General features: G+C 54.7%; 45 protein-coding genes and 1 pseudogene. 19 read left to right on the top strand and 27 right to left on the bottom strand.

Going from position 1 to position 47,685, the window contains the following annotated elements:
- Positions 1–106: 106 nt before the first annotated feature.
- From gltB to N5098_RS16685, 4 genes and pseudogenes are all read left to right on the top strand, one after another.
- Positions 107–3,220 (top strand): annotated as a pseudogene (gltB, locus tag N5098_RS16700) (glutamate synthase large subunit); the annotation flags it as partial.
- Positions 3,221–3,342: 122 nt separating this feature from the next.
- On the top strand, positions 3,343–5,025 hold the full coding sequence (locus N5098_RS16695) for an MATE family efflux transporter (RefSeq protein ID WP_382231297.1): 1,683 nt from the start codon (positions 3,343–3,345) through the stop codon (positions 5,023–5,025).
- A 58-nt stretch (positions 5,026–5,083) separates the two neighbouring features.
- On the top strand, positions 5,084–5,290 hold the full coding sequence (locus N5098_RS16690) for a hypothetical protein (protein ID WP_267638971.1): 207 nt from the start codon (positions 5,084–5,086) through the stop codon (positions 5,288–5,290).
- A 194-nt stretch (positions 5,291–5,484) separates the two neighbouring features.
- Positions 5,485–5,700, top strand: a complete 216-nt coding sequence (locus N5098_RS16685; RefSeq protein ID WP_267638970.1) for a hypothetical protein — start codon at positions 5,485–5,487, stop codon at positions 5,698–5,700.
- Between the two features lie 5 nt (positions 5,701–5,705).
- Here the strand turns inward: N5098_RS16685 and N5098_RS16680 are convergent, their stop codons facing one another.
- Positions 5,706–7,022 (bottom strand): acyl-CoA thioester hydrolase/BAAT C-terminal domain-containing protein, encoded by a 1,317-nt coding sequence (locus tag N5098_RS16680; RefSeq protein WP_267638969.1) that lies wholly within the window; start codon positions 7,020–7,022, stop codon positions 5,706–5,708.
- Between the two features lie 205 nt (positions 7,023–7,227).
- Here N5098_RS16680 and N5098_RS16675 point away from each other — a divergent pair, with 205 nt between their 5' ends.
- Positions 7,228–7,947, top strand: a complete 720-nt coding sequence (locus N5098_RS16675; RefSeq protein ID WP_267638968.1) for an ArsR/SmtB family transcription factor — start codon at positions 7,228–7,230, stop codon at positions 7,945–7,947.
- 49 nt (positions 7,948–7,996) lie between these two features.
- Positions 7,997–8,119 carry a hypothetical protein gene (locus tag N5098_RS16670; protein WP_267638967.1) on the top strand — a complete coding sequence of 41 codons (123 nt, stop codon included), beginning with the start codon at positions 7,997–7,999 and terminating at the stop codon, positions 8,117–8,119.
- Between the two features lie 6 nt (positions 8,120–8,125).
- On the opposite strand, the gene N5098_RS16665 is transcribed toward N5098_RS16670, so the two are convergent.
- The 3 genes from N5098_RS16665 to N5098_RS16655 all read right to left on the bottom strand — a co-directional run bounded on the left by N5098_RS16665 (position 8,126) and on the right by N5098_RS16655 (position 10,005).
- Positions 8,126–9,079, bottom strand: coding sequence for a DUF5787 family protein (locus N5098_RS16665; RefSeq protein ID WP_267638966.1), 954 nt, complete (start codon positions 9,077–9,079; stop codon positions 8,126–8,128).
- Positions 9,080–9,124: 45 nt separating this feature from the next.
- Positions 9,125–9,478, bottom strand: a complete 354-nt coding sequence (locus tag N5098_RS16660) for a DUF7993 family protein (RefSeq protein ID WP_267638965.1) — start codon at positions 9,476–9,478, stop codon at positions 9,125–9,127.
- Positions 9,479–9,558: 80 nt separating this feature from the next.
- Positions 9,559–10,005 (bottom strand): DUF2240 family protein, encoded by a 447-nt coding sequence (locus N5098_RS16655; RefSeq protein WP_267638964.1) that lies wholly within the window; start codon positions 10,003–10,005, stop codon positions 9,559–9,561.
- Positions 10,006–10,100: 95 nt separating this feature from the next.
- Here N5098_RS16655 and N5098_RS16650 point away from each other — a divergent pair, with 95 nt between their 5' ends.
- A complete protein-coding gene (locus N5098_RS16650) occupies positions 10,101–10,475 on the top strand; it encodes a 30S ribosomal protein S8e (RefSeq protein ID WP_267638963.1) in 375 nt (124 codons plus the stop codon).
- Between the two features lie 16 nt (positions 10,476–10,491).
- Here the strand turns inward: N5098_RS16650 and N5098_RS16645 are convergent, their stop codons facing one another.
- Entirely contained in the window at positions 10,492–11,490 is a 999-nt protein-coding gene (locus N5098_RS16645) for a phosphate uptake regulator PhoU (protein WP_267638962.1), read from the bottom strand.
- 179 nt (positions 11,491–11,669) lie between these two features.
- Complete coding sequence (locus tag N5098_RS16640) at positions 11,670–12,467, bottom strand: RIO1 family regulatory kinase/ATPase domain-containing protein (protein ID WP_267638961.1); 798 nt, start codon at positions 12,465–12,467, stop codon at positions 11,670–11,672.
- Between the two features lie 136 nt (positions 12,468–12,603).
- Between N5098_RS16640 and acs the strand changes: the two genes are divergently transcribed.
- Positions 12,604–14,718: an acetate--CoA ligase alpha subunit gene (acs, locus tag N5098_RS16635; RefSeq protein ID WP_267638960.1), complete on the top strand. Its 2,115-nt coding sequence runs from the start codon at positions 12,604–12,606 to the stop codon at positions 14,716–14,718.
- Positions 14,715–15,779 (top strand): phosphotransacetylase family protein, encoded by a 1,065-nt coding sequence (locus tag N5098_RS16630; protein WP_267638959.1) that lies wholly within the window; start codon positions 14,715–14,717, stop codon positions 15,777–15,779. Before acs ends, N5098_RS16630 begins: the two co-directional genes overlap by 4 nt.
- Before the next feature lie 223 nt (positions 15,780–16,002).
- On the opposite strand, the gene N5098_RS16625 is transcribed toward N5098_RS16630, so the two are convergent.
- From N5098_RS16625 to N5098_RS16615, 3 genes are read right to left on the bottom strand one after another with little or no spacing between them, the layout of a single operon-like run.
- Complete coding sequence (locus tag N5098_RS16625; RefSeq protein WP_303651963.1) at positions 16,003–17,274, bottom strand: adenosylhomocysteinase; 1,272 nt, start codon at positions 17,272–17,274, stop codon at positions 16,003–16,005.
- Positions 17,275–17,330: 56 nt separating this feature from the next.
- Positions 17,331–18,629 carry an amidohydrolase gene (locus N5098_RS16620; protein ID WP_267638958.1) on the bottom strand — a complete coding sequence of 433 codons (1,299 nt, stop codon included), beginning with the start codon at positions 18,627–18,629 and terminating at the stop codon, positions 17,331–17,333.
- 48 nt (positions 18,630–18,677) lie between these two features.
- A complete protein-coding gene (locus N5098_RS16615) occupies positions 18,678–19,712 on the bottom strand; it encodes a CPBP family glutamic-type intramembrane protease (protein ID WP_267638957.1) in 1,035 nt (344 codons plus the stop codon).
- Positions 19,713–19,851: 139 nt separating this feature from the next.
- On the opposite strand from N5098_RS16615, the gene hisG reads away from it, so the two are divergent.
- A complete protein-coding gene (gene hisG, locus N5098_RS16610; protein WP_267638956.1) occupies positions 19,852–20,697 on the top strand; it encodes an ATP phosphoribosyltransferase in 846 nt (281 codons plus the stop codon).
- Between the two features lie 9 nt (positions 20,698–20,706).
- Positions 20,707–21,783 (top strand): DNA-methyltransferase, encoded by a 1,077-nt coding sequence (locus N5098_RS16605; protein ID WP_267638955.1) that lies wholly within the window; start codon positions 20,707–20,709, stop codon positions 21,781–21,783.
- A gap of 84 nt (positions 21,784–21,867) precedes the next feature.
- Here the strand turns inward: N5098_RS16605 and N5098_RS16600 are convergent, their stop codons facing one another.
- Complete coding sequence (locus N5098_RS16600) at positions 21,868–22,428, bottom strand: TATA-box-binding protein (RefSeq protein WP_267638954.1); 561 nt, start codon at positions 22,426–22,428, stop codon at positions 21,868–21,870.
- 135 nt (positions 22,429–22,563) lie between these two features.
- Between N5098_RS16600 and N5098_RS16595 the strand changes: the two genes are divergently transcribed.
- Positions 22,564–23,538 (top strand): methyltransferase domain-containing protein, encoded by a 975-nt coding sequence (locus N5098_RS16595; protein ID WP_267638952.1) that lies wholly within the window; start codon positions 22,564–22,566, stop codon positions 23,536–23,538.
- 26 nt (positions 23,539–23,564) lie between these two features.
- Here N5098_RS16595 and N5098_RS16590 read toward each other — a convergent pair whose 3' ends face one another.
- From N5098_RS16590 to N5098_RS16565, 6 genes are all read right to left on the bottom strand, one after another.
- On the bottom strand, positions 23,565–25,127 hold the full coding sequence (locus tag N5098_RS16590) for a cache domain-containing sensor histidine kinase (RefSeq protein ID WP_267638951.1): 1,563 nt from the start codon (positions 25,125–25,127) through the stop codon (positions 23,565–23,567).
- Between the two features lie 95 nt (positions 25,128–25,222).
- Complete coding sequence (locus tag N5098_RS16585; RefSeq protein ID WP_267638950.1) at positions 25,223–25,780, bottom strand: GTP-dependent dephospho-CoA kinase family protein; 558 nt, start codon at positions 25,778–25,780, stop codon at positions 25,223–25,225.
- A 1-nt stretch (position 25,781) separates the two neighbouring features.
- Positions 25,782–25,979 carry a transcription elongation factor subunit Spt4 gene (gene spt4 / locus N5098_RS16580; RefSeq protein WP_267638949.1) on the bottom strand — a complete coding sequence of 66 codons (198 nt, stop codon included), beginning with the start codon at positions 25,977–25,979 and terminating at the stop codon, positions 25,782–25,784.
- Positions 25,979–26,557: a DNA-directed RNA polymerase gene (locus tag N5098_RS16575; RefSeq protein WP_267638948.1), complete on the bottom strand. Its 579-nt coding sequence runs from the start codon at positions 26,555–26,557 to the stop codon at positions 25,979–25,981. The genes spt4 and N5098_RS16575 overlap by 1 nt, the downstream gene beginning before the upstream one ends.
- Positions 26,558–26,560: 3 nt before the next feature.
- The gene (locus N5098_RS16570; protein ID WP_267638947.1) at positions 26,561–26,971 is read right to left on the bottom strand and encodes a type II toxin-antitoxin system VapC family toxin; all 411 of its coding nucleotides are present in this window, start codon (positions 26,969–26,971) and stop codon (positions 26,561–26,563) included.
- Positions 26,938–28,170: a translation initiation factor IF-2 subunit gamma gene (locus N5098_RS16565; protein WP_267638974.1), complete on the bottom strand. Its 1,233-nt coding sequence runs from the start codon at positions 28,168–28,170 to the stop codon at positions 26,938–26,940. The genes N5098_RS16570 and N5098_RS16565 overlap by 34 nt, the downstream gene beginning before the upstream one ends.
- A 127-nt stretch (positions 28,171–28,297) precedes the next feature.
- On the opposite strand from N5098_RS16565, the gene N5098_RS16560 reads away from it, so the two are divergent.
- The gene (locus N5098_RS16560; protein ID WP_267638946.1) at positions 28,298–28,765 is read left to right on the top strand and encodes a hypothetical protein; all 468 of its coding nucleotides are present in this window, start codon (positions 28,298–28,300) and stop codon (positions 28,763–28,765) included.
- A 21-nt stretch (positions 28,766–28,786) separates the two neighbouring features.
- On the opposite strand, the gene N5098_RS16555 is transcribed toward N5098_RS16560, so the two are convergent.
- Together N5098_RS16555 and N5098_RS16550 are read right to left on the bottom strand one after the other, a co-directional pair.
- Positions 28,787–29,149 (bottom strand): Ig-like domain-containing protein, encoded by a 363-nt coding sequence (locus N5098_RS16555; protein WP_267638945.1) that lies wholly within the window; start codon positions 29,147–29,149, stop codon positions 28,787–28,789.
- Positions 29,150–29,294: 145 nt separating this feature from the next.
- Positions 29,295–30,323, bottom strand: coding sequence for a phosphoribosylaminoimidazolesuccinocarboxamide synthase (locus N5098_RS16550; protein ID WP_267638944.1), 1,029 nt, complete (start codon positions 30,321–30,323; stop codon positions 29,295–29,297).
- A 115-nt stretch (positions 30,324–30,438) separates the two neighbouring features.
- Between N5098_RS16550 and bioB the strand changes: the two genes are divergently transcribed.
- A complete protein-coding gene (gene bioB / locus N5098_RS16545; protein ID WP_267638943.1) occupies positions 30,439–31,551 on the top strand; it encodes a biotin synthase BioB in 1,113 nt (370 codons plus the stop codon).
- Between the two features lie 304 nt (positions 31,552–31,855).
- Positions 31,856–32,866: a sodium:calcium antiporter gene (locus N5098_RS16540; RefSeq protein WP_267638942.1), complete on the top strand. Its 1,011-nt coding sequence runs from the start codon at positions 31,856–31,858 to the stop codon at positions 32,864–32,866.
- A 29-nt stretch (positions 32,867–32,895) separates the two neighbouring features.
- On the opposite strand, the gene N5098_RS16535 is transcribed toward N5098_RS16540, so the two are convergent.
- Complete coding sequence (locus N5098_RS16535) at positions 32,896–34,053, bottom strand: LolA family protein (protein ID WP_267638941.1); 1,158 nt, start codon at positions 34,051–34,053, stop codon at positions 32,896–32,898.
- Positions 34,054–34,214: 161 nt separating this feature from the next.
- Between N5098_RS16535 and cofH the strand changes: the two genes are divergently transcribed.
- Both cofH and N5098_RS16525 read left to right on the top strand, forming a co-directional pair.
- Positions 34,215–35,573 carry a 7,8-didemethyl-8-hydroxy-5-deazariboflavin synthase subunit CofH gene (cofH, locus tag N5098_RS16530; RefSeq protein ID WP_267638940.1) on the top strand — a complete coding sequence of 453 codons (1,359 nt, stop codon included), beginning with the start codon at positions 34,215–34,217 and terminating at the stop codon, positions 35,571–35,573.
- 68 nt (positions 35,574–35,641) lie between these two features.
- Positions 35,642–36,517, top strand: coding sequence for an ArsR/SmtB family transcription factor (locus N5098_RS16525; RefSeq protein ID WP_267638939.1), 876 nt, complete (start codon positions 35,642–35,644; stop codon positions 36,515–36,517).
- A gap of 11 nt (positions 36,518–36,528) precedes the next feature.
- On the opposite strand, the gene cofG is transcribed toward N5098_RS16525, so the two are convergent.
- From cofG to N5098_RS16500, 5 genes are all read right to left on the bottom strand, one after another.
- The gene (gene cofG / locus N5098_RS16520; RefSeq protein WP_382231299.1) at positions 36,529–37,674 is read right to left on the bottom strand and encodes a 7,8-didemethyl-8-hydroxy-5-deazariboflavin synthase subunit CofG; all 1,146 of its coding nucleotides are present in this window, start codon (positions 37,672–37,674) and stop codon (positions 36,529–36,531) included.
- Positions 37,675–37,955: 281 nt separating this feature from the next.
- Positions 37,956–38,579: a 2-phospho-L-lactate guanylyltransferase gene (gene cofC / locus N5098_RS16515; protein ID WP_267638938.1), complete on the bottom strand. Its 624-nt coding sequence runs from the start codon at positions 38,577–38,579 to the stop codon at positions 37,956–37,958.
- Between the two features lie 3 nt (positions 38,580–38,582).
- The gene (locus tag N5098_RS16510; protein WP_267638937.1) at positions 38,583–39,311 is read right to left on the bottom strand and encodes a hypothetical protein; all 729 of its coding nucleotides are present in this window, start codon (positions 39,309–39,311) and stop codon (positions 38,583–38,585) included.
- A complete protein-coding gene (locus tag N5098_RS16505; protein WP_267638972.1) occupies positions 39,289–40,461 on the bottom strand; it encodes a tubulin/FtsZ family protein in 1,173 nt (390 codons plus the stop codon). The genes N5098_RS16510 and N5098_RS16505 overlap by 23 nt, the downstream gene beginning before the upstream one ends.
- Before the next feature lie 296 nt (positions 40,462–40,757).
- Positions 40,758–41,645, bottom strand: coding sequence for a complex I NDUFA9 subunit family protein (locus N5098_RS16500; RefSeq protein WP_267638936.1), 888 nt, complete (start codon positions 41,643–41,645; stop codon positions 40,758–40,760).
- A gap of 106 nt (positions 41,646–41,751) precedes the next feature.
- On the opposite strand from N5098_RS16500, the gene N5098_RS16495 reads away from it, so the two are divergent.
- Complete coding sequence (locus tag N5098_RS16495; RefSeq protein WP_267638935.1) at positions 41,752–43,113, top strand: NAD-dependent succinate-semialdehyde dehydrogenase; 1,362 nt, start codon at positions 41,752–41,754, stop codon at positions 43,111–43,113.
- On the opposite strand, the gene N5098_RS16490 is transcribed toward N5098_RS16495, so the two are convergent.
- Complete coding sequence (locus N5098_RS16490; protein WP_267638934.1) at positions 43,114–44,373, bottom strand: MFS transporter; 1,260 nt, start codon at positions 44,371–44,373, stop codon at positions 43,114–43,116.
- A gap of 40 nt (positions 44,374–44,413) precedes the next feature.
- Positions 44,414–45,514 (bottom strand): AI-2E family transporter, encoded by a 1,101-nt coding sequence (locus tag N5098_RS16485; protein WP_267638933.1) that lies wholly within the window; start codon positions 45,512–45,514, stop codon positions 44,414–44,416.
- A gap of 264 nt (positions 45,515–45,778) precedes the next feature.
- On the opposite strand from N5098_RS16485, the gene sod reads away from it, so the two are divergent.
- Positions 45,779–46,390: a superoxide dismutase [Mn] gene (gene sod, locus N5098_RS16480; protein ID WP_267638932.1), complete on the top strand. Its 612-nt coding sequence runs from the start codon at positions 45,779–45,781 to the stop codon at positions 46,388–46,390.
- 27 nt (positions 46,391–46,417) lie between these two features.
- Here sod and N5098_RS16475 read toward each other — a convergent pair whose 3' ends face one another.
- The gene (locus N5098_RS16475; protein WP_267638931.1) at positions 46,418–47,488 is read right to left on the bottom strand and encodes a sensor histidine kinase; all 1,071 of its coding nucleotides are present in this window, start codon (positions 47,486–47,488) and stop codon (positions 46,418–46,420) included.
- Between the last annotated feature and the right edge of the window lie 197 nt (positions 47,489–47,685).

Here is a 47,685-nt window from a genome sequence, read left to right as displayed (position 1 = left end):
GGACGCAATCCTTACGAAGAATTCAAGCGAATCGCTCGAAACAACGAGATGATCTCACGAGCTCAGGCTGTACCCGCTGTTGCGTCATCGGGGTAAACACGTACCGTACGACGAAATCGATCAGTTACTCGAACCGATGGCACAAACTGGGACAGACCCGGTCGGGTCGATGGGTGATGACACCCCACTCTCAGTGCTCTCGCAGTTTAATAGGCCGCTTTTCACCTACTTCAAGCAGCTATTCGCGCAGGTGTCGAACCCACCACTTGATTATATCCGTGAGAAACTCGTGACCAGTCTGGAGACTCGGCTTGGAGAACAACGCAACCTTCTAGATGAGAGGCCAGAACACGCCCGCCAGCTCGTTCTCGACTCTCCCATTCTTTCAGTTGATGCGGCAAGAAAAATTCGGTCGCCGGACGGCCTGAACTTCTCAACGGAGGTAGTCGATATCACGTTTGACCCAGAGGAAAACTCTCTGGAAACTGCAGTCGAGGCGGTACGCAGTGAGGCGTCGCACACAGCAGCTGACAACGATATTCTCGTTCTCTCAGACAGAGCTGCTGGGAAGAGTCAGGCACCGATTCCGTCACTGCTCGCTGTCAGTGCTGTCCACCATCATCTCGTGAGAAACGGCCAGCGTAACCACGTTGGTATCGTGCTTGAGTCCGGAGACCCTCGGACAGTCCATCATTTCGCAACACTCGTCGGTTACGGTGCAGGCGCAATCTGCCCGTATCTGGCCTACGAGACGGTCGCGGATGCCGTCGCTGGACCTGACGGTACAGATACCGCCGACGCAGTTGAGGCCTACACTGATGCAATCGAATCGGGTCTGTTGAAGACCATGGCGAAGATGGGCATTTCGACTGTCGAAAGCTACCGCGGCGCGCAGATATTCGAGGCTGTTGGGCTAGATTCAGAGTTCGTCGCTGAGTACTTTGAACGAACAACGAACAGGACCGGAGGAATTGGTATCGAGGATATCGAAAACGACCTCCTCGACCGCCATACTGTCGCCTGGGAAACAGAGGACCCAGATATCGATCACATCGGTGAGTATCAAAACCGCACCGACGGGATGTATCACCAGTGGAACCCAGATACCGTCCGCACGCTTCAACAGGCCGTCCGTCGGGGTGAGTACGACACATATCAGGAGTTTGCGCAAACAGTTAACGAACAAAACGAGCAACTGGCGACAATGCGTGGGTTGTTGACTTTTGATGATAGTCAAGAGTCAGTCCCTGTTTCGGACGTTGAACCCGTTGAGTCGATAGTTGAACGGTTCGAGACCGCGGCGATGTCACTTGGTTCGCTTTCGCCAGAGATGCACGAAACCAATGCAATGGCAATGAACCGTCTTGGTGGGAAAGCAAACACCGGCGAGGGTGGGGAACCTGCCGACCGGTTTGACACAGCAAAAAACTGCCAGACAAAACAGGTGGCCTCGGGACGGTTTGGTGTGACTTCGACCTATCTCTCGGCTGCCGATGAACTTCAAATAAAGATGGCCCAAGGCTCAAAACCAGGAGAGGGGGGTCATCTACCCGGTCAGAAAGTAAACGAGATGATTGCAGATGTTCGCCACGCCACCCCCGGTGTCGGACTCATTTCGCCGCCACCCCAGCACGATATCTACTCAATTGAGGACCTCAAGCAACTCGTGTACGATCTCAAATCCGCCAACCCCGACGCCGATGTTAACGTCAAGCTAGTTGCAGAGGACGGTGTTGGAATCATTGCCGCGGGTGTGGCAAAAGCAAACGCGGATGTTGTTCATATCTCGGGACACTCTGGGGGGACTGGCGCGTCACCGAAGACGAGTATCAAAAATGCTGGAGTTCCGTGGGAGCTTGGCGTTGCAGAAGCAAACCAACTCCTCTGTAAGACTGGGTTGCGGGACAGAATCAAAGTCACTACCGACGGCGGCCTGAAAACCGGTCGCGATGTCGCAATCGCAGCGCTACTCGGTGCGGAAGGATACGCCTTTGGCACAGCGTCACTGGTAACCTCTGGCTGTGTGATGGCCCGCCAGTGCCATGAAAATACGTGTCCCGTCGGTATCGCAACGCAAAAAGAGGAACTCCGCGACCGGTTCCCTGGCGAACCAGAACACGTCATCAACTATATGACGTTCGTTGCACAGGAGCTACGCGAAATCATGGCTGAGCTTGGGTTTTGCTCACTAGATGAGATGATTGGACGCGCCAACGTGCTTGAACAGCGCTCCGATGTCTCCCACGAGAAGGCCTCAAAGCTCGACCTATCACGGCTTCTCCAACAACCTGCACGGAAATCGGGGACTGATCGCTTCAAAACCACGGAACAACACCATGAGATAGAGAATCACCTCGACTGGGAAATTTTAGCACACCTCGATTCGACGCTTGACCCAGCAGAACCCGTAACGCTCCAGATGGATATTGGAAATACGGATCGTACCGTCGGTGCAATCCTCTCGAACCGTCTTTCAAACACCCACGGCGTCGAGGGATTACCAGACGACACAATCACGGTCCAATTTCAGGGCACAGCAGGACAGAGCTTCGGTGCATTCCTCCAAAATGGAGTCACGATGGACCTTGTGGGAAGCGCTAATGACTACGTCGGAAAGGGGCTCTCTGGTGGCAAAATCGTTGTCAGGACTCCCGACGATGCTGGCTACGATGCCAGCCAGAACATCGTCACTGGCAACGTTGCACTGTACGGCGCAACTGCCGGTGAGTGCTACATCAACGGTGCTGTCGGCGAGCGGTTTGCTGTCAGAAATTCGGGTGTTAGAGGTGTCGTTGAGTCAGTTGGAGACCACTGTTGTGAGTACATGACCGGTGGGGCAATTGCTGTCCTCGGTGAGACTGGTGTGAACTTTGGTGCTGGGATGTCTGGTGGCGTCGCCTACGTCTATGACCCCGAGGGAACCTTTGCCGAGACTGCCAACACGGAGATGGTCACGCTGTCGGAGACACTCCAAACCAAAGACCGTGACCTCCTCACCCGTCTGGTTAGTAACCATGCGTCGTACACTGACTCAACTCGTGCGGAGACGCTGTTGGAGAACTGGGAGCGCGAAATCGAGCACTTTGTTCGCGTCTTCCCCGACGCATACGCGGACGCAATTGCAGACCGCGAAGGTGTTGATGTCCGGGCTGACCTGCCACCATCCGCGTCTTCTGAGGCTGAACTGTCCAGCTATCGGGCCCAGAGTGGCGCTGATTGATAAACATCACACTATCGATACTCTGACCATTACACGCAGCAGGCTGTCGGATGCCTCCATGTTAGACTGACCAGTCAGTCAACTTCAGAAGATTCACTACGGATGAGACGAACCGAATAGTAGTGAGTGACGAGTCAGACCAAGAGACCCCTCCACCCTCCTCTCTAGATAGTGCGACAGACGACCGATTAATAACAGATGGCGGGACAGAAAGCGGCAACTCGTCAGACCCAAGCGAGGAAATGAGTGGCGATGGCGACGATATCGATGGAGACGACTCGTCGGATTCGATAACCGATGGTGGACTCCTGTGGCCACTTTTCAACCTGGCATGGCCAATCGTAACAATCCAGTTATTGCAGGTCATGTACAACATCGTCGATACCCTTTATCTCGGGCGGTTATCTTCCGATGCAGTCGGTGCACTCAGCCTTGCATTTCCGCTTATCTTCTTGCTTATCGCGGTTGCAGGTGGGTTTACTACGGCAGGTGCTATCCTTGTCGCCCAGTATACTGGCGCAAAGGGCGACACATCCGCTGGAAAAGTCGTTGGTCAGACAGTAACAGTGGTCGGTATCCTCTCGGTGCTTATCGGGTCGGTTGGATATTTCTACACGCGTCCGGCGCTCGAAATTCTGCCAAGTGACCCGGAAACATCGGCGGCCGTCATCCCGCTGGCTGCTGACTATATGGAAGTCATCTTTGTTGGTATCCCGCTGATGTTCGGATTTTTCGTCTTCTCCGCGCTGATGCGAGGATACGGCGACACGCGAACACCGATGTATATCATGGTTATCTCGGTTGTCGCAAATATCGCACTTGACCCGTTTTTCATCTTCGGCTTCGAGAACAACCCTCTGTTTATCTGGGTCAACGCGACAGGCCTCGAAGCATCGCTTTTCTCTGCGACTGGCTTTACAGGCTGGGGAATCGAAGGTGCGGCGGCGGCGACACTGCTCTCACGGGGTATCGCGGCTACCATCGGAATGTACCTGCTGTTTAACACCAGTATTGGGCCGTCTGTGACGCTTAGTCACCTCGTCCCGGACCTAGGATTCATTGAAGATATCGTTCGTCTCGGACTCCCAAGCATGGTCGAGCAATCGATGAGTGCCCTCGCGCTAATCGCACTGACCGGAATTGTCGTGACGTTCGAGCCGGCAGTCGTAACGGCATACGGACTGGGTAACCGAATTATCTCACTCGTGTTTTTACCAGCGATGGGGATTGGACGGGCGATTGATACCATGGTGGGGCAGAATCTTGGAGCCGATAGGGAAGACAGAGCTGCCAAGTCGGTCTACATTGCGGCTTCGACAGCCGCTGGTGTGATGTTCGCTGTGGCTATCGTCGCAGTTGCCTTTACCGAACCCATCGTAAGCGTCTTCTTGGGCGATGTCGAGAACGCAACGGAAGCTATCTCTCAAGGAGTCGAGTATATGCGTATTCGTTCGGTAGAGTTCGCCTTTATCGGCATTACACAGGTCTTGCTCGGTGCCTTCCGTGGCGCTGGAAACACGAAGACTGCGATGGTTATCTCTATTTGTACACTCTGGATTGGCCGTGTCGGCACGGTCTCGCTTCTCGTCTTCGGACTTGGATGGGGTGCGACCGGCGTCTGGGTTGGAATGGCTGCCGGGAACACGTTTGGTGCTCTCATCGCCGTGCCGTGGTTCCTTAAGGGAACTTGGAAAGAGAAGTATATCGACGAGGAGAACGCGGACCCAGAAGAGTCGGCGACGAGCGGGAAGCCCGCCGGTCCAGAAATCTCCAGTGATAGCCCGTCAGAAGCAGCCGAAGACTGAGCACCCCCGCAAGAAGCTTAATCCGAGAAGCCAAGACCCGGCACGCCGACTAGCCGGTATGGCCGACACGTCAGAAACCCACCATGAGTCTCCCTCCGACCGAGTGCGTGACCATCTTCTGCAACTGGACCACTGGACGTTTCTCCTCGCACTCGGATTAGTCAGTGCAAACGTCATTCTCACTTCCCGTGTGGTCAGTGCATCCGCCGCGTCTCTTCTGGTTATTGCTCTCTGTTATGACCTCTATGAGTTTTATCGACAGTAAAGGCGCATCTATTGGAGTTTGACCCCGAAGATGAAGTCGACAAATCGTGACACAAACCAGTACGTAGTGATGTTGATAACCAAACAATAGCGATGGTATACAGCCACCGCTACCACGCCTACCCAACACACGATGTGCCTACGAGACCCTTTTGAGCCGGTAACTGATTTATGAGACTACGACATACTAGCCCTGTGAGCGCAATAGCCCTCAAAGAGTGCGATGACTGTGGTGATGTGGTGAAGCAGTACCCACGCTTTGCGACTGCTGTGGCAATCATCCTTGGAACGGTCACGTACGCAGCGATATCGCTGGTGATGGACGGCAGTATCGCAACTCTTGAATCTGGACTGTTCGGAGTTCTCTTTGGCGTCAGCTACACTGGAGCGAGAGTAATAACAGGGTGGTAAACCCGTCACTCACGAAGGGTCTCAAGCGTCTCGATAGCTTTTGGCCAATGGTCTCTGTCGGCGATAGCATAGCCCGATTGGGTCCCACCCATGACGAACTGCTGAGTACGCTCACGGTTGGCCGTCGGGAGATAGGGGAACGTGATTCCGTGGCCTGCCTGTTCGTAGATAATATGCTCGTAGTTACAGCCGTGGCGCTCTAAGCGGTCAGCCGCAATCCCCTGCAGTTTCGGTGAGTCCCACATGCTGTCCATCCCGCCTGAAACGAGCAACACAGGGCCATCGATTGCCTCAACAGAGATGGTCGCCCTGTCGATTTCGTCTGCAATTGCCTCATTGTAGGATGCGGTGTACGCTGGCTCCATTTCCATCGGTGGTGAACTATCCCAGACAGTCGGGTCGTCGGTGTAGGACACATATGAAAGCGAGTTACCGTCTGCCACCCACGACGGACTTTCAACGACCTGTCCCTGTGAAAATCCTTGCCAGACGACACCGCTTCCGTTGACAGAGACTACCGGACCGACTGAGTCCAGTCGCGCTCCTGAAAGAAGTGCATACTCACCGCCTTTCGAGGTACCCCACAAGCCAACCGCTGACCCCTCGACGCGTGAGTCATTAAGCAGCCAGTCACTCGCCGCCTCAACAAATTCGAGGGGCACCTCGACGAGTTCTTGGGGGAGCATCTCGTGACGACCCCGCCAGTCGAAATAATGGAGCGCGAGGGCGACAAACCCGTGAGAGGCCAACAGACGAGCGGTCGTCTGTGCGGGTTCCCCACCTGAACCGTGGAGGACCACGACTGCTGGATGTGGGCCGTCATCTCCCGGCTCGTAGACGGTCCCGACAAACGCGGTACTGTCTGCTGGCGTGGCTTCGACAGCAGGGTCACCGAACGTCCGGTCAACTGTTTTCGCCCCCAGCTCGACTCCCTCTTGTGATATCCGGATAGTAACCTCGTCGGACGATTGTTGGGCGGGCGAATAGGAACCATCTCCGTCTGTCTGAGTCGCTTGTTGCAACAGCTCTGGAAGACAAACACCGTCCTGTGTCGGTTCAGAATGCATATTCAGACAACCATCGCTCACCGTAGCAGTGGTGCTGGCTGTCCACTCTGTCCCGCCAGCCTCTGTCATCGACACCTCGATACTGACTGACCCAGCCGGAACACCGGTTATTTCTAGCCCGAATCGTTCATCGATAGCGACCGTTTCTGGTCCTGTAAACGATAAACTTTGACTCGACTGTTCAGTGTCACCCGCTGTTTGCACGTCATCGCAGTTGGTGTTGTCTTGTGGGTTCTCTGTTTCCTGTCCGGTCATACCTATTTTGTCTGCTGGCGCGGTGATAATAGTATGGAGAATTATGTTTTGGTAGCTGGACTGCGAGAAATGATTTTTGGTTTAGGAATTGATATATTAGCAGGTGTCCCAGAGATAGCGATGTAACAGGCCGATGAATCTGGGGTATCAACCGCGGACGGACAGCAAGCGATAAGAGAAAATAGCTACCACCTTACCAAACGATATGTGTGGCGAGAACAACCCTGAAGAAATTGCGGCAAGCTTCTCTGCGCTGGCGAATCCGGTCCGTGTCCGTATTCTGCTGGCTCTAGCGGAGACCCGTCAATCGAATTGGGACCATCGCGGCATGAGCTACAGCGACTTACGTTCAGCAGTCAACATCGGAGACGGGGGACGGTTTAATTACCATCTTAATGAACTCCGTGGCAGCTTTCTCCGCAGTGATGATGGCAATTACTCTTTGACAAGTGCCGGCTCCCGTGTTGTCGACGAAATCTACGCCGAAACGTTCTCCGGCAAAGAGAGACGCGTGTCGGAAACTGTCAACTGGACGTGTCCAAGCGACGGGGAACAACTCGAAGCGACGTTTGAGAACGGCGTGATTACAGTCTCGTGTCCGACTCATGGCGTGTTGTTCGACATGTGGCTTCCGCTCGGTATCGCTCATGGCCGTGACCTAGACGAACTGTTCGCCTGGGCGAACCGTCGGGCACTCTGGTATCTCGAATCAGTCTCATGGGATGTCTGTCCACACTGTGCTGGGAGCTTTAACACTCCCGTAATCGACACTGCTTGCGTTGAGGAAAACCAGCCAGAGTTGCTTGAAGATGAACAGGAGTCTGTTGTCACAGGGTGTAGAGTGCCACCAGTGCAGTGTCTCGTTTCGTATTCCAGCGTTCCAGTACGCGCTTACTCGGCCGCCGACCATCGCGTTTCTCCATGACATCGGTATTGATTATCGCTCTCTCGAACTGGAGTTTGGCTCAGCTACGATGACGTACAGTTGCGTTGAACAGGATGAGGGTGTCCTGATTCGATTGGAGGGAGACAACGAAGCATTCGAACTCGAATTAGACAACCATCTCGACACCCGGTCGTACCAGCGAATTGCTTGATAGCGATCAGTAAAACGAGTCAAGCCCAGTCTGGTGTCGCTGGCGACCGTCGGGGTCCGGTTTCCACGGTGACTGTTTAGCACGGAGTGACTCAAAATCCACATCGGGTGGGTCGCCGGCATTATGGCCACCGCAATCGGGTCCACACTCCTCAACTGGCCGGACAACTCTTTTTTTCCACGGGCAGTACGGGAGTCCAGAGCTGTCAGGTTCGACAGTACTGCAGGCTGGCAAATCGTAGGTGCGCCATCCCTTCCCATAGGCTCGTTCGGCGACACGCCGACGAGCACGAGTTATCTCATCTGCTGACGCGATCCGTATTTCAGTGCGAGAACTGTCTCTCTCAAGTATCTCTACACCCGGTTTTGCTGACGGTAACTGCTTGGCTTCCCGGAGGATTTCACGTTCTCCCGACTCAGGGTCAAATCGCCAGATTCCCACCACGTCAGGGATACGGTTGCGGTGTGCGCCGGTGACATAAGACTCGGTTGCCAAGATAATCTTATCGACTAAACCAAGAGTTACGTCGGTCAACAACTGCGTTTCTAGGTTGCCCGGTCTTGCGAGGTCTGGTTTGTTTTCGATACCAATGAGAGTGTCATACCAGTCGGGATATCGGGTTGATTGTCTGAGGTAGGTCCGGCCGTTTCGACGTTCGCGCTCGAAGAATCCGACATCAACCGCTCGCTCAATAGCTCGCTTGGCAGTATTTGGGTGACAGTCGAAAGCATTTTTCCAGTACCGTGCGGTTCCTGGTCCAACGTCGCTCTCGACAGCTAGGGCGGGGATTGCTTTGGGAGTAATTGCTGCACGCTCTGCAAACTCGCTGCCGGGTTCGACACAGATAATATCCATAACGCGCCGCCCGTGGACCTGTGTCCCGAGTTGGCGGCTCAGTACGGAGTCCTGCTCGGATTCGAGATGTGCACACAACGCCAACTCGAAGGCGAACTCCTGCACGAAACACAGTTAGCTATGGGGCACAATAGCCGTTGTGACCGAGTGTTATGTCGCCGCCAGTGACTCAGCAAGGGTGTCGATAACCTCTTTTACTGCTGTGGCGCTTTCGACTGTAAGCGTCGACTCTTTGACTGTGATTTCCGTTACAGAGTTTGGTTGTGTCCACGGGCGGTCCATTTTCGAACGGACTTCGACTGCGTTCGGGAAAAGCACGACAGTAGCGACGGTCTCGCCCTGATGCGCAATCCGATAGGCCAGTGACCCATCGGGTGTGGGTTCGGCTGAAGGATCCGCATCACAGATTTTGGCGTCTGCGAGCGTTCCGGCATCGAGTCCTGTTATTTCTGATGAAAGAAACTGACCGATACGCTTACCGTCTGTGATGCGGTCTTTAACCATTATAAGATAACTCTCTGTTGGGACGGTAACTGGTCGGTGTATACAAACGTACTGACTCGCAACTCCGAGTACCTGTCATATCATTGGCCAACCTCTTGTCGGCCGCGCTCGGCAACCTCACTTACGTCAACTTCTCTCCGTTGGGCGTACAACACAGCAGCTGCCTCAACCGAGATAGCTAGCTCGGATTGGAGCTTGTTGATATCGGCGACGGCAGTCTGTTTGTCGACACCGTTGTCGACGACGCGTCCGAGCACGCGTTCGAAAGTCGTCCGTTGGCGGAGAATACTTTCGTCGGGCTCGAAGTTTTCGCTGACTTCCACTTCGTGTAGGTCAAATGAGATTGTAACCTCACCATCCGTTCGTTCGATTAGTCCCTCAGTCGCAGCGACATCGACAAGTCGCTTGGCTTGGTCGGGAGAAAACCAGTCTCTGTCGAGCGAGAGAGCGACAATAAACTCACTCTCGGACATCGACGTGACACCCCGATGACGAAACGGGGCAGCGACCGCCCGGCGTAGACTCATTGGTCGACATCAGGGGGCGCGGGGAGGGTAAATGTTCGGACTTCTAGCAAGGGTGTTTCGAGAGGTTCAAGTATCGCCTTCACGATGCTTGCCATATGAAAGACCAGGGACGCTCTACACGGCGTCGAACAGGTGGCCGACGGCGGCCAAAACGCGACAAGCGCAAACACGAACTGGGTTCAGAGCCGACCGAGACGCAGGTTGGCGACCAGAAACTGAAGACGGTCGATACGCGGGGAACGAATACCAAGGTCCGCGCAATCACCGCCGAAACCGCCAACATCGCGACCGATGACGGTGTCGTCGCAGCAGAAATCACGAACGTCGTCGAGAATCCGGCTGACCCGAACTATGCTCGCCGGAACATCATCACTCGTGGTGCAGTGCTCGAAACGGGCGAAGGCACGGCACGCGTCACCTCCCGTCCAGGTCAGGACGGACAGGTCAACGCTGTTCTCGTGGACGAATAACTGACTCCGGAGGTTTTCACGGCTGTGGCGCGGCTTTCTGGAGAGCACTCTCCGCAATATTCGTCCCGTAGTCGGCGGTCCGTGACAGCGAATCGACCACTAGCCCGAGTACTTGGACGAGTTGTGGGTCAAACTGGTGAATCTCTGTATCGACTTCGCGGACGTGAGATTCGATAGCGTCTGCTTTTTCCCGGGCGTTGGTGGCTAGTTCTATAGCCTTATCTGCATCCTCTGTTAGCAGTGCATCCATCGCGATATCTGGGACGCCTGCTGATTCTGTATGGAGGTCGCTGAGAGGCTCTGCAGCCGACTCCGGAATCTCACCCACCTCAAGGCCGAGTTCCGCAATTTTCGTCGCGTGGTCGGCGATGCGCTCCAGTTGGCGCGCACTCGATTGTAGGTCAAAGCACGTCTCACGGGTGAAGCCGACTTCGTTTGCGGCCGTCGGATTTCGCAACACTGAGCGGAAGACACGAGAGGTCATATACCAGAGCCGGTCGACATCGTCGTCACGTTCCATAACATCATGTGCCAACTGCTGGTCGTCGGTCACCAGTGCCTCGACGGCATCTTCGAGCATCGTCAGAGAGACCAATCGCATCCGCGTCACCGCGTTCTCCATCGATAGCTCAGAGGAATCAAGCAAGTCCTGAAGCACCATCTTGTTGGGCATCTCTTCGATGACTTCAAGCCCGACAAGTCCTTGAGTGGCGTTCCGAACGGTCCGACGCTGCTCGGCGGTCATTCGTTCGGTTGTCAGTGTGATAACATCGAAACCACTCACGTACATTGTCATCACTGCTCGGCGAAGTTCACTTTCGGTTGACAAATCCGAAATATCCATCTCACCGTTCGTCCGACCGTTTTCGGTTTGTGGGGTCAACAAAAGCAGGTCGCCTTCGGCGTGAAACTCTACTTTCGAGCCCGAGCTCACGTCGTTTTCTGTCGCCCAGCTTTTTGGGAGTGATACGGTATAGGTCGATCCGCCTGTCACCTGGACCTTTCGGGTCTCCATACACCACCTTGGTAGGAGATATATAAAAATAATACGGAATATATATCAAATCCATCTCTATACACAATGCCTTTCAATTATGTTTTATCTGTATCTTTGCCAACAAAATACACCGAGATAGCACATCTCAATAACGTCTCGATTGAGTCCGCACAACAGACGACTCTGGCACTATGGTGTCAACTCACTTCTTTTTCGATTTCTCCTTTCATCTGGAGCGTGTCGAAATCGTGGTCTGGTCTGAGGTTGACGAAATCGAGGTAGGCTTCAGCTTCCAGCAAATCCTCGTCTGGATAGAATTCGCTTGCTGCTTGGACCGCAGTCCGTGCCCCGATATGAGGCTGGAGTGCTGCCAGCGCACATGCAATGTCGTACGCACGTGCGTCCTCTAGGGCACCATCTTTGACCTTCGTCGCATCAATAAAGTAAAGCTCGCCGTCGACGACGAGAACATTTTCGCCACGGAGGTCACCGTGTGCCAACCCGGCGTCGTGCATGGTCGACAGTGATGCGAAGATATCCGGTGAAATCACCTCGATAGCCTCGTCTTCAAGTCCCTCGACTGTGTTGAACGAATGTAGGAACTCCAACACGAGGACGCCGTACTCTCCGTAGCTAAACACCTCGATAGGCTCTGGCGCGTTGATACCAAGCTCTCGGATTTGCCGTGTTGCTTCGAGGTCGTGTTCGGCCATGTTAATCGGTGTCTCGAATCGCTGGAAAAATCCTTCACTTCGGCTGGTGAACGCGCCTAGGTTTCGGCCAGCAGTTAACAGCGCATGAACGAACGCGTTTTGTTCCGTGATGATTTTCACGAATAACTCTTCGTTGACAACACAGGGAATAGAGAGCCAGTTATCGGAGTCGAGTTCCCTCACTGATTCGAACTCACTTCCTTGACGGGCGGCGGCCTCTCGCGCGACCGCTTCGATATCATCCTCCGGGAGTTGTCCCCGAAGCAGTCGGCGGATTGCCATGGCCGACACTGCGTGACCCGCCACAATAAATCGTTGCATCGGTCTCACTCTGTGGGGCGTTACAAGAGACACATTCACTACCGAGGACCAGAAACATTCAGTAAGTATATTGCCTGGCCAGTTAAACAGTACGCTGATGGGTGAACTATCGACGCTGTTTGCCCCCGAGCGTGTGGCTGTCGTCGGTGCTTCCAACGAGGAAGGAACCGTCGGCTACGCAATTACCAAGAACCTTCGTGACGATTTTGACGGGACCGTTGTGCCTGTCAATCCGAACAGGGACAGCGTGCTCGGAGTGGATTGTTACGAGAGTGTTGGCGCTGCTGTTGCGATTGATGTTGCTATCGTCGTCGTCCCCCCGCCTATTGCAGTCGGTGTGGTACGGGAGGCCGCCGAGGCAGGCATCAAAGATATCGTGGTCATTACCGCTGGGTTCAGCGAAGCTGGTTCGGAGGGCTCCGAACGCGAGCGCGAACTCGTTGAGCTTGCCGAGGAGTACGATCTTAACCTGGTTGGCCCTAATTCGCTGGGTATCATGAGCACAGCAGTGGGACTAAACGCGACGTTTGGCCCCCGAAGCGGAACGCCGGGGGATATCTCGTTTATGAGTCAGTCCGGGGCATTCATTACGGCTGTCCTCGACTGGGCTGCAGACAGAGATATCGGATTCAAAGATGTCGTCTCGCTGGGAAACAAAGCGGTCCTCGGTGAGAGTGACTTTGCCAGAGAATGGGGCGAAGATGACGGAACCGATGTCATCCTCGGCTACCTCGAAGACATCGGCGACGGTCAGTCGTTCATTCAGACGGCACGAGAAGTCACACAGGAGACGCCAATTGTTGCCGTCAAGTCCGGCCGAACCGAAGCGGGTGCCTCGGCAGCCGCATCACACACTGGTGCTATCGCTGGGAGCGATGCGGCCTACGAGGCAGGACTTGATCAAGCCGGCGTCTTGCGTGTCGAAACCGTACAGCAACTATTTGATTTCGCATCCATACTCTCTGGGCAGCCATTACCTGACACAGATGGGGTCGCTATTATCTCGAACGCTGGTGGCCCCGGCGTCATGGCAACGGATGCTGTCGGAGATTCCGAGCTTCGATTGGCTGACTTCAGCGACGAGACATTGGATAGGTTACAGGATTTCCTCCCTAGTGAGGCAAATATATACAATCCTGTTGATATTATCGGCGATGCGCCGATTGGCCGGTTCGAGGAAGCCATCGATATCGTTCTTGACGACGACAACGTCGGCATGGCTATTGTTCTCTCTTGTCCGACAGCGACGCTTTCGTTTGAGGAACTTGCTGACGTGACGATAAACTTACAAGAAAAGCATGAGACACCCATTGCAGCGACGTTGATGGGCGGTTCCTCAACTGAGACTGCAGCCCAACGGCTTAGCGAGGCAGGGATTCCAAACTACTTCGACCCGGACCGAGCAGTCAGTAGTCTAGAAGCACTCTCGCGATACGCCGAAATCAGTAGCCGTGAGCACACGAAACCGACGACGTTCGATATCGACAGAGACCGGATTCAAGAGATTCTCACCTCGGCGGCAGAGTCTGGCCGGACCCAACTCGGTGTCGAATCGATGGAGTTGCTCGATGCCTGTGGCATCGAGACACCCCATGCGTCTGTTGTTGACAACCCACGAGATGCTCAGGACCTCGCTGCTGATATCGAGGGCGAAGTTGTCATGAAAATTGTCAGCCCCGATATCACCCACAAATCGGATATCGGTGGCGTCGAAGTCGGCGTGACGACAGATGAGGTCCCGGACACCTACGAAGACCTAGTTGTCAGGGCACGCAATTACCAGCCCGATGCCAACATCCTCGGTGTGCAGGTACAAGAGATGGTCGACCTCGATAGCGGAACCGAAACAATCGTTGGCGTCACGCGTGACCCACAGTTTGGGCCGCTCGTCATGTTCGGACTTGGCGGTATCTTCGTCGAGATAATGGAAGATACGTCGTTCCGCGTCGCGCCTGTCACGGAAGACGATAGTCGCGAGATGGTCGACGAGGTACAGTCTTCACCACTATTGTACGGTGCACGCGGGCGAGAGCCGGCAGACGTAGACGCAATTGTCGAGACGATTCAACGCATCTCACAGCTGGTGACAGAGTTCCCGGCTATCACGGAACTGGATATGAACCCTGTCGTGGCCACGCCCGACGGAGCTACGGCAATCGATTTCCGCCTCACGCTTGATGCCGAGGCGGTTCAGACACAGGAGGAGTCATGAGTACGCTACTGGTCACATCGACAGAAGACGGTACAGGAAAGACAGCAATCACGATTGCGCTGGCCAAACAATTGCAGGACAACGGCGAAAGCGTCGGCTATATGAAGCCCAAAGGCACACGACTGGAGAGTGCAGTTGGCAAGACACGCGACGAGGACCCAATGCTTGCGCGCGAAATGCTAGACCTCGACGCCCAGATGCATACGTTCGAACCAGTCGTCTACTCTCCAACCTTCGTCCACGAGGCAATCCGTGGACGGGAGGATGCAGACGAGCTTCAGGACCGTATCGAAGAGTCCTATGCCAACCTCTCAGCTGAGAGTGACCATATGGTCATCGAAGGCGGCGGAAAGCTCTCGACTGGGGGTATCGTGGGTCTGACAGATTCAGATGTTGCTGAGCTAGTCGACGCTAAAGTCGTTCTAGTCTACGAATACGAACAGCCTGAAGATGTCGACGAAATTCTGGCTGCTTCCGAACAGATTGGCGACCGCCTTGCGGGCGTCCTTTTCAATGGCGTCTCAGAGAGCGACCACGATGAGTTAGCCGAAGACGTTATCCCATTCCTTAACGCACGAGGAGTCGAGAACCTCGGCGTTGTTCCTCACGACGAGTCACTGGCAGGTGTGACTGCCGAAGAACTTGCAGACCAACTCGGTGCAGAACAGCTGACACCGGAGGTAAGTGGTGATGTTCGTATTGAGCGGTTTTCCGTGGGTGCAATGGGGAGCGAAGCCGCCCTCAAAAAGCTGCGCCGCCTGCGAAACTCAGCTGTTATCACTGGTGGTGACCGCTCCGAGATACAGACTGCCGCCCTGCAGGCGTCAGGCGTCTCCTGTTTAATCCTGACTGGAGGGTTCCGCCCATCGAATGCCGTTCTCGGTGAAGCAGCCGACCAGGAAGTCCCAGTCTTACTCGTCCAGACTGACACGCGGGCAACTATCGACAGAACCGAGTCACGCTTGAGCTCAGGCCGAACCCAACAGATCGAAACTGTCGAGCGCATGCAAGAGTTGCTCGCTGAGAGTGTCGAACTCACGTCGTTATTCGACCTCACATAATCAGCCCGAAACGACCAGACACACTTATTTTCCACGAGAACGTAGGTGTATATGGAGCCATCTGGCTCCGTAGTGTCACACACTGGGGGTGAATATCCATCCCCAGACTATCCCTTTGTGCATTACGAGCTATCGAGCGCCAACCAGTAGCAACGAATCAACCGAAATAGCGTTCTTCGGCCCGAAACCGTGTGTTTTCAAGGGAGACAAAAAGCCGACTCGATTATGTTCCGTGCTGCCAGCTGTCCATGTACTCTTCTTGCGTGTCGCTTAGACCGTCCATCTCGATTCCCTCGGCTTCAAGCTTGATTTCGGCAACTTCGCGGTCGAGTTCGTCAGGAACATCGTGGACTCCTGGGTCGTATGCATCGCCATTCTCGACCATCTCCCTGGCACACACCGCCTGCACACCAAAGCTCTGGTCCATAACTTCGACAGGGTGGCCAAGCGAGATTGGCGTCGCAAGGTTGACGAGTCGGCCCTCGGCCAGTACGTTGAGTCGCCGTCCGTCAGCCATTTCGTAGGCCTGGAGGCCATCACGTGCTTCGTAGGTTTGTTCTGCCTTTGATTCAAGCGCGTCGAGATCGATTTCCACGTCGAAGTGGCCAGCATTGGCCAGCAATACGCCGTCACTCATCTTTTCGAAGTGGTCGCCAACGATGACATCACGGTTGCCAGTTGTCGTGATAAACACGTCACCCTCAGCGGCGGCCTCGTCCATCGGAAGCACGTCAAATCCTTCCATATGCGCTTCAAGCGCTCGGCGAGGGTCGACTTCCGTTACGATGACGTTGGCGTTTTGTCCACTTGCCTTCCGTGCAACACCCTTACCACAGTAACCAAAGCCAGCGACGACGACGTCTTTTCCGGCCCACGAAAGGTTTGTCGTCATCGCAATCGAGGCGAGGGATGACTCGCCGGTGCCGTGGATATTGTCAAACAATCGCTTCATCGGTGTGTCGTTGACCGCAAACATCGGGTAATCGAGCGCGTCATCGTCGTCCATTGCACGCAGGCGATGGACGCCCGTTGTTGTCTCCTCACAGCCACCGATGATTGTGTCGATGAGTTCCGGGTACTCTTCGTGGATGGCAAAGACGAGGTCGCCACCGTCATCAACCGTCATTGTCGGCTCGTGTTCGATAACTGCTTCCATCGCCTCGTAGTACTCCTCATCATCGACGCCGCGTTTCGCGTAGGAGGTAACACCGTCGGTTGCATTGAGTGCGACACTCACATCGTCGTGTGTCGAGAGCGGGTTACACCCAGTGATTGCGACTTCTGCACCGCCGGCAGCAAGCGTCTCGGCAAGGATTGCGGTCTTTGCTTCGACGTGCATCGCCATGCCGATACGCTCGCCCGCAAACGGCTGTTCGTCCTCAAAAGACTCACGCAGAGACGACATAATCGGCATGTGCTGCCGTGCCCAGTCCATCTTGCGCTGTCCCTCCTCCAGCAACTTTTCGGTATCAAGCTGCTCGCTGATCGGATCCATTATACTGTACTGTACGATGGAGAACGCAAAACAGTACCGAAGCAACTCCGGGGTCGCTACTCAGCTCGCTCAACGAGTGCGTGCGCTCGCTCGGTTGCTGTATCCTTGACATCATCAAGGTCTATCGTCTGGAGGGTACGGTCTTCCATCAGCACCGCACCATCACAGACCGTGTGACAGACATCGCTCCCTCTAACGGCATAGGCGAGGTGACTTACAAGATTGTGGGGTGGCTTTAGGTGTTCACCTGAAAGATCGACAACCGCGAGGTCAGCGTTTGCCCCTGCTTCAATTCGGCCGCTGTCGATGCCGAGTGCGCTGGCACTGCCCTCGGTCGCCATTCGGACAACTGCCTCGGCCGGAACGGCGCTTGCGTCCATCGTCGCCAACTTACCGACCATCGCAGCATCGCGCATCTCGTCGAACATGTCAAGGTCGTTGTTTGAGGCCGCACCATCCGTCCCAAGCCCGACCGAGACGTCGGCGTCGAGCAATTTCTGAACCGGTGCCATCCCGCTTGCTAGCTTCATGTTCGATGCGGGACAGTGGATGACACTTGTGTCACGCTCCGCCAGCAGGTCTCGCTCGTCTTCATCGACGTGGACGCCGTGAGCAATAAACGAGTCATCAGCAAGCACGTCGAGGCTGTCAGCGTATTCAAGTGGGCGCTGGTCGTGTTCTTCGACAATCGGGTCAACCTCGTTTACGGTCTCATTCGCGTGAATATGGATTGGAATACCCTCATCACGAGCCACAGGAATGTACTCTTCGTAGAATTTTTCGTCGACTGTGGTCAGGCTATGGGGGGTAAACATTGTCTGTACGCGACCATCGGCATGGCCGTCGTACGTGCGGGCGAAATCAAGACTGTGTTTGAAATCATCGTGAGCCTGTTCATCGTCTTTGCCGACAGTGATACAGCCGTGGCCAAGAGTCGCCCGGATACCGGTGTCAGCGACCACATCTGCAACTTCGTCCATAAAGAAGTACATATCTGCAAACGCTGTTGTTCCGGATCGAATCATCTCCGCGATCCCAAGGAGTGCACCCGCACGAACGTCATCTGCTTGGAGTTCCGCTTCGACCGGCCAGATGTCTTCCTGAAGCCACGCATCAAGCTCCTTATCGTCAGCGTGCCCCCGGAACAGCGTCATCGCTACGTGCGTATGGGCGTTGATTAACCCTGGAATGACTAGCCCATCGCTTGCGTCGAGGTACTCGTCGCCATTCCCTACCTCGTCGGCGTCGCCGATAGCCAGTATCTCGCCGGCATCGGAGTCAACAAGAATATCTGCGCGCTCAACTGTCATATCTGGCCGGAGCACTTGGCCACCACCGATGGTGAGTGTCGTCATATCTATTGGTGGGTTACGCGGGGCGTATAGTTTCTGCCCTTTGTCCTACTACGGAAGCAGTGACACGACAGTAGCGAGAAACGCAGCACTCTCCTGTGTTTCCGGACCGAGAATGATGACGGTCAGAATAACCGAGTTGTGGAGTCCATGAAGAAGAGCAGAGACGACGACATTCCCGGTGTATTCATAGACTGCACCGAGAACAATTGCGGGAACAAACAGTACACCGATTGTCGTCGCCATTGCGGCCGGGTTGCCAGCGAGTGCGATAACGTGTATACTGGCGAAGATAGCCGACGCGAGGAGGATTGCAGGAACGACACTCAGACGCTCACGAAGACGGTTCTGGACAATGCCCCGGAAGAGCACTTCTTCGCAGGGGCCGACAACAAGGAACATAAAGAGCACGCCAATGCCAAGCGCCCACAGCTCGGTTGAACTCTCGGCGAACTGGGATGCTCCTTCGTTCTGGGCAGGCTCGGGCAGGAACTCCTGGACGATGTGGCCAAGGATAATGATGAGGACAAAGATAGTTATCCAACCAAGCACGACCAGTCCAATTTCCTTGAGTGACGGCCTGCGGACACCGAGGTATGACAGGATACCGTCTTTGTTGAAACCACGGCGGCCAAGATACCACACAGACAACCCAACGAACCCAATGTATTGACCGAACGTCGTCGTAATACCGAGAAGTGCGATATCTGAGACGTTCAGGGCCGAAAGTGGCAACCCGACAATAGCCGAAATTATGATCAGCAGGATGATACCTGCTGCACCAAGACCAGCCGACGCAAGGATTGTCCGGAGTGGCGACTCGCTACGTGACTCAGTTGTGCGATTGCCGCCTCCGCCGGATGTATCCAATGTCTGTCCGTCTGACCATCCGTCCTGCGTGCTGTTACCGTGGGCCAGGTTCTGGACTGAACTACCTTCAGACGCTGTCGCGGGACCTGACCGTTCGTCAGGGAACGCTCTCTGTTCTATCTCGGCACCACAGTACGTACAGTGTACAGACTCCCTGTCGATCAGCTCGCCACAGGATGTACAGTACTGTTTGCCGGAGCCAGCAGGGTCTCCCATTCGAACCAATCTATGGGTAGGAGAAAGATGAACGTTTATATTATACTCTCTTCTGGAGAGTTAGATAAACACCAACAGACAGACATGAACCGGCATCTGCCTTCGAAAAACAATTGCCCCGTGGGTGAGAAAACGGGGTATGCGCATTGCCGTACCCAACAAGGGGCGTCTTCACGAGCCAACTGTCGACCTGTTAGAGCGGGCAGGGCTCCATCTCGTTGACGGTGCTGACCGGAAGCTATATGCAAACACCGTCGACCCCGATGTGACTGTGCTGTTTGCGCGGACCAGCGATATCCCCGAATACGTGGCTGACGGAGCCGCTGACCTCGGAATCACTGGCTACGATCAGGTTCGCGAGTCGGACGTGACACTCGAAGAGATGCTCGATCTAGATTATGGGACCTGTCGTATTGTGCTCGCCGCCCCCGAAGAGAGCGCAGTTGAGACAGTTGCTGATTTCGCAGGCGGGACTGTTGCCACGGAATTCCCAGAGATTACGCGAGATTTCTTTGACGACGCCGGCGTTGATGTCGATGTTGTCGAAGTATCCGGTGCGACTGAACTCACCCCCCACGTCGACATGGCTGATGGGATTGTCGATATCACATCGACCGGAACGACACTCCGGATGAACCGACTCGAAATCATTGATGAAGTACTAGAATCCTCTGTCCGACTGTTTGCCCGTCCTGACGTGGTCGAAAACGAGAAGGTCGGGCATGTTTCGACAGCGCTTTCCTCCGTGATTGCTGCCGATAACCAGCGGTATATCATGCTTAATGCACCGGAAAACAACCTTGAGAAAGTCCGTGATGTCATCCCTGGCATGGGCGGGCCAACTGTGATGGATATTGCTGGTACCGACCAAGTTGCTGTCCATGCAGTTGTTGAGGAGGCCGAGGTTTTCGAAGCAATCACAGACCTCAAAGCCGTCGGTGCAACCGATATTCTTGTCACGGAAATCGAACGCCTTGTCGAGTGACCGAAAGGAATGGATTCTGACTCACGCTGTGACGACGGGCGCGAAACAACGCACCGTGTACACGACACAGACTCGCGTGACCTCTCTGCCGTCGAAGAGAATGCAGTCGACCTCGTTGTGACCTCTCCGCCGTACCCGATGGTCGAGATGTGGGATGACCTGTTCGCTACCCTCGACCCAGCCGTGGGTGATTTTTTGGAGGCTGATAGAGGTGAAGCGGCCTTCGAGGCGATGCATTCTGTGCTTGATGAGGTCTGGGATGAACTCGAACATGTCGTCGCACCTGGCGGAATTGTCTGTCTGAACATCGGCGACGCGACCCGGACAGTCGACGGTGAGTTTCGCGTGTTCCCGAACCATGCTCGACTCATCGAAGCGATGACACAGCGCGGGTTTGACCCCCTCCCAGACGTGCTCTGGCACAAGCCTACCAACAGTGCCGCGAAGTTCATGGGGTCAGGAATGATTCCACCGAGTGCCTACGTGACACTCGAACACGAGTATATTCTCGTCTTCCGTAACGGCAAGCGTCGTTCGTTCGAGCCGGGTGCAGACCGGCGATACGAAGCCGCGTACTTCTGGGAAGAGCGCAACAACTGGTTTACCGACGTCTGGACCGAGGTACGGGGCCGACTTCAGGAGCTTTCGGACGACGGCCTCCGTGAGCGTGCCGGCGCGTACCCATTCGAAATCCCCTACCGGCTCTGTAACATGTACTCGGTGTACGGCGACACCGTTCTCGACCCCTTCTGGGGAACCGGAACGACGACGCTGGCCGCAATGGTCGCCGGCCGGGACTCCATTGGGTACGAACTCGACGATCAGTTCATCGAACACTTCGAGGAACGACTCACCTCGCTGCCGGAGCTCTCACGCGGTGTCATCTCGGAGCGACTGGACGCCCACCGCGAGTTCGTCCGCGAACGCAGAGAGTCCGGCGAGAGTATGGATTACGAGGCCGAACACTACGACTTTCCCGTCGTAACGAGTCAGGAGCGGAACATTCGCTTCTACGAAGCCGAGTCTGTCGAGTCCGAAGACGAGATCGGTGGCCCATATCGGGTTCGCCACCGCCCAGCCGAATAGAAAAAACTCGGCCACCGTCCATTAGAGAGGTGGGCAGTGGCTGACTGTGTCTGCTGAATAGTCGGTGCTCGGTCGACGCGTGCGTTACTCCAGCAGGCCCAGTTCTTCGAGACGGGAGACGATTTTGTCGACGGCCTTCTTGGCGTCGTCGGGCTGCTTGCCACCGGTGATGACGAGCTTTCCGGAGCCAAAGAGGAGTGCAACGACGTCCGGCTCGTCAAGACGATAGACGAGTCCGGGGAACTGCTCGGGTTCGTACTCGATTTTCTCCAGACCGAGGCCGATGGCTATCGCGTTGAGGTTGAGATTTCGACCGAGGTCTGCAGACGTGACAATGTTTTGGACGATAATCTCCGGGTCGTCCTCTACCTTGATATTCAGCTCACGAAGTTTATCGAAGACGATACGCAGGCTCTGGTGTACGTCGTCGGTGCTTTTCGCACCGGTACAGACGATTTTCCCAGAGCGGAAAATCAGTGCGGCCGATTTCGGTTCCTGTGTACGGTAGACGAGTCCGGGGAACTGCTCGGGATCGTAATCCGCGCCTTCCAGATCCATCGCAACACTCTGCAAGTCGAGTTCCTGGCCGATACCGGTCGAAGCGACGACATTTTCGATATTTATCGTTTCCTTGGGGTCAACCATATCTCGACTTAAACCTCGTATTTAAACCTTATAAAGGTTCGTGAGTTTGCCAGCAAAGCGACACACCAGCCACATTTTCTCCCGATAAACAGGTATAATCGTTACGCTCAACTTGATGGGTTGGTCAGTACCACCGTGTACGTTCTGGAACTGGCGGGCGAACACGACGAGTTCGCGGCCTACGAGGCTCGCTCGCGCGCGAGTGATGTCTCACTTCTCGCCCCGGGTCTGGCGACAGCACGGGGTATTGACCGCGTCGGGACACTAGCGTTTACGCACCGGGCGAGTAAACTTCTGGGGCGGAGTGACCCAAGTCTTGCCGGAGCAGCGGCTCTGCTTCAAGCTGTGACTCTCGAACGCGACGGAACTGTCGCGGTTCGGGCTGTCGATGTTCGAAGGACAACCGACATCGATACACAGGCTGTCGAGCGGGAACTGGGTGCAATTCTGGTTGACCGTGGCTTTGATGTCGACTTGGACGACCCGGACCACGTTCTGCGCGCGTTGTTTTCGGCCGGAGAAACTGGCGACGTATGCGCACTTGGCTGGCTCGCCGCCGAGAGCACGCGGGACTTTGGCACGCGCAAGCCAAGTGACCGCCCTTTCTTTCAGCCCGGTAGTATGGACCCGATGCTCGCCCGCGCGCTCGTCAACATGGCTGGTGCTGGAGAAAAAACGCGACTGCTGGACCCGATGTGTGGAACAGGCGGTATCCTCATTGAGGCAGGCCTCGTCGGGTCAGCGGTTATCGGACACGATGTCCAGGAAAAAATGCTCCAAGGAAGCAGACAAAACCTCGATGTGGCTCTTATGGGGGACTGGTCGTTGCTCAGAGGGACCGCATCCGCGTTACCGCTCGTCGATGATGCTGTCGACGCGGTCGTTTTTGACACACCGTATGGCCGGCAATCGAAAATCGAGGGCGAACTCGACACGCTGGTTGCGGGAGTTCTCTCAGAATCTCGACGCGTTGCTCCACGGTGTGTCCTCGTCAGCGACCGCCCGTGGGAAACAACGGCCACGGAGACTGGCTGGAATATCGAAACACAGTTCCAGCGACGAGTCCACCGGTCGCTCACGCGCCACGTGTTTGTTCTTACCGCGGATTAGCCTTTTACTGCGGCAAGCGTCCTGATTCAGTCTGTTGGTTCGACGTCTTCAGGAGCAGACGCGCACGGCAGCGTTATTTCGACGAGACCCCGTGACTGTTCAGGAACCCGAAACACACCGTCGTATCGGCGCACAATCCATTCGACGAGCCACAAGCCGATACCGACCGTATGTCGGAGTTGTGTTATATTCTCATCGCCGTTGATAATCTGCATCTCTCGTTCAGGAATCCCATCACCATCGTCTTCGATGCGGATTATAACGTGCCCGTCCGCGCTACTAACTGTCACTGTTGCATTTGCCTCTGGGCCGCCATGGTCGACGACATTTTGCAGCAACTCGTCGATTGCAGAGCTGATATCCGAATCACAGGCGGCGTAGGCCGAACACGGCGTGACTACCTCGACAGAGAGTTCCGTCTCGTCTTGCTGTATTTTTTCAGCACGCTCCCTGATTAGCGGGACCATGTCCGTTCTAAGTTCTTGTGTGTCTGTTGGGTCCAGTAACTGTTCGGTGGTCCGTGCCCTGTCGGCCAACTCGAGAAGGTCGTCGGTTGCCTGCTCAATGGCCGCTGTCCGCTCTTCTGTTGAGACATCACTGTTCCGTTTCAGCAGTGAGTTGTGGCTCCGTATAACATTGAGTTTGTTGCGGAGGTTGTGTCGAAGAATGCGGTTATGGACGACCAACATCTGTTCACGTTGACTGAGTTCGTCGCGTAACCTTGTGAGACTACTCTCTATCTGGTTCCACTCTGACCCGCCGCTGAGACGGCTCTGATAATTGTACTTCCGACGTGTGAGTGCGTCCAGATAATTCAGGACTCGACCGATTTGCAGAACCTGCGACCGGTAGACCCACCACCCAAACGTGACAAGTGTCCCGAACAGGACCAGCCCTAGCACACCTTGGAAGATAGCAAGACGCCTCACCGACTGTTCGACAACTGCTCGGTCGTAGTGGGCAGTAAGAGTCCAGTTGACAGTTTTGAGCTCGACACTAGTTGAGATTGTTTCTTCTTGCTCGCCGACTGTACTGTATAGTCCCTTGCCGCCTGCCTCTACCGTGGTTGCTGTAGCGTTATCTTCGTTCACCAGAATGTCGAACAGATTGGCTTTCTCGATATGATACGCGCCGTTGAGCGTCCCTTGAATGCTCCCGTTGATTCGGATAGGGGTACTCATCACAATAATATGGTTGCCGGTATCTGCAACGAACGGCTTGCTGATGTATTTCTCGCCGGCCAATGCCTTCTTGACGTACATGCGGCTGCTGAGGTCATTCCCAACCACGTCTGGTTCGGGGCCGCTGGATGTCATCAATGACTGAATGGCTCCGCTTTTGTTAACGACTGAAATACCGTCGAACGCTGTTGTTTCGACAAACGGTTCCAGGTCTACTGTACTGGGCGTTGTAACCGTCTGTGCCAACTCACTTTGTTTGAACAACTCCAGTACCTGCTGTTGTTCCTGTAGCTCGTTATCAAGATATTTCGCCATTGTCGCCGCCCGGCTTTCAGCTGACGCCTCGGCGTTTTCGGTTACATCCGACCGGTGGGAATCAAACGTCGCAAATAAGACTCCACCGGACACCACGACGACTATAAAGAAGAGAAGAAGGTATCGATGGGCTAGTTTCATCGAAGTATCGGTTCAGTATTGCAGTGCCTGATAGCTTGTCACCTGATTTAGCTTCGGTCCATAACGTCGTAAAATAACTCCATATCTCCATCCATTGCTCTAAGAATAGCAGTCACCTCGCGTTTGCGGTTCTCGTCGACGACTCCACAAACCATTCCCTCTCCGGGTTGCCCGTAAACGACTGTCGCGTCAACTGGGGCACTAAGGATAGCAGGCAACGCAGCCAAATCTTCCTCACCGTCGACCTCGATGAGCGTTGTTACTGTTGGTGCCTCCGAAATAGCAGTCGAAAGGCTGGTCAGTAACTCCGCTGTCAGTGACGCTGGCGGGTTTGGGGCGGTTACTGTCTTGTCGAATCCATCGTGTTCGGCAATCGTCTCGGCAATCTCGTCGTCGACTGCTGCTCGTTCCGTTTGCTCATCAGTAAGTGCCACTGCTGGCGTATGACCAGCGGTGATAAGATGATACGTGACGACATCGCCAACGCTGATTAGCGGCAAGGAGGCTTCTTTGAGGAGGGTTTCCCCGTCGGTAAAGAGCGGGCCGAGCGGGTCCTTGAGTTCCGAACGAAGCGAGTCCGGAAGTTCGAGAACGACGTCACTCACGTTATCGGACCTTGAGTGCGTACGTCCCTGGCTCTGTGACCTCCATCTCCTCAGCGATGGTACTGTCTTCAGGATGACTGATGACGACGTATCCAGCCCAGTCTTCGGTCAGTGAAGTCGAGCCACAGGCCACACAGGCCTCGACTTCTTCAGTTTCTTGGACACGGTGACAGTCACGACAGACGAGCCGGTCTGCCATTAGTTATCACCTGCTTCTGCCTGCGCCTGTCGCTTCTCACGTTGCGATTTGAGCCACCCGTGTTTGCCAAGCCCGACCTGTTTGGCCGTGAGGCCGATTTTCGAGTCACGTGGGTTGCGTTCGTCGACGCTTTTCGTGACAATACGTGCACGAACTGAGTCGCCGGTCCCGAGCATCTGGTTCGACTCGCGAGATGCGAGTTGCTGATTTTCCTCGTCGTAAGCGAGGTACTCCTCGGAAATCTGTGAGACGTGCAGCAAGCCATCGACCGGACCGATACCAACGAAGGCACCAAAGCTGACGACCTCAACGATTTCGCCGTCAACGACTTCCTGCATCTGTGGGTCGAACGTGAGTGCGTCGAATTCGGCCTCGTAGTAGACGCCCGGCTCGTTGTGCAACACTGCGCCGTCTCCGATTTCGTCTACCTCGATGACCGAGACGACTGAGCCGACATCTTCGTCGACGCGCCCTTCTAGTTTGTCCTGAAGAAGCTTCTTTACGAGGTCTGGCGTAACCTCTGCTAGATGCTCCGGTGGTACCTCGACCGTATCGCGTAGTGTAACCCGTTTGTACATAGATTATGGTTGAGTGATAGCTAGTTTGTTCCGCCCCCGTAAACTAATTACTGATGCGCCTGCATCGAGCAGACGGTTTCGGAGCGGCGTGTCATTCGTCACGACGTGTGTCACGTCGTCAGCCTGTGCAAGTTCAAGCACTGCGTCATCTGCATACGACGCAGTTGCTTCCCGAATGTGACAGCGTTCCGTTGCGAGGTCGTATCCGACACTTGCAGCCGTCGCTTCCTTCCCTGCCCCGTCAGCAAGTGAATCGAGTTCAGCGGCGGCTGCTTCTGGAACCACACACGATGGCCCATCGAGTAGGCGGTCGAGTTCGTCGAACAGCCTAACATCACATTCCACGGGCATCATGAGTGCGTTTGTGTCGAGGAGGACCGTCACTGTAGCGTTCCGTAGCCGATGAGTCGCCATCGTGCGCCGACACGCCGGTTAATTGCAATCTTCACTCCCGGCTCGGCACAAACTGGCCGTTTGAGCTTTACGTCGCACTCTTCGCCGCGAGCGCTCGTTACTGACCCAACCGTTGTTGCGGTTCCAACCGTCAGCATGAGCGGCTCGCCGGTCGAAATATCGTCGATTTCGCCTTCACCCTCGTCGCTGCCGACGATACGGTCAAGCAGATTCACTTCCATGGTAAAGGAATCATGTACCGGTGGAAGCGTTCCAGGGGGGCCAGCGACCCGCCCGGCGAGTGCATCTCCTTTCGTAATTGCAGGGTCGAGTCCGGTCCCGACTCCTAACAACCCACCAGGCGTCACCTCCTCAACCGAGTCGCCGCCAGCCTGCAAAGAACGAATCTCGGCTTTGACGGGGCGCCACTCGGTCTGTCCGCCTTCTTCGACTTCACGACCTGGGCGAAGTTCGAGGGTGTCGCCGGGTTCGAGTTTCCCCTCTGAGAGGGTGCCGCCGAGAACGCCACCGGTCAGTCCGTCCCATTCGGTACCGGGTCGGTTGATGTCGAAGCTCCGGGCGACCAGTAGCTCCGGGTCCGATTCGGGGTCGCGGTCCGGTGTCGGAATCTCTTCTTCGATTGTCTGGATAAGTAGGTCCAGGTTCACTTCCTGCTGGGCGCTCACCGGGACGATAGGTGCGTCCTCGGCGACTGTCCCTTTGACGAACTCCTGAATCTGCTCGTAGTTTTCTTCGGCCCGCTCGCGGTCGACCAGGTCAATTTTGTTCTGTGCAATGACGATGTTCTCGATACCGATGATATCGAGTGCCATCAGGTGCTCTTCGGTCTGTGCCTGGGGTACATCCTCGCTCGCAGAAATCACCAGCACTGCACCGTCCATGATAGACGCACCCGAGAGCATCGTCGCCATCAGGGTCTCGTGCCCCGGCGCATCGACAAACGAGACTGTCCGCAATACGTCGCTTTCCGAGCCGTCCGGACACTCCTCATCGACGGTGTATCGTTTCGGTTCGTCCAGTCCCGGACACTCTCTAAACGTCGCGTCTGCGTAGCCGAGACGGATGGAGATACCGCGTTTCATCTCCTCCGAGTGCTGGTCCGTCCACTGTCCGCTCAATGCCTGGACCAGCGTCGTCTTTCCGTGATCGACGTGTCCAACGAGTCCAATGTTTACCTCCGGTTGCTTGTTCGCTGTCATCTCGGGAGTAATATGCGTGAATTTCACTCTGTCAAAGTGATAAACCTACTGTTTCGAGTCTCGCATCCCCCACAGACCGTACTCGTTGCCAGAAGATACATACGCCAGCTGTGTGTGGATGCTGGCGATGGGTGAGTTCGCGTCGACGGTTCAGACGACTCTCAAGCAAATGCTTGCCTGCGAGTACCCGACGCGTGACTGGCAGACAGAGTATAATAGCAATGGGACACCGGTTGACGTGGCCGGTCTCGGGGAGAACACAGTTGTTCTGGTCGAACTGGAGTGGCGACGAGCAGACCCGGCCAACAACACCGCGAAGTTGTTTCGTCACCTCGATGAAGGGTCCATCAATCACCAGCGTGTCTCCGTTTTTCAGCTGTTTACCCGCTACTATGACCTCGCCCGCGGTGGGCACTCCTCAAAACGAGAGAACGCGGAGTTTGTCGGGTACACCAGCACACGCGCTTTCGACCGTGTCAGCTATTCACCAATTGACCTCGATATCGACCCGCCAAAACGCGGCGGTGACTGGCCCACGGACTGGAAAGATATGGTCTCTTTGTCTGTCGAGCGCCTAACTCATCACAAAGAGTGAGGGCAAGCGAACAGACGACTGCTATTGGAGTCCGTCGGTGACACTTACTGTCCGATTCCCGGTTTCGACAAGTGCCGTTTCGCTGAGGCCACTTCCGATAAGACACGTCGTCTCTGCTCGTTCGCCGCTGTCGAGACTGGCCACGACACGGTAGGCACGACGCTGTAACCGACTCTCGAACGTAATAGTTTCGAGCGGTCCTACTGTCACTTCCCGAGTGTAAACACTCTCTCCTTTGACGTCCCAGTACTGTACGGTAACGGTGTAGGACTCATCGCCGTCGTAGTTCCTGATGACGAGACACTCTTCGCTGACTTGGGGGGTCGTCTGCCGCTGTGGCTTGCTGGTCTCTTGGGTCTCGCCGTGGGGCTGTACTGTCTCCATATCTATGGATTGAGGGCGCTCCAGAATATATATCCTACCTGTGTTTCTCGGGCTGAAAGACACTAAGAGTGAGTACCATCCGATTTTGTCGTCATAATCACGCGCCAGCCTCCAGACTACCCTATGATGAACGACACGTTTCCGGTTAGAGTGTGCTAAACCGCTCAAGTGCCTCTCCCAACGTCGGTGCGTCGAAGACCTCCCGTCCGATGTACGTATTCGTTCCGGCACAGTACATATCTCTGCTCGCCCGGACGACTTCGGCGTTGAGTGGAGAGGGGTCACAGTCACACAGCGATTTCCAGTCGTCGATGCTCTCAGCAGTTGCCGTTTCTTTCGCTTCGCTGACCGTCTTGACCCATTCTGGCTGAGTTCGCTTGTGATACTGGCGGATAACCTCCTTGGAGACCTGCTGACCGTCGGAACTAAAGCGGTTTTCGTCGAACGTTCCGACTACATCTGCGACCCGAATCTCGCCATTGACAGAGAGACATTCGATTTTCCCGTCTTCATGTGTCAATCCGGCACCCTCTGCCTGCTCGGTAACCAGACTGTTTACATTCCGAGCCACCAGTTCGAGGTCGTCGATGCTCGCTTTCCCTGCTATCTCATCGGCTTCCTCGCGTGTGAGATACCGGTCTTGTTCCTCGTATTTCGTCGAGAACTCCACGATAGCTTCCGGCAAGTCAACTACCCCATCAGGCCAAGAATCGAACGACAGTCCGTGGTCTACAGGGTCGGTCCGTTTGCGAAGGGAGGAGCCAACCGGAACGCGGTTCCGAAAGACAATCTCCAGCGGGACCAGATAGTTTGACCCTGCCTCAGCGTGGTAGCTGTCGTACTCGTAGCAACCCTCATCGAACGGCAGGTCCGGCACCTGCGTCAACTCGATGGCCATCTCGCGAGGTGTAACTCCTTGATCGAGCGCCGCGTCAAGCGAGACTGTCTCGCCATCAACAATAACGCCCCGATAATGGGTGGGAACGCCCGCCGCCTCCAGTTGTTCGAAATTGAACGCGCCCATTGTACAGAGTGAAGCCCCCTTGTCCGGAATCGTGTCGGGCATTTTTCCCCAGTCGAACACCGAGTAATCATCGGTGAACTCAAACACGCCGCGCCCGAGCGACGACTCCGTTGCCTGCTCCTCTACCCGGAAGTTCTTGACACTCGTCATTGCCAGCCTGTTTCAGTTCACAGGTTAAGATAGTTGTACTTTCGACACGCTTTGGCTTGTCTGCCCAGACACAGCGTACACAAGCTATTTATAATCGACAACCGACACAATGTCTATGGTTTACGAGACGGGAAACCGCACGATAGACAACGCACTCGCCCGACTGTTTGACGGCGAACTCCTCGATAGACAGGATGGTATCGCGCTCATGGCACAACCTGTCGATGAATTGGCGTTGGCAGCCGATGCTGTCCGCCGAGAGTTCGGTGATGGAACTGTCGACGCCTGTTCGATTGTCAACGCGAAGGCAGGCAACTGTGCCGAAGACTGTGGCTTCTGTGCACAGTCGGTCCACTTCGAGACGGGAATTGACAACTATGGCTTTCTCGGCCCGGAGAAAATACTCGAAGCGGCCAAACGTGCCGAGCGGGATGGTGCCCAGCGCTTCGGTATCGTCGTTGCCGAGAAAGGTGTCTCGAAAGAGCGCCGCCCCGATGAGTGGGACGAAGTTATCGAGGCAATTCGATTGGTCCGCGACGAAACCGACGTAGAAGTCGATGCTAGCCTTGGCATCCTTACCGACGAAGAGGCGAGAATCCTTGCCGAAGAAGGACTCAACCACTACAATCACAATATCGAGACGTCTCCCAACTACTTCCCCGAGATTGTCGAAACACATAGCTTTGAGGACCGTGTTCAGACGCTTGAGGTCGCAAAAAAAGCAGGGATGGACCTCTGTGCAGGCGTTATTCTGGGCATGGGTGAGTCGCCTGCCGACCGTGTCGACGCCGCGATTGCACTGCAGAATATCGGTGTCTCTTCACTGCCAGTCAACATCTTGAATCCTGTGGCTGGAACACCACTTGGTGAGAAGCTAGGCGATTCCGCTGACATTACAACTGAGGAGATAATCAAAACAATCGCCATCTACCGGCTGCTTCACCCAGAGGCCCGCGTCCGGTTGACCGGCGGCAGAGAAGCTAACCTCGACGCTGACGAACAACATCTCCCGTTTGAGGCTGGCGCTGACGGGATACTCACCGGAGATTACCTCACAACCCAGGGCCAATCACCCGGCGACGATATCGAGACCATTGAACAGGCGGGGCTGGAGCCAAATCAGGATGCAAACGAGTTCAGCCCTGAACGAGTCAAGTCCCGGGAAGGCGATACTGACCAAGTCGAGACTGCAGCGGGCTCAGCCACTAGCAAAGCAATCGAGGAGTGATTTGTGACGTATATTATTCGATTCATTCCATAATAACAGGTAGAGCGTTTTCCTCGATTCTGGATAACTGTATCTACGATATCACGGTCTCTGTCCGGACCGCCAGAACTCCACCACCAGTCGGCGACGATGAGTGGCTACTGACTGCTGAGAGAAGCGACTCTCCTAGACAGTAGCAATCGGTCATCTTTTATTCATTCCACGAAGAACTTTGCTCAATGGCAGACACTTGGAGCGCATATCTACTCCCTTCTATCGATGGCATCGTACTCAGTGATACGTTTCGAACGGCAGGTCTGTGCTAATGGCGGGAACTGTCCTGCTTGATCTCTTTTGGATTTTTATTACGACTGCCGCAATCTGGGGTGGAAGCGGCTGGCTCGAAGACGCAAGCGCTAAACTTGCTGTTCATTATAACCTCCCGCCGGTCGTACAGGGTGGGCTTATCGCAGCGGCTGGGTCAAGCTTTCCTGAACTCGCCAGTGTCGTCGTCGCTGCAGCCCAAGGGTCGTTCGGACTCGGTGCGGGTGCAATCGTCGGCTCAGCTATTTTCAACATTCTTGTTATTCCAGCGCTTGCTGTCCTTGTTTCAGGAGAGACCCTCAACGCCAACCGAACACTCGTTCATAAGGATACGTTGTTCTATCTTCTTGCCGTACTCGTTCTCTTTTTGACGTTCGCGTTTGGCCTTATTTACAACCCAACTAAGGGGTCACTCAACGGCGAGATTACACGCCCACTGGTCTTGTTCCCGCTTGCGATGTACGGACTATATCTTTTCTTACAGTGGCAAGATGCCGCCGATTTTGCTGGGCGGGATGAATCCAACTCAATTTCGCCGTTGAAACAGTGGGGACTCCTGCTTGCAGGACTGCTCATTATTCTCGCTGCAGTTGAACGGTTAGTTCATTCGGTTATCTCAATTGGCGATGTCGCTGGGACATCCGAGTTCCTCTGGGGTATCACCGTTGTTGCCGCCGCGACAAGCGTTCCTGATACCCTTGTAAGCGTTCAGGCCGCAGAAAACGACCGTGCGGTGGCAAGCATCGCAAACGTCGTCGGGTCAAATACTTTCGACCTGCTGGTGGTTATTCCTCTTGGCGTTCTTATCACCGGGACTGCAGCGGTCAACTTTACCGTGACAGCGCCGATGATGGGTTGTCTGATGGCGGCGACTGCGCTTTTGTTTGTCGCGCTTCGAACAAACCTTGCCCTAAGTCCGCGAGAAGCAAAACTACTCCTGGTTGCGTATCTCGCATTTGTCGGGTGGGCATTTGCAGAAGCGTTGTCCTTTATCAATATCCTCCCGTCTTAATCTACCTATCGTCTACGCTGGCGAAGGCTTCAGGTTGTTTCCATTGACTCGGCCAACTCAATCAGCCGTTTGCGGTCTATCTCGGTACTTGTAATGATGCTGTACTTAAAGTCGCCAACAGTCCACCAGATCCGGTGCAGGCCATTACCCATCTCAGCGTATCCCCCGGTAACTCCACCAATAGCAACATCCTCATTGCCGTCTTCTGGCTCTTCGGCTGGTGTCCGTTTTGCGACGGTTATCTCGTATTCATTTCCAGTCTCGTACTGCAGTCTGACTTCCTCTCTATTGGAGTTGTTGCGTGTGACGACAAAAGCTGAGTTCAGCCTCGTGCTGTCGATATCTGGTGTCTCAATCGAAAATGATGTCTTTTCGCGGGCCGCCTCAAGGGAGTCGTAACGATTGAAATTTGGTGTTTCACGCTTCTCAACCTCTGTTTTTTCTGATGGCTCGAACGAGAAGAGAGTATCATCCAGCCCAGCATTGAACGCAATATCAGTGTATGCCATCTTGTACGACTGGTTACCGATGCGATTCTGTCGGAGAATAATCATGTACTCCGAATCTATCCAGAGTTCGACGCGGGTTGCATTGCTAGACAAAAGACTGTCACTAACCGTTTTGTTGGTGTTTTTATTTTCTTCGCCGCCAGCGAGACCACCACCGACGCTCGGGACCGTCGGTGGGAGATACGTGTTCTCTCTCTCATTGTCTTCTTTAGACCCACCGAAAGTGACGTGGTAGACATCCCTGCCCTCGTACTCCGTTTCACTGATATCTGTAATATTTCCTAGGCGAAGGATTTCTTTTGTTGCGTTTATGCTTGCCTCTATCCTAGACGGTGATTCGACGGACTCTCTGACCTCGACCGTATCTTCACTTGGATTGTATGACCACCGCTTTTGTCCGTCATCTATTTCGATACGCCGATTGCCAGTAAGGCTACTCTCGGTCCGGCTTTGCCCGTTCAGCCGATGCCACATATCGTATGATATATTCGTTGATTCACCTTGGATTGTCGCGTTGACGACGACTGTTGCGTTCATCTCTGTGGGCGGTTCTAGGTCTTCAAACTCTGACAACAGGTCGTCTTCAGTCACGTCTTCGCTTAGTGGCGTCATACAACCGGCCGTTAGACACAACAAAGCAGCGAAGAGGGCGATAGACACGACTCGAGAACCGTTCATATAGCGCTAGCGTTTGCCGAAAAACAAAAACCTAGGCACTTTCGATTTCATTCTGACTGCATTTGGAGTGTTGCAGATGGGTGTGACTGCCAGACGGTTCGACATCGACAGTTCTGGCCGCACCCGTCAGGGTTTAGGTGACGGGTCGCAGACAGTGGATAATGGCAAATGCCTCCCGTGGGGCCTCGAATGTGCCCCGCGAGCGCTTTGACTGGGAGATAACAGCCAACTCTGACCAGAGCTTCGAGAATGCTCTCGAAAAAGCTCGTTCAGGGGTGCGTCTCACAGTTGAGGACGGTATCGAACTTCTGACGACTGGAACTGACCTGCAGGGCATTGACAGGGAGCGAAAGGAACTCGTTCTTGAGGCAGCCGACCGCCGCCGTAGGGAGGTCGTTGGTGAGGAAGTTACCTTCGTTGCCAACCTCAACAACAACGTTACAACAGCCTGTAATACCGGCTGTCTCTTCTGTAACTTTAAAGACCGCTCCGATGCGTTCCTCGCTGACAACGACGTTGACCATGCGGGCTTTACCAAGACACCTGCAGAATCACGAGAGATTGTTGCGCAGGCAATCGAGACTGGTATTTATGAGGTTACATCTGTCAGTGGGTTACATCCGGCGTTTGCGCTTGACGACGAACACCGTGAAATATTGGAGGCAAGTGACCGCAGCGACCTGAACTATAAACCACCGGAACGGTACGAGAAAAACCCGGGCACGTACTGTGAACAGATGGCGGCGATGAGCGTCGACGACGTTCACCTCCACTCGATGACGCCTGAAGAGGCTTATCACGCCCGACGCGGGACTCCCTGGAGTTACAAAGAGGTATACAGCCGGTTGGCGGATGCAGGCCTCGATACTGTTCCCGGAACCGCAGCAGAGATTCTCGTCGACGAAGTCAGAAACGTCATCTGCCCGGGCAAGATTGGGACAGACGAGTGGGTTATGGCAATCGAGGCTGCCGCCGCTGTTGGCATGCCGACGACCGCGACAATTATGTATGGACACGTCGAGAACGAAGCCCATCGTATCCATCACCTCGACGTTATTCGGGATTTACAGGACCGAATCGGCTCGATTACGGAGTTTGTTCCGCTCTCGTTTGTCCACCCCAATACGCCGCTGTACGACCGTGGCATGGTCGATGCTGGCGCGACTCGAGACGAAGACGAACTAATGATTGCGGTCTCTCGGCTCTATCTCGACAATATCGACCACATTCAGTCGTCATGGGTCAAATACGGTGACAACCATGGTCTGAAGATGCTGTCGTGTGGCGCTGATGACTTTATGGGGACGATTCTCTCCGAAGAGATTACCAAACGGGCTGGAGGTGGTTTTGGCGAGGCACGGTCGTTTGCGGAGTACGTCGAGATGGTTTCGGCAATTGGCCGGATTCCGGTCGAGCGGTCAACAGATTACCAGCAACGTCAGCGAATCGACCCCGACAACCCGCCGTTTGGCCCTGTCTTAGGTCCTAACGCAGACGGGACACCCCTCGTCGAACGGTAAGCACTCGGTGGGGCCACTGGTGGCTCCGTCAGTTCTATACGCAGGAAGCCGTTACGAAAGAGACGGCGATGACTACGCATGACGAGACCGAGGAAGCGTTTACTGCTCTCGCTGATTCGAAACGAGTCGCAATTTTGCGGATCCTCTGGGAGCGCGAGAGTGCCGCAACCTTTACTGAACTCCGTGAAGCGCTGGGGATGCGTGATTCCGGCAAGTTCAACTATCATCTCGACCAACTCACTGGCCGCTTCGTATCCAAAACAGACAATGGATACCATCTTACGATAGCTGGCCGCCTTGTCTACGGATCAATTCTGTCCGGTGCCTACACAAAAGAAGACTCACTTGAGCCAATCGCGCTCGCAGAACCGTGCCCCGCCTGTGGAGGGTCACGGACGCTTACCTACAGCGATGAAACGGTCCGGGTCGAGTGCGATTCCTGTAAGGTTTCTCCGAGCGCAGGCGTCCCTCCCGGCGTTTTTGCAAGCTACGACAGAGATGCGGTTCCTGCTGTCGCTAACAGGTATTTCCGGACAATTGTTAGACAAGCAGATAACGGCTTTTGCTGGTACTGCGAAGGAAAGACAACGCCGACTATCGTCCTAATGAGTGATATTCTCGGGAAAGATGTTGAGCATCTGGGTGGGAGTGACGAGTTGCCGGTCGTTCAGTATGGCTGTGAGCGGTGTGGCAGTTCTCTTACGGTCAACCTTGGAAACAGCTTACTCTCTCACCCGGCGGTTGTCTCCTTTTATTATGACCATGATATCAACGTTCAAGAAACGTCGCTGTGGGAGTTTGCCACCTGGAACACCGACCGCACCCGAGTCTTGGATTCTGATCCGTTCCGTGTCAGTGTGAGCTACCACGCCGGGGGAGAGCGACTTGACATCATTGTTAACGAGTCACTCGACGTAGTCGAGACTGAGTGTTTACCGGAATGACAGTTCCGTAATCACTGCGGAACGTGTACACGCTTTCCGTCGATAACGGTTCTGTATCGCTGCGCTTGTTCTGTCTTCGCTGATAACTCGGTCTGGATACGGTTAGCTATCCACTGACCGGTTTCGGGTTGCTGTGCAGGAGTCCCGTCAAACTGTTTTGGCCGGAGATCGTCGGGAAGGTATCGGTTGTATACCGGCAGGCGTTCGTGTAGCGGGACGCCAGCACTCCCTGCAATCTCTCGGAGTTCCTGCAGTGCAGGCCACTCATACTCGGGGTTGATATGGTCGTCAGTAACCGGTGAGACGCCACCGAGGTCATCGATACCACAGTCGACGACTTTCCGTGCCGGGGCAAGATTCGGTGGCACCTGAAGAGACACCTCGGGCGGTAGTGTGGCTCTCGCCATCGCAACTACCCGCCGGAGCGTGTCAATAGCTGGAGAGCCGCCTTGCCAGCGCTCGTTTTCGACAACCGGTTGGATGATGACTTCCTGAATGTGGTCATATCGTTCGTGGAGATTGCGGATGGCGAGGAGGCTAATCGCTCTGTCACGCCAGCTTTCGCCGATACCAACAAGAATCCCTGTTGTGAAGGGAACACCCAACTCCCCGGCAGTCTGGAGCGTGGCAAGCCGCTGTGCTGGTGTCTTCTGCCTTGGACCAGCATGTGCACTCACGTTTGCGGTCGTCTCGAGCATTACACCCATGCTTGCGTTCACGTCTGCCACAGCTTCCATCTGCTCTCGGCTCTGGTCGCCGGGGTTCGCATGTGGAAGTAATCCTTCGGTCAGCGCAATCTCACAGGCCTCACGCAGATAGGTGTGAATCGAGCGATAACCCCACGATTCGAGCTGTTCGTGAATCTCGGTATACCGGTCGTCCGGGTCGTCTCCGAACGTAAAGAGTGCTTCCGTACAGCCGGCATCGGCACCACGGGAGACAATTTCGCGTATCTCTTCGGGAGAGAGCAACGTCGCCTGTCCGGGCGGATCAAAGTACGTACAGTAGGTACAGGTGTATCGGCAGGCGGTCGTCAAGGGGATGAAAACGTTACGCGCAAACGAGAGGTGGTCAGCGGCCTCGACGTCAGCTGGTCGGCTGTCGAGAACTGTGTCAATTTCAGCACCCGCGATGACCAGCTGGTCGCCCCCTACTATCTGGAGTATTGCCCCCTCGCTTTTGCTCACTACGTCGTCTTCAGGTGGGGACTCTCAAAAGTGTTCAGGCTCCCGGCAGAAAACGTATGAACCAGCTATGGGTCAAGGCTGGCTTCCGTGATCTAAAAAGCGGTGGAGTTGGCACAGTGGCGGGTCCACGGCGCGAGTTACGTCTCCTACTGCACGAGTCGGCCCGTGCACTCTATGATGTATTGTACCAGATTAAAACGTCTTATTCGCCCCTGTTGAACCGAACGAACAGGAACGCCTAGGTACTGCACTCATTCTAGTTCCTCCGAGAACGACAGCGTTGGCTCGTCTCCGGTTTGGTCGACCGATGCGCCGGAGTTGGTCAGCCACTCCCGAGCACAGCCCTCTCCGTGAAGGAGCACTTCAAGAATGTTGTCTGGCTCATCGACATCCATTGCGAGACGGAACGAATCGACGACTGAAACCTCGTATCCCTTTTGTCTCGCGGCGGCACAATGATCTCGGAATGATAGCCCGTGATAATCGACTTGGAATGCTGACTCTCGGACGACGAGTGCGTTTGTTCCGCCACCAACACCGGGGGCAATGACCACGTCTCCTGGTGTTTCGAATAACCGATTGAGCGCCCCAGCCGTTACGAGACCGAGGTCTGCCATGACAACACCAGTCGGTGGGTCCCGTGCGTCGATTTCACCGTTGACAGCGACAGTTAGCGGCCGCTCGTCGATGATGACGGATGATTCACAGTCGATGGCGGCGGTTGCAAGAACAATCGGGTCGTGTCCGGCTTTGTGAAGCGAGCGTAACACGTCATCGAGCATCACTCGCGAAAACGCCTGCCGTTGGTTCGCATCAAATACCGCAGACAGGCGCGTTTTCGGCTCCTGTACGTCGTACGGAACGAGAACCTGCATTCCCTACCGAAGCTTGCTCGTGTTTTCTTGTCGCTGTTGGTAGACATAGTAACCGCCGCCGATGAGGACGATCACGACGAGCGCGATGCCACCAAACATGAGATACTGCTGAGTCTGTTCTTCTCCTGCAGCGCTATCTTCAGCGCTTTCGGCGAGGTCTTGCGCGTTGCCGAAGTTCTCGGAGTTGTACGAACTGATCGCGTTTTGCAGGTCTCCCTCAGATGCACCGGCATCTTCGGCGCTTTCTATTGCGTTTCGTGCTTCTTGGCTCGCTTCGGTGTACCGAGGTGCCTGCCACTCCTCAATCGAAGGTCCGTCTGCTTGGGAGATTTCGAGTACCTTGAAGTTCTGTTCATCTGGGTTCTCGTAACTGTACGAAGAGATACCGGGGACTTCTCCCTGAATCTCAATAGTTACTCTATTGACACCATCTTCGCTGCTGACTTGTAACTCGCTGTTGTCAGAGCGTGCAACCTCCTCACCCGAGACGTCCTCGGCAATCATCTGGACTGTAGCGCCTTTGAGTTCGGTGTTCGCATCTACGGTCCACTCGTTTGGCTGATCCTCAAACACATCCGTCATCTCAACGTTAAACGTCATCGTCTCACCGACCTCGGTCGATTCGGGACTATCAGCATCAAATGAGACTGCTGTGGCTGTCCCGACCGCGCCGAGCGCGATGACGAGCAATACAACTGCGGTGATCGCCTTAGAAGAGCGGATCCAACTCATCTTCATCATCTTCAACGAGGGACTCTAAATTCTCTTCGCTCTCTTGCTGTATTTCGTCGATATTTTCCTGTGCTTCAATTGCCACTTGTTGCAGTTCTTTGATTCGGGGAACGTTGTGGACACCTGACAGGAGCACCGCTGCAGCAACATTTGGCTCTTGGACAGGATAGTCACCGCCACGGACTTCCATACTACCGGTCTGCTCTTCGAGCCATTTGCGCCCGCGCTCTATTCCCTTCCGGTTTAGATGTTCAGACGGTCCAGAGACGACCAGTAGCGCTCGCTCCGACCCCTCGACCTCACACGGGAGAGTCAGTCGGCCAAGAGCAGCCTTACGAACAAGTGCAGTGATTCGGTTGGTCGTATTTGCCGTCTCCATGTCGTTTTGGTCGCCGCCTTTGAACCGTGAGAGAAGGCCGCTTGATTCGGCTTCTTCGACAGCCTCTGTGTCGTACCCGACTGTAGAGACACCTCCGCCGTCGAGAGTGTTGATAATCTCGGAGGAGTCTACAACGCTTTCGGCGACGTTATCGCCAGCAGTGACTTCTCCAGCCCCAAAGAGGACACCGAACCGCCGGACGATTTCGTCGTTAATTTCGTCGTAGCCACCTTCGACTGACTCGCCTGTTTTGCGCCAAGCGTCGTTATCGAAGACTAGGAGGTTGTCGACTTCACGAACGAAAGTCTGGAACGACCGTGCGGCGTTGAGTGTGTAGATTCCTCCCTCGTCACCACCAGGGAGAATTCCAAGACCATACACCGGCTCAGTATAGATGCGTTTCAGGTGTTTCGCTAGTACAGGCGACCCACCCGACCCAGTCCCGCCACCAAGGCCAGCCACAATGAGGAAAGCATCAATTTCGTGGACTGGGACACTATCAATTGCACCCTGTACTTCGTCGATATCTTCCTCCGCAATTTCGGCCCCGAGCTCGTTGTCTGCTCCGACGCCGTGGCCTTTCACACGTGCTTGCCCGATAAGCACTCGATTATCTTCTGGAATGTTCTCAAGCCCCATAAGGTCCGCTTTTGCCGTGTTGACGGCGATAGCGGATTGTACGATGCCGCTCCCTGTCCGAGCATCATACTCTAGGAACTTATCGACGATTTTCCCGCCTGCCTGTCCAAAACCGATCATCGCGAGTTTCATATTTCTCTTAAGAAGATGCTGTACCATCGCGCCAATAAGTGTTTTGCCCATCTATCAACACCGAAAACCCGTTCGGATTTGAGCCGACAGTTATTACCGCTAAACGGCCACTATTGTCAATAAAAAGAAATTATCTGCGTCGACAGCAACCAGACGATCACTCGTAACTAGATTTTACGCATCAGTTTGTCTTCTCAGTGGCCTGTCTCCGCTGGCGCGCGCTTGTCTGGAATGTCTTTCCAGTGATAACTGTGGCCGCTATCAGACAGTCGAGAGAGCAAAGTCGGTCGATACTATCAGTCACGAAGCCCAACGTACTCCGAGACTGTCCTCAGGTCCCCACTGCTAAACCCGAAGGCATCGATGTCGTTTTGTTCGGTCGTATTATCGAACTGAAGCGACTGGTACTGGTCTCGCCCCATCGGGAACCCCGGAATTGCACCAGCAAGCGTCATTCCCACACCAGCAACACTCATCGGAACAGGGACAATGGTGACGGACTGTCCGCGCGCTTTCCGCACCAGCTTTGCAACTTCGGCCAGCGTCAGGACCTCTGGGCCACCGAAGTCGTACGTTTCCCCGCTGTGGGCCTTGTCTTCGACAGTGTCAGCAAGCATCGTCACGAGGTCCTCAACGAAAATCGGCTGGAACCGTGTTTCTCCGCCGCCCGGAAGCGGAGCAACAACCGGCGGAGTCAGCTTCCGGACAAATCGCAGGAACTGCCCATCGTCACCGAAAACAACAGAGGGCCTGACAATGGTTGTGGCGATATCAGCATCGGACACGGCTTCTTCAGCCCGGCCCTTGGCACGGATATAGTGCGTTGCTCCCGTTGAATCAGCTCCCAGCGCACTCATCTGGACGAACCGATCAACGTCGTGTTTCTCAGCCGCACGAAGACAGTTCTTGGTGCCGCCGAGATGGATACGTTCGTGCATTTCGTTGCCGCCGCTAGGAATAAATAACGGTGAGAGCGCGACAAGGTTGACGACGACATCTTTGTCCGCAAACGCGTCGACAATTGACTCGTAGGCAGTAACGTCGCCAACGACGATCTCACCAGACTCAGTACCGCTGCTGTCGGGGTTGCGTGCGAGGGCAGTCACATTGTGCCCGCGTTTGGCCAGCAGTTCACAGAGATGCTGTCCAATAAATCCGGTTCCGCCGGTGACGAGTATATTCATACAATATCTTCGGCTGGACTCGGAATAAAGATGGGGACACGAACCCGAGATGAGACAGTCGCCCGACACAATTACTAAGCCGGGTGCCATCACAGATAGCATATAGATGAGAGCAGTTAATCCAGCAACCGGCGAGACAGTCGCGACCTATCAGGAACATACCGACGAGGAGGTCGAACAGCGACTTACAACTGCACAGGAAACCTTCGAGGAGTGGAGTGACCGCTCTATCCGCGAACGCGAAGAGTTGCTGGCAAACGCTGCCGACGTGCTCCGCGAGAACAAGCAAAAGTACGGCGAGATTATGACCAAAGAGATGGGCAAACCAATCTCGCAGGCAATCGCGGAGGTAGAGAAATGCGCGTGGGCCTGTGACCATTACGCCGAACACGCCGGTGCGTATCTCGAAACTGAACAGTTCCCCTCTCCGCCCGGAAGCGAAGTCCGGACGGTTCACGACCCACTCGGGACAGTTCTGGCAGTGATGCCCTGGAACTACCCCTTCTGGCAGGTTATCCGTTTTGCCGCACCGTACCTCACTGCGGGTAATGTTGGCGTACTCAAACACGCCTCGAACGTCCCCGGCTGTGCGGTCGCACTGCAGGAAGTCTTCGAGAAGGCTGGCTACCCCGAGGGTGCCTTCCAATCATTGTTGGTCAGTTCGAGCAAAGTCGATGACATTCTCGCTGACGACCGGGTCAAGGCGGCAACGCTGACGGGAAGCGGACCTGCTGGCCGTGCAGTCGCCGAAACTGCTGGTGAACAGCTCAAAAAGACTGTCCTCGAACTGGGCGGGAGTGACCCCTTTGTCGTTCTCGACGACGCGGATCTTGCTGGGGCCGTCGAGAAGGGTGTGCTAGCACGCACACTGAATGGCGGTCAGTCTTGTATCGCTGCCAAGCGGTTTATCGTCCACGAAGACGTCTACGATGAGTACGTTGACCGGATGGTGTCGGCGTTTGAGGACCTACATGTCGGCGACCCAATGGATGAGACGACCGATGTGGGCGCACAGGCAGACCCTGACCTGATGGCAGAACTCCATGAGCAAGTACAACAAAGCGTTGATGCGGGTGCGACGGTACTCACAGGTGGAGAACCACTCGACCGCGACGGTGCGTTTTATCCGCCGACAGTGCTCACCAATGTTCCTGAAGGCTGCCCTGCTGATGCCGAGGAGACGTTCGGTCCGGTCGCCTCTCTGTACAAAGTCGAAGACGAGCAAGAGGCAATTCAGAAGGCAAACGATACCAGATACGGGCTAGGTGCAAGTCTATGGACTGCTGACCGCGACCGCGGCCGCCGACTTGCACGCGATATCGATGCCGGCTGTGTCTATGTCAATGAGATGACTAAATCTGACCCCCGGGTTCCGTTCGGTGGAATCGAAGACGCTGGCTACGGGCGAGAGCTGTCGGAAGCTGGCATCAAAGAGTTTGTCAACCGCAAGACTGTCTGGATTCAATAATCACTGCCGTCGGTGTCGTTTTCTGTGGACTGATAGGTCGCTATCGGTCAAAAGCAGACCCAACGCAAGGACCGTCGCCACTGTGAGAGTTCCCAACAGTAGACCGAACGCAACAGTAAAGTTGGTTCTATCTGCAAGATAGCCAACTGCAGTTGGAGCGATTGCACCGGCTCCCATCAGTGCGGACCGAACCGCACCGAGACCGCCGCCAGCCAGTGACTCTGGGAGTAGCGCTTCGAGGTGAACACCGCGAACGGGACGGAAGCCATGACTTCCAAGGCCGACGCCCATAACTGCGACTGTCCCGAGCACTGGGACGCCGTAGACGGTGAGCGACATTGTCGACGAGAGGAGTAACAGAGCCAGTGACACTGTCGCGACCACGAGCGTCACGTTGATTACCCGAAGTCGGCCCACCCGGTCCGCTAGCTCTCCTGTGAAAATTTGCACGATGCTGACGGCAAAAATGATACTGTACAGCAAGCTTGCAACAGAACTTGTCGTCTCAACTGCCTGATTGAGATATAGTGGGAGGAACGCGACGACACCGTTGTATGTAAACGAGAATCCAAGCGTCACGATGACAAATGTGAGGAACCGAGTGTCGGTAAACGGTTCTGCGTACGCTCGAAGAGACACCTCCCTGTTTTCTCTCTTATCTGTCGAATCAGGAAGTCGCTCAGGAACGCGAACGAGGACTGCAATCCCTAAGAGTACGCCGGCGAGTGCGGCGATGAGAAAGAGACGCCGCCATTTGAGACCGACTGTAATAACTCCAGCGACAAGCAAGGGTGCGACGACGCCACCGAACGTCCCGAGGGTATCGAAGATACCCAGCGTCCTTCCGGTACGTGAGGGGTAGGCAACTGCCAGCAGTTTGATGGCGACGGTCTTGTGTGCCCCCGTTCCTGCTCCTAAGATAAGCATCGCAGCGACCAGTAGAGCGAATGGCCCATCTACCACGATGATGGCTGCACCGACTGCAGCAGTCAGTACGCCCGCTCCAATTACTCGGGTCGGTCCAATGCGGTCAGACAGCAATCCAGAGGGAAACTGCATCACTGCGTAGACGATCATAAAACCGGTAAATGCGGTTCCTACTGCTGTATTCGAAACCTCGAACGTTAGTTTCAATTCGTCGAACAGCGGTGGAAACGCGTACCTAATCGCCTTGGCAAGAAACCAGATACCGGCGACGATAGCCAACACGTCGTAACGGCCAAACCACCCAGTATCTGCAGCGAGTCCGTCTTCAGTCATTGCGTTTTGCACGCTCGGAACGGGATAGATTCAAATGTGGCTAACTGAACTCCGAGAGCGTTGACTGTTCAGGTGTCTGTGACTCGCCAGAGAGGACATAGGGCACTAGAATCGTTATTGCGTTGATTCCCAGAATGAGCAAAATTGGGAGCAAAAAGAGACCATAGAACCCAAACAGCGATGGTCCGACGATGTACGCGATCATAAGTAGACCACTGTGTGTCTTCTCACCGCTGAACTGCGCCCGGATAAACAGGTCTGGAATAAAATCCAGAACGATTGCACTGAACACTAATAATCCAACAACAGGGACGATGAGTCCCGGTTTATCCACCAGCCACGCATTCGCCCCAATCCCAGCCACAATTGGGAGGTAGACTAACTTGATACCGATGACTGGAATCAGCGTCCCAACTCCGATAAGTATCCCCGCAAGCACAGGAAATGGGACTGCAATTGTCGAGGGAACCAGCAGGTTGAAGCCAAGAAAACTCACAATTGCTATAATTCCTGTAACAAAAATGTTAGCAATATTGCCAAAAAGTGTCGCTGATAGCTCTGAGTCTACTACCGTCATGTAGGTCCTGAGAAGGCCATCGTCGTCGTACGTATCAACAAACCAACTCACCAACTGCGGGCCGTCGACCAACATATAATACACCGCAAAGATGATAATCAGGAGTTGCAAGAATAGCCCGCTGACAGTACCCGTCACGTCGAACAGCATGTCAGCGACAGTTTCCAGTGACGGAAGCGCGTCCACGTTCGATAGCTGTGTCTGTAACTCCTGGACGCTGAGCGAACCAATATCCAATTCATCAGTGATATCTGCTTGTGCCTCCGTTGCAATGTCGTTACTCTCGAGTAAGTTCTCTATCTCAAAAACCACGATAGCAGCCGTATATCCAATAAGCGCCAGAAACGGAGTCCCAAACGAGACCAGCGCAGTGAATGCACCAAGTCGTCGAGGAAAGCCAAGCCTGCACAGATAGCGATACAGAGGTCGTACAGCATAGTACAGGAAAATCGAGAATACTACGGTTGAGATGAATGCGAGGCCGATATACGCAACGGTGGCTAATAGGAGGAACACTGCCGCTCCGATAATACCCCGTCGAGCAACGTCTCGATTCAGTTCCATTCAATCCAGTGTTTTTTGCGTTAGTTTTTTGACTGTACCGGTTCGGTCTGGACCTCGGCTCGAAACCTGTTGGGAGCGTTCATCCCGCTGGGTATTAATATGCAGGGCACGGACCTGATTTTGTCTGTTAGCGGTTGTTCACTAGCAAACCCAAATCCCAATATTCGCATAAGCAAGCCTACGTAAACAAATTTCAGCGAGTTTTGTTCCGGCTTCTCAACCTTTTAGTGGATACCAACCGACTGTATCAGACGGAGGTAACATATGTCCGAACACTCGCACCCTGAACTACCGGAACTACCCTACGAATACGATGCACTGGAGCCACACATCTCCGAACAGGTGGTCACGTGGCATCACGACACCCATCATCAAGGGTATGTAAACGGTCTCGAATCTGCAGAGGCGACGCTAGCTGAGAACCGCGAAGAGGGGGACTTTGGCAGCAGCGGCAGTGCGATTCGCAACGTCACCCACAACGGCTGTGGACACTATCTCCACACACTGTTCTGGGAGAATATGCACCCCGACGGTGGCGGTGAACCAGACGGAGAACTTCTTGACCGCATCGAAGAAGACTTCGGCTCCTACGAAGGCTGGAAAGGCGAATTCAAGGCGGCTGCCGGCGCTGCAGGCGGTTGGGCACTGCTGGTCTTTGACCCTGTCGCAAACCAGCTACGCAACGTTGTCGTTGACAAGCACGACCAAGGAGCGCTCTGGGGCGCACACCCAATTCTCGCGCTCGACGTCTGGGAACACTCCTACTACTACGATTACGGCCCGGACCGCGGTGACTTCATCGACAACTTCTTCGAGGTTGTCAACTGGGATTCGGTCGCTGACGAGTATCAGACCTGCCTCGACAACTTCGAGTAATCGACTTCACCCCATTTTTTAGCACTGCTAGGCAGCAACTTCGTCGTGACAAATACTGACGTTCGAAAACTCAAACCGTGCACCACCGTCTTGTCCCTCTGTGATTGTCAGTGACCATCCATGGGATTGTGCAAGGATGTGAACGATAGTAAGCCCAAGACCACAGTCGCCGTCAACAGGATCGAACTCCGCTTCGTACTTTTCTGCTGGGATCCCTTCGCCATCGTCTTCGATATAAAACCCGTCTTCAAACGAACCGACGGTTACTGACACGTCCGGTCCAACGTGTTCGATTGCGTTCCGAAATAGGTTCTCCAAGACGTGTGACAGTCCTCCAGAGTTCGCTTCGATAACGACATCCGGCTCTATGTTGATCGTTGCGTCTTTCGTGTCGACGTTTTCCCAGGCCTGCCGACTCATCTCGTCAAGAGATGTTGGGTCAGTGTCACCGATATCGTCGCGCTTGCGTGCGACCATCAGTCCATCTGCAATAATTGCTTGCATCCGCTCTAGTGCCCCTTGGATACTATCTAGGTGTGGTTTCAGGTCTTCGTCATCGCTCGTCTCAACGACAGCGTTCGTTCGTCCGATGGCTACATCGAGGGGGTTTCGAATGTCATGTGAGATAAGACTAGCAAATCTATCAAGCCGCTCTATTTCGACTTCGAGTTCTTCGAGGCGTTGCTGTTGCTGGCTCACTTCGTGAAAGAATAGTACACGCCCATCTGTTGGCGACGCTGTTTCTGTAATTGAGACATCAAAGTATCTGACTCCATCGCTGGAATCGACGGCTGCAACCCCATCTAAATCCGTGGTAGCATGTTTTTTGAGTTCTGGGGTATCCGAAAGAACGGCTGAAACTGTTTTTCCTTCTGGATCGGTGCCGACGAGCGTATCGAATTTGGTGTTCGATGCTGCGATTGTACCGTCGGTTCGTTGTAGTGCCACTGGGTCATCCATCGCGGTAAGCGAGGGCGGTAACGCAGCGGCTGTTTTTAGAGCCGGCTCGGGTTGATACCGGTTACGCACAAAGAGAGAGCCAAGGCTGGCAAGAACACCAAGAAAAAATGCTAAGCCAACCCAGAATCCGCTACTCATTACATAAGATAGAGACTAAACAAATATAACCTCAGTACCAACTTAGTGAGGTACACCAACCGACTGGACAGGCGTGAAACGATAACCCACTGCGAGCCTGTCATAGAAAGCGTCACGTACGAAGCAGCAGGGTGCGCGAAGTGTGTCCAACACAAGCGCAACCCTGCACGATGTAGCTTCGGTAGACGACTTCTTGA

Origin of the sequence: Halovenus rubra (genome assembly GCF_026586665.1) — an archaeon.
GTDB classification, from domain to species: domain Archaea; phylum Halobacteriota; class Halobacteria; order Halobacteriales; family Haloarculaceae; genus Halovenus; species Halovenus rubra.
The sequence above is the reverse complement of the archived record's forward strand: the minus strand, read 5'-3'. Positions and strand labels throughout refer to the sequence as shown.

Excerpts from the sequence above, each read along its gene's own strand:
- N5098_RS16690 (WP_267638971.1), top strand. The coding sequence starts at position 5,084 with ATGGCCGACACGTCAGAAACCCACCATGAGTCTCCCTCCGACCGAGTG.
- N5098_RS16680 (WP_267638969.1), bottom strand. The coding sequence starts at position 7,022 with ATGACCGGACAGGAAACAGAGAACCCACAAGACAACACCAACTGCGAT.
- N5098_RS16675 (WP_267638968.1), top strand. The coding sequence starts at position 7,228 with ATGTGTGGCGAGAACAACCCTGAAGAAATTGCGGCAAGCTTCTCTGCG.
- N5098_RS16670 (WP_267638967.1), top strand. The coding sequence starts at position 7,997 with ATGACGTACAGTTGCGTTGAACAGGATGAGGGTGTCCTGATTCGATTG.
- N5098_RS16660 (WP_267638965.1), bottom strand. The coding sequence starts at position 9,478 with ATGGTTAAAGACCGCATCACAGACGGTAAGCGTATCGGTCAGTTTCTT.
- N5098_RS16655 (WP_267638964.1), bottom strand. The coding sequence starts at position 10,005 with ATGAGTCTACGCCGGGCGGTCGCTGCCCCGTTTCGTCATCGGGGTGTC.
- N5098_RS16650 (WP_267638963.1), top strand. The coding sequence starts at position 10,101 with ATGAAAGACCAGGGACGCTCTACACGGCGTCGAACAGGTGGCCGACGG.
- N5098_RS16645 (WP_267638962.1), bottom strand. The coding sequence starts at position 11,490 with ATGGAGACCCGAAAGGTCCAGGTGACAGGCGGATCGACCTATACCGTA.
- N5098_RS16640 (WP_267638961.1), bottom strand. The coding sequence starts at position 12,467 with ATGGCAATCCGCCGACTGCTTCGGGGACAACTCCCGGAGGATGATATC.
- acs (WP_267638960.1), top strand. The coding sequence starts at position 12,604 with ATGGGTGAACTATCGACGCTGTTTGCCCCCGAGCGTGTGGCTGTCGTC.
- N5098_RS16630 (WP_267638959.1), top strand. The coding sequence starts at position 14,715 with ATGAGTACGCTACTGGTCACATCGACAGAAGACGGTACAGGAAAGACA.
- N5098_RS16625 (WP_303651963.1), bottom strand. The coding sequence starts at position 17,274 with ATGGATCCGATCAGCGAGCAGCTTGATACCGAAAAGTTGCTGGAGGAG.
- N5098_RS16620 (WP_267638958.1), bottom strand. The coding sequence starts at position 18,629 with ATGACGACACTCACCATCGGTGGTGGCCAAGTGCTCCGGCCAGATATG.
- N5098_RS16615 (WP_267638957.1), bottom strand. The coding sequence starts at position 19,712 with ATGGGAGACCCTGCTGGCTCCGGCAAACAGTACTGTACATCCTGTGGC.
- hisG (WP_267638956.1), top strand. The coding sequence starts at position 19,852 with ATGCGCATTGCCGTACCCAACAAGGGGCGTCTTCACGAGCCAACTGTC.
- N5098_RS16605 (WP_267638955.1), top strand. The coding sequence starts at position 20,707 with ATGGATTCTGACTCACGCTGTGACGACGGGCGCGAAACAACGCACCGT.
- N5098_RS16600 (WP_267638954.1), bottom strand. The coding sequence starts at position 22,428 with ATGGTTGACCCCAAGGAAACGATAAATATCGAAAATGTCGTCGCTTCG.
- spt4 (WP_267638949.1), bottom strand. The coding sequence starts at position 25,979 with ATGGCAGACCGGCTCGTCTGTCGTGACTGTCACCGTGTCCAAGAAACT.
- N5098_RS16575 (WP_267638948.1), bottom strand. The coding sequence starts at position 26,557 with ATGTACAAACGGGTTACACTACGCGATACGGTCGAGGTACCACCGGAG.
- N5098_RS16570 (WP_267638947.1), bottom strand. The coding sequence starts at position 26,971 with ATGGCGACTCATCGGCTACGGAACGCTACAGTGACGGTCCTCCTCGAC.
- N5098_RS16565 (WP_267638974.1), bottom strand. The coding sequence starts at position 28,170 with ATGACAGCGAACAAGCAACCGGAGGTAAACATTGGACTCGTTGGACAC.
- N5098_RS16560 (WP_267638946.1), top strand. The coding sequence starts at position 28,298 with ATGGGTGAGTTCGCGTCGACGGTTCAGACGACTCTCAAGCAAATGCTT.
- N5098_RS16555 (WP_267638945.1), bottom strand. The coding sequence starts at position 29,149 with ATGGAGACAGTACAGCCCCACGGCGAGACCCAAGAGACCAGCAAGCCA.
- N5098_RS16550 (WP_267638944.1), bottom strand. The coding sequence starts at position 30,323 with ATGACGAGTGTCAAGAACTTCCGGGTAGAGGAGCAGGCAACGGAGTCG.
- bioB (WP_267638943.1), top strand. The coding sequence starts at position 30,439 with ATGGTTTACGAGACGGGAAACCGCACGATAGACAACGCACTCGCCCGA.
- N5098_RS16540 (WP_267638942.1), top strand. The coding sequence starts at position 31,856 with ATGGCGGGAACTGTCCTGCTTGATCTCTTTTGGATTTTTATTACGACT.
- N5098_RS16535 (WP_267638941.1), bottom strand. The coding sequence starts at position 34,053 with ATGAACGGTTCTCGAGTCGTGTCTATCGCCCTCTTCGCTGCTTTGTTG.
- cofH (WP_267638940.1), top strand. The coding sequence starts at position 34,215 with ATGGCAAATGCCTCCCGTGGGGCCTCGAATGTGCCCCGCGAGCGCTTT.
- N5098_RS16525 (WP_267638939.1), top strand. The coding sequence starts at position 35,642 with ATGACTACGCATGACGAGACCGAGGAAGCGTTTACTGCTCTCGCTGAT.
- cofC (WP_267638938.1), bottom strand. The coding sequence starts at position 38,579 with ATGCAGGTTCTCGTTCCGTACGACGTACAGGAGCCGAAAACGCGCCTG.
- N5098_RS16510 (WP_267638937.1), bottom strand. The coding sequence starts at position 39,311 with ATGAGTTGGATCCGCTCTTCTAAGGCGATCACCGCAGTTGTATTGCTC.
- N5098_RS16505 (WP_267638972.1), bottom strand. The coding sequence starts at position 40,461 with ATGAAACTCGCGATGATCGGTTTTGGACAGGCAGGCGGGAAAATCGTC.
- N5098_RS16500 (WP_267638936.1), bottom strand. The coding sequence starts at position 41,645 with ATGAATATACTCGTCACCGGCGGAACCGGATTTATTGGACAGCATCTC.
- N5098_RS16495 (WP_267638935.1), top strand. The coding sequence starts at position 41,752 with ATGAGAGCAGTTAATCCAGCAACCGGCGAGACAGTCGCGACCTATCAG.
- N5098_RS16490 (WP_267638934.1), bottom strand. The coding sequence starts at position 44,373 with ATGACTGAAGACGGACTCGCTGCAGATACTGGGTGGTTTGGCCGTTAC.
- N5098_RS16485 (WP_267638933.1), bottom strand. The coding sequence starts at position 45,514 with ATGGAACTGAATCGAGACGTTGCTCGACGGGGTATTATCGGAGCGGCA.
- sod (WP_267638932.1), top strand. The coding sequence starts at position 45,779 with ATGTCCGAACACTCGCACCCTGAACTACCGGAACTACCCTACGAATAC.
- N5098_RS16475 (WP_267638931.1), bottom strand. The coding sequence starts at position 47,488 with ATGAGTAGCGGATTCTGGGTTGGCTTAGCATTTTTTCTTGGTGTTCTT.